This window comes from Synechococcus sp. CS-1332, assembly GCF_025127995.1.
Lineage (GTDB): Bacteria > Cyanobacteriota > Cyanobacteriia > PCC-6307 > Cyanobiaceae > Cyanobium.
Map to the genome: position 1 here is coordinate 53,957 of NZ_JAHLYP010000019.1, position 57,671 is coordinate 111,627.

Annotated in this window: 44 protein-coding genes (2 of these 44 running past the window's edge); 27 read left to right on the forward strand and 17 right to left on the reverse strand. The window is 67.4% G+C overall.

Annotated elements, in window-relative coordinates; genetic code table 11:
- Window positions 1-723 carry the 3' portion of a pyridoxine 5'-phosphate synthase gene (locus KQ305_RS03990; RefSeq protein WP_259724137.1) on the forward strand. It extends 27 nt beyond the left edge of the window, so only the last 723 of its 750 coding nucleotides appear in the window; its start codon lies beyond the left edge, outside the window; its stop codon occupies window positions 721-723.
- A 13-nt stretch (window positions 724-736) separates the two neighbouring features.
- Window positions 737-1,057: an MgPME-cyclase complex family protein gene (locus KQ305_RS03995; protein ID WP_259724138.1), complete on the forward strand. Its 321-nt coding sequence runs from the start codon at window positions 737-739 to the stop codon at window positions 1,055-1,057.
- 13 nt (window positions 1,058-1,070) lie between these two features.
- Here KQ305_RS03995 and KQ305_RS04000 read toward each other — a convergent pair whose 3' ends face one another.
- The gene (locus KQ305_RS04000; RefSeq protein WP_259724139.1) at window positions 1,071-1,412 is read right to left on the reverse strand and encodes a hypothetical protein; all 342 of its coding nucleotides are present in this window, start codon (window positions 1,410-1,412) and stop codon (window positions 1,071-1,073) included.
- 111 nt (window positions 1,413-1,523) lie between these two features.
- On the opposite strand from KQ305_RS04000, the gene KQ305_RS04005 reads away from it, so the two are divergent.
- The 7 genes from KQ305_RS04005 (at window position 1,524) to KQ305_RS04035 (ending at window position 14,023) form a co-directional block, all read left to right on the forward strand.
- Complete coding sequence (locus KQ305_RS04005) at window positions 1,524-2,198, forward strand: metallophosphoesterase (protein ID WP_259724140.1); 675 nt, start codon at window positions 1,524-1,526, stop codon at window positions 2,196-2,198.
- Between the two features lie 10 nt (window positions 2,199-2,208).
- Window positions 2,209-5,490, forward strand: a complete 3,282-nt coding sequence (locus KQ305_RS04010; RefSeq protein WP_259724141.1) for an exodeoxyribonuclease V subunit gamma — start codon at window positions 2,209-2,211, stop codon at window positions 5,488-5,490.
- Window positions 5,487-9,290: a UvrD-helicase domain-containing protein gene (locus KQ305_RS04015; protein WP_259724142.1), complete on the forward strand. Its 3,804-nt coding sequence runs from the start codon at window positions 5,487-5,489 to the stop codon at window positions 9,288-9,290. The genes KQ305_RS04010 and KQ305_RS04015 overlap by 4 nt, the downstream gene beginning before the upstream one ends.
- Window positions 9,287-10,930, forward strand: coding sequence for an ATP-dependent RecD-like DNA helicase (locus KQ305_RS04020; RefSeq protein WP_259724143.1), 1,644 nt, complete (start codon window positions 9,287-9,289; stop codon window positions 10,928-10,930). Before KQ305_RS04015 ends, KQ305_RS04020 begins: the two co-directional genes overlap by 4 nt.
- Window positions 10,931-11,292: 362 nt before the next feature.
- Complete coding sequence (locus tag KQ305_RS04025) at window positions 11,293-11,667, forward strand: phosphomannose isomerase type II C-terminal cupin domain (RefSeq protein ID WP_259724144.1); 375 nt, start codon at window positions 11,293-11,295, stop codon at window positions 11,665-11,667.
- A gap of 90 nt (window positions 11,668-11,757) precedes the next feature.
- On the forward strand, window positions 11,758-13,665 hold the full coding sequence (locus KQ305_RS04030) for a DEAD/DEAH box helicase (protein ID WP_259724145.1): 1,908 nt from the start codon (window positions 11,758-11,760) through the stop codon (window positions 13,663-13,665).
- A 34-nt stretch (window positions 13,666-13,699) separates the two neighbouring features.
- A complete protein-coding gene (locus tag KQ305_RS04035; protein WP_259724146.1) occupies window positions 13,700-14,023 on the forward strand; it encodes a hypothetical protein in 324 nt (107 codons plus the stop codon).
- A 9-nt stretch (window positions 14,024-14,032) separates the two neighbouring features.
- On the opposite strand, the gene KQ305_RS04040 is transcribed toward KQ305_RS04035, so the two are convergent.
- A complete protein-coding gene (locus tag KQ305_RS04040) occupies window positions 14,033-14,236 on the reverse strand; it encodes a hypothetical protein (RefSeq protein WP_259724147.1) in 204 nt (67 codons plus the stop codon).
- Window positions 14,237-14,516: 280 nt separating this feature from the next.
- Here KQ305_RS04040 and KQ305_RS04045 point away from each other — a divergent pair, with 280 nt between their 5' ends.
- The 3 genes from KQ305_RS04045 to KQ305_RS04055 are packed head-to-tail and all read left to right on the forward strand — an operon-like array spanning window position 14,517 to window position 17,699.
- Window positions 14,517-14,915 (forward strand): RNA-binding protein, encoded by a 399-nt coding sequence (locus KQ305_RS04045; RefSeq protein ID WP_259724148.1) that lies wholly within the window; start codon window positions 14,517-14,519, stop codon window positions 14,913-14,915.
- Between the two features lie 14 nt (window positions 14,916-14,929).
- Entirely contained in the window at window positions 14,930-16,741 is a 1,812-nt protein-coding gene (locus KQ305_RS04050) for an ABC transporter ATP-binding protein (protein ID WP_259724193.1), read from the forward strand.
- A gap of 31 nt (window positions 16,742-16,772) precedes the next feature.
- Window positions 16,773-17,699: an LCP family protein gene (locus KQ305_RS04055; protein WP_399230539.1), complete on the forward strand. Its 927-nt coding sequence runs from the start codon at window positions 16,773-16,775 to the stop codon at window positions 17,697-17,699.
- On the opposite strand, the gene KQ305_RS04060 is transcribed toward KQ305_RS04055, so the two are convergent.
- Window positions 17,668-18,168, reverse strand: coding sequence for an MgtC/SapB family protein (locus tag KQ305_RS04060; RefSeq protein ID WP_259724150.1), 501 nt, complete (start codon window positions 18,166-18,168; stop codon window positions 17,668-17,670). The genes KQ305_RS04055 and KQ305_RS04060 overlap by 32 nt on opposite strands.
- A gap of 137 nt (window positions 18,169-18,305) precedes the next feature.
- On the opposite strand from KQ305_RS04060, the gene KQ305_RS04065 reads away from it, so the two are divergent.
- From KQ305_RS04065 to KQ305_RS04090, 6 genes are all read left to right on the forward strand, one after another.
- Window positions 18,306-19,274, forward strand: coding sequence for an aromatic acid exporter family protein (locus KQ305_RS04065; RefSeq protein ID WP_259724151.1), 969 nt, complete (start codon window positions 18,306-18,308; stop codon window positions 19,272-19,274).
- Window positions 19,268-20,350 (forward strand): FUSC family protein, encoded by a 1,083-nt coding sequence (locus KQ305_RS04070; RefSeq protein WP_259724152.1) that lies wholly within the window; start codon window positions 19,268-19,270, stop codon window positions 20,348-20,350. The genes KQ305_RS04065 and KQ305_RS04070 overlap by 7 nt, the downstream gene beginning before the upstream one ends.
- Window positions 20,351-20,353: 3 nt before the next feature.
- Window positions 20,354-21,697: a carbohydrate porin gene (locus KQ305_RS04075; RefSeq protein ID WP_259724153.1), complete on the forward strand. Its 1,344-nt coding sequence runs from the start codon at window positions 20,354-20,356 to the stop codon at window positions 21,695-21,697.
- A 102-nt stretch (window positions 21,698-21,799) separates the two neighbouring features.
- Window positions 21,800-23,461, forward strand: a complete 1,662-nt coding sequence (locus tag KQ305_RS04080) for a TolC family protein (protein ID WP_259724154.1) — start codon at window positions 21,800-21,802, stop codon at window positions 23,459-23,461.
- Window positions 23,458-24,864: a chloride channel protein gene (locus KQ305_RS04085; protein ID WP_259724155.1), complete on the forward strand. Its 1,407-nt coding sequence runs from the start codon at window positions 23,458-23,460 to the stop codon at window positions 24,862-24,864. Before KQ305_RS04080 ends, KQ305_RS04085 begins: the two co-directional genes overlap by 4 nt.
- Window positions 24,865-25,058: 194 nt before the next feature.
- Window positions 25,059-26,051: a sensor domain-containing diguanylate cyclase gene (locus KQ305_RS04090; RefSeq protein WP_259724156.1), complete on the forward strand. Its 993-nt coding sequence runs from the start codon at window positions 25,059-25,061 to the stop codon at window positions 26,049-26,051.
- Between the two features lie 333 nt (window positions 26,052-26,384).
- Here the strand turns inward: KQ305_RS04090 and KQ305_RS04095 are convergent, their stop codons facing one another.
- The 6 genes from KQ305_RS04095 to psbP all read right to left on the reverse strand — a co-directional run bounded on the left by KQ305_RS04095 (window position 26,385) and on the right by psbP (window position 33,239).
- Window positions 26,385-28,895 (reverse strand): ATP-binding protein, encoded by a 2,511-nt coding sequence (locus KQ305_RS04095; RefSeq protein ID WP_259724157.1) that lies wholly within the window; start codon window positions 28,893-28,895, stop codon window positions 26,385-26,387.
- A 57-nt stretch (window positions 28,896-28,952) separates the two neighbouring features.
- On the reverse strand, window positions 28,953-30,029 hold the full coding sequence (locus tag KQ305_RS04100) for an ABC transporter substrate-binding protein (protein WP_259724158.1): 1,077 nt from the start codon (window positions 30,027-30,029) through the stop codon (window positions 28,953-28,955).
- A 72-nt stretch (window positions 30,030-30,101) separates the two neighbouring features.
- The gene (locus KQ305_RS04105; RefSeq protein WP_259724159.1) at window positions 30,102-30,293 is read right to left on the reverse strand and encodes a hypothetical protein; all 192 of its coding nucleotides are present in this window, start codon (window positions 30,291-30,293) and stop codon (window positions 30,102-30,104) included.
- Window positions 30,290-31,633 carry an NHLP bacteriocin system secretion protein gene (locus KQ305_RS04110; protein ID WP_259724160.1) on the reverse strand — a complete coding sequence of 448 codons (1,344 nt, stop codon included), beginning with the start codon at window positions 31,631-31,633 and terminating at the stop codon, window positions 30,290-30,292. Before KQ305_RS04110 ends, KQ305_RS04105 begins: the two co-directional genes overlap by 4 nt.
- A 32-nt stretch (window positions 31,634-31,665) precedes the next feature.
- The gene (locus KQ305_RS04115) at window positions 31,666-32,730 is read right to left on the reverse strand and encodes an FAD-binding oxidoreductase (protein WP_259724161.1); all 1,065 of its coding nucleotides are present in this window, start codon (window positions 32,728-32,730) and stop codon (window positions 31,666-31,668) included.
- A gap of 2 nt (window positions 32,731-32,732) precedes the next feature.
- Window positions 32,733-33,239 (reverse strand): photosystem II reaction center PsbP, encoded by a 507-nt coding sequence (gene psbP / locus KQ305_RS04120; protein ID WP_259724194.1) that lies wholly within the window; start codon window positions 33,237-33,239, stop codon window positions 32,733-32,735.
- A gap of 224 nt (window positions 33,240-33,463) precedes the next feature.
- Between psbP and recR the strand changes: the two genes are divergently transcribed.
- Both recR and lipA read left to right on the forward strand, forming a co-directional pair.
- Window positions 33,464-34,033, forward strand: coding sequence for a recombination mediator RecR (recR, locus tag KQ305_RS04125; protein ID WP_399230567.1), 570 nt, complete (start codon window positions 33,464-33,466; stop codon window positions 34,031-34,033).
- A 10-nt stretch (window positions 34,034-34,043) separates the two neighbouring features.
- A complete protein-coding gene (lipA, locus tag KQ305_RS04130; protein WP_259724162.1) occupies window positions 34,044-34,952 on the forward strand; it encodes a lipoyl synthase in 909 nt (302 codons plus the stop codon).
- A 24-nt stretch (window positions 34,953-34,976) separates the two neighbouring features.
- Here lipA and KQ305_RS04135 read toward each other — a convergent pair whose 3' ends face one another.
- Both KQ305_RS04135 and KQ305_RS04140 read right to left on the reverse strand, forming a co-directional pair.
- Window positions 34,977-35,525, reverse strand: coding sequence for a DOMON-like domain-containing protein (locus KQ305_RS04135; protein ID WP_259724163.1), 549 nt, complete (start codon window positions 35,523-35,525; stop codon window positions 34,977-34,979).
- A complete protein-coding gene (locus KQ305_RS04140; RefSeq protein ID WP_259724164.1) occupies window positions 35,525-36,664 on the reverse strand; it encodes a phosphotransferase enzyme family protein in 1,140 nt (379 codons plus the stop codon). Before KQ305_RS04140 ends, KQ305_RS04135 begins: the two co-directional genes overlap by 1 nt.
- A 406-nt stretch (window positions 36,665-37,070) precedes the next feature.
- Here KQ305_RS04140 and KQ305_RS04145 point away from each other — a divergent pair, with 406 nt between their 5' ends.
- Genes KQ305_RS04145 through KQ305_RS04155 form a run of 3 tightly spaced genes read left to right on the forward strand, consistent with a single transcriptional unit; the run spans window position 37,071 to window position 40,588 of the window.
- Complete coding sequence (locus KQ305_RS04145; protein ID WP_259724165.1) at window positions 37,071-37,595, forward strand: thermonuclease family protein; 525 nt, start codon at window positions 37,071-37,073, stop codon at window positions 37,593-37,595.
- A 27-nt stretch (window positions 37,596-37,622) separates the two neighbouring features.
- The gene (locus tag KQ305_RS04150) at window positions 37,623-40,376 is read left to right on the forward strand and encodes a cation-transporting P-type ATPase (protein WP_259724166.1); all 2,754 of its coding nucleotides are present in this window, start codon (window positions 37,623-37,625) and stop codon (window positions 40,374-40,376) included.
- Window positions 40,373-40,588, forward strand: coding sequence for a Nif11-like leader peptide family natural product precursor (locus KQ305_RS04155; protein ID WP_216905308.1), 216 nt, complete (start codon window positions 40,373-40,375; stop codon window positions 40,586-40,588). The genes KQ305_RS04150 and KQ305_RS04155 overlap by 4 nt, the downstream gene beginning before the upstream one ends.
- Before the next feature lie 10 nt (window positions 40,589-40,598).
- On the opposite strand, the gene KQ305_RS04160 is transcribed toward KQ305_RS04155, so the two are convergent.
- From KQ305_RS04160 to KQ305_RS04175, 4 genes are all read right to left on the reverse strand, one after another.
- The gene (locus KQ305_RS04160) at window positions 40,599-41,015 is read right to left on the reverse strand and encodes a cupin domain-containing protein (RefSeq protein WP_259724167.1); all 417 of its coding nucleotides are present in this window, start codon (window positions 41,013-41,015) and stop codon (window positions 40,599-40,601) included.
- 78 nt (window positions 41,016-41,093) lie between these two features.
- A complete protein-coding gene (locus KQ305_RS04165; protein WP_259724196.1) occupies window positions 41,094-41,777 on the reverse strand; it encodes a superoxide dismutase in 684 nt (227 codons plus the stop codon).
- A gap of 127 nt (window positions 41,778-41,904) precedes the next feature.
- On the reverse strand, window positions 41,905-42,477 hold the full coding sequence (locus KQ305_RS04170; protein WP_259724168.1) for an isoprenylcysteine carboxylmethyltransferase family protein: 573 nt from the start codon (window positions 42,475-42,477) through the stop codon (window positions 41,905-41,907).
- An 18-nt stretch (window positions 42,478-42,495) separates the two neighbouring features.
- Entirely contained in the window at window positions 42,496-43,110 is a 615-nt protein-coding gene (locus KQ305_RS04175) for a triacylglycerol lipase (RefSeq protein WP_259724169.1), read from the reverse strand.
- A gap of 727 nt (window positions 43,111-43,837) precedes the next feature.
- Here KQ305_RS04175 and KQ305_RS04180 point away from each other — a divergent pair.
- Entirely contained in the window at window positions 43,838-44,353 is a 516-nt protein-coding gene (locus tag KQ305_RS04180) for a hypothetical protein (RefSeq protein ID WP_259724170.1), read from the forward strand.
- A 22-nt stretch (window positions 44,354-44,375) separates the two neighbouring features.
- On the opposite strand, the gene KQ305_RS04185 is transcribed toward KQ305_RS04180, so the two are convergent.
- On the reverse strand, window positions 44,376-44,969 hold the full coding sequence (locus tag KQ305_RS04185) for a MarC family protein (RefSeq protein ID WP_259724171.1): 594 nt from the start codon (window positions 44,967-44,969) through the stop codon (window positions 44,376-44,378).
- Between the two features lie 151 nt (window positions 44,970-45,120).
- Here KQ305_RS04185 and KQ305_RS04190 point away from each other — a divergent pair, with 151 nt between their 5' ends.
- Window positions 45,121-45,738 (forward strand): hypothetical protein, encoded by a 618-nt coding sequence (locus KQ305_RS04190; protein WP_259724172.1) that lies wholly within the window; start codon window positions 45,121-45,123, stop codon window positions 45,736-45,738.
- Here KQ305_RS04190 and KQ305_RS04195 read toward each other — a convergent pair.
- Window positions 45,729-46,562, reverse strand: a complete 834-nt coding sequence (locus KQ305_RS04195) for a lysophospholipid acyltransferase family protein (RefSeq protein ID WP_259724173.1) — start codon at window positions 46,560-46,562, stop codon at window positions 45,729-45,731. The genes KQ305_RS04190 and KQ305_RS04195 overlap by 10 nt on opposite strands.
- A gap of 119 nt (window positions 46,563-46,681) precedes the next feature.
- Here KQ305_RS04195 and KQ305_RS04200 point away from each other — a divergent pair, with 119 nt between their 5' ends.
- Both KQ305_RS04200 and KQ305_RS04205 read left to right on the forward strand, forming a co-directional pair.
- On the forward strand, window positions 46,682-47,140 hold the full coding sequence (locus tag KQ305_RS04200) for a thiol-disulfide oxidoreductase DCC family protein (protein ID WP_259724174.1): 459 nt from the start codon (window positions 46,682-46,684) through the stop codon (window positions 47,138-47,140).
- Window positions 47,141-47,894: 754 nt separating this feature from the next.
- On the forward strand, window positions 47,895-57,671 hold the 5' portion of the coding sequence (locus KQ305_RS04205; RefSeq protein WP_259724175.1) for an ExeM/NucH family extracellular endonuclease. It continues 2,481 nt past the right edge of the window; the window shows 9,777 of its 12,258 coding nt (coding positions 1-9,777); its start codon is at window positions 47,895-47,897; its stop codon lies off the right edge, out of view.

A 57,671-nucleotide genomic window follows, 5' to 3' on the forward strand; every position in this document is an offset into this window, starting at 1 on the left:
CACATCGCCAACGTGCGGCAGGCCCGCCGCACCGTGGAGCCCGATCCGGTGCGCTGCGCCCTGCTGGCCGAGCTGGGTGGCGCCGACGGCATCACCGTGCACCTGCGGGAGGACCGCCGTCATATCCAGGACAGGGACGTGGAGCTGCTGCGGGCCACCGTGCGCACCCGTCTCAACCTGGAGATGGCCGCCACCGCGGAGATGGAGGCGATCGCCCTGCGCCTCCGCCCCGACATGGTCACCCTGGTACCGGAACGCCGCGAGGAGGTGACCACCGAGGGGGGCCTGGACGTGGCCGGACAGATGGAGGGCCTCGCTCCTTTGGTGGGGCGCCTGATGGGTGCAGGAATCGGCGTCAGCCTGTTCGTCGACCCCGACGATGCTCAGCTGGAGGCCTCCCGCAGCTGCGGGGCCCGCTGGGTGGAGCTCCACACCGGTGCCTACGCGGAGGCCGCCTGGGAGCAGCAGCCGTTCCAGTTAGCCCGGATCAGCGAAGCCACCGCCATCGCCCGGGGCCTCGGCCTGCGGGTGAACGCCGGGCACGGGCTCACCTATCACAACGTCGAGCCGATCGCCGCGATCGAGGCCATGGAGGAGCTCAACATCGGCCACACGATCGTGGCCCGTGCCCTGGCCGTCGGGCTCCAGGAGGCGGTGCGGCAGATGCGGGCGCTGGTGCAGAATCCCCGCCGCGACCCGCTGTTCGGCGACCGCCAGCCCTGAGGCCCCTCCCTCCATGACCCGCTACCACTTCGTCGCCGCCAGCCGCGCCTTCCTGCTCGAGGAGGAACCCCTGGAGGAGGTGCTGCGCGAACGCGTGCGCAACTACGCCGAGAAGGACAAAACCATCGACTTCTGGCTCCTGGAACGGCCCTCCTTCCTGGAGGCGCCCGAGCTGGCCGCCACCGTGGCCTCCGTGCCCCGGCCCGCGGCGGCGATGTTGTCCACCGACGAGAAATTCATCACCTTCATGAAGCTGCGCCTGGAGTTCGTGGCCCAAGGCAGCTTCGAGGCTCCGAGCAGCGCCATCCCCGACCCTCTGGCCACCCTGGCCTGAACAGCACAGCCCCTCAGAACAGACCCAGGAAGCGGCGCCTGGGCTCGTCGTCCGTTGATCCCTCCTTGGTGGGCTTGCCCTGGCCGCCGTCCTGCTGGTAGCGGGGCTTGCTGTCGCCGATGGTCAGGGGCGCTTCCTTGTTTTTCCACCAGATCCAGTCGCGGATCGGCGGTGTGTTCTCCAGTTCCCAGCGGGTCAGGCCCAGACCCAGCCGGGAGGAGGCATTCAGCAGCACATCCAGCATGGCCTCGCCATCACCGCAGCGGGCCAGGGCCTCATTGGTGCGTTTGGCCCCGTCCAGCGCCTTCACCAGGGCATTGACGCGCTGCGTGACCGGCAGATCCTTCAGGTCCATCGCCCGTTACCTCCGTGGGCGCACCGTATCAGCGCTGAAGCCCTGCCAGAGCCGGCGGGGGTGACAGAAGCCCACCTCAAGGGCAACACTGAGGAGGAAGCTTCCTTCTTGATGACGTTCCCGGTCCAACGTCCACCGCGCCACTGGGTCATCGGGGACGTCCATGGCTGCGCGGAAGCTCTCCAACAGTTGGTGGCCCAGCTTCCCCCCGGCGACCGGCTGGTGTTCTGCGGCGACGTGATCAACCGCGGGGCCCGCATTGAGGCCGCCATGGAGTTGGTCTGGGACATGGTGCGCCGCAATCGGGCGGTGTGGCTGAAGGGCAACCATGAACGGGATCTGGTCACCCGGCTCGACCTGGGCCTTACGCCCACCAGCCACCCGGAACTGAACGGCAACGACACCTACCGCCAGCTGGGAGCGGCCCGCTGCCGGCTCTGGCGCGACCGGCTCGCCCATCTGCCCCTCGCCTACTGGGGCCAAGGCTGGGTGGCCACCCATGCCGGCTTCAATCCGCGCACCTGGCAGCCCGACCTCAACGTCCGACTGGCCTTCTGGCAGGCCTACGACAACCGCTTCGGCGAGGTGATCGTCGGCCACACCCCCGGGCCCGGCCTGCGCAGACTTGGATCGATCGTCCTGCTCGACACCGGTGCCTGCTACGGCGGTGACCTCACGGCCTATTGCCCCGAAACCCAGGAGACCCGACGGGTCAGCGGTCTACCTGCGACAAGCAAAAACTTGCCCGCCCTCGTTCATGGCTCAGCCTTGAGCTGCGTCCTCTGAGCCCGGCCCCTTGCTGACGGTCTTTCGCAGCAACCGGGCGGAACTGCTGGCGCGCGTGCTGGCCACCCAGCTGCGCTTGCAGCCCCCCGATCCTTTCGAGCAGGTGCAGGTGGTGGTGAACACCTGGCCCACCAGCCGCTGGCTCGGGGAGCAGCTGGCCGAGCACCTGGGCGGTATCGCCGCCAACCTGCGCTTTCCCTTCCCGGGCAGCCATCTGCGCCAGCTGGTGGACCAGTTGCTGGCCCCGGCGGCGACGAATCCAGAGGAGGGATCTGCCGATCCTTGGCGCGCCGACCAGCTGGTCTGGCCCCTGCTCGGCCAGCTGCCGGCGGTGGCCGCCGCTCCGGAAGGGGGGCCGCTGCGCCGCTGGCTGGCTGAAAGGAGCGGCGGCGACCAGCTGGAACTGGGCCACTGGCAGCTGGGCCGCGCCATCGCCGATGCCTTCGATGACTACGCCCTTTATCGGCCGGAGCTGCTGGGCGCCTGGGAGGCGGGGCAGGCGATCGATGCCAGCGGCCAGCCCCTGCCGGCAAACCAGCGCTGGCAGCCGCTGCTGTACCGCTCCCTGCTCCAGGAGCTGGGCCAGGAACCGTTCGGATGCCGGGTCCAGGAGCTGGTCAGGAGGCTGCGCCGCGGCGAGCTCGCCGAGGAGGCCCGCGGCACCCCCCTGCGCCTTTTCGGCCTCAGCAGCATGGCCCCGATCCAGGTGCAGCTGCTCCAGGCCCTGAGCCTGCATCGGCCGGTGGACCTCTACCTGCTCACCCCCTGCCGAGATCTCTGGCAACGCTGCGGCGAGCGTCGTCGCCAGCTCAGTGATGCCCTGGCCCTGCGCCAGCCACTGGAGGCCGCCTGGCTGCTGAAGGCTCCGGGTCTGGACGCCCGCTTCGGACGCCTGGGGGGGGAGTTTCAGCAGCTGCTGGAGGGCACCGGTGAGGCCCAGCTGGGGGAAGAGCAGGAGAAGGACCTCTTCTTCGCTCCGGCCAGCGGCACCGGGCCGGCATCCCTGCTGGCCCAGCTGCAGGAGCAGCTGGCTGACGCCAGCCGGATTCCCCTTCTGCAGGTGGATCCGCAGGATCGCTCCCTGGAGTTCCATGCCTGCCCTGGCCGGCTGCGGCAGGTGCAGATCGTGCGCGACCGCCTGCTGCAGTTGCTGGCGGCCGACCCCAGCCTCGAACCACGCGACATCCTGGTGATGACGCCGGACATCAACGGCTTCGCCCCCCTGGTGGCCTCGGTGTTCGGCGATCGCCACGCCACGGGGGTGGACCTCCCCTGGCGACTGACCGACCGCAGCCAGGAGGAGGGGGCAGGAATCGGCAGCACGTTGCTGCTGCTGCTGGAGCTGGCCGGCACCCGCCTCACCGCCTCCGGTCTGGAGACCCTGTTGGGTTGTGGACCCCTGCTGGAACGCTTCGGCCTCGAGGCCAGGGAGGCGGCCCGCCTGGTGGAGGCCCTGCAGGAGGTGGGCTTCCGCTGGGGTCTCGACGGCCAGGAGAAGGAGGGCGCCTGCCATAGCCTGACCTGGGCGATCGACCGGCTGCTGCTTGGCCTGGTGCTGCCCGCCGGTGTGGGCCTGGCGCCGGGGGACACGGCCCCCTGGGAGGGGGGCGTGCCCCTGGAGCTGAGCGGACGCTGGCTGCATCTGCTCGGCCGTCTGCGCCACTGGCTGGGGGAGCTGCGCCGCGGCGGTGCTGTGACGGTCTGGGTGGAACGGCTGCGGCGGCTGATCGGCGATGTCTTCGATGATGGGGGCGAGGCCTCCGGCGAACTGCCGGACCTGATGGGGGCGATCGACGCCTGGCAAACCGCCGCCGGCAGCTCTCCGCTGAGCCTCGAAGCCCCGGTGGTGGCGGCCGTGCTGCGGGAGCTGCTTGGGGCCGAAAGCGGCCGCTTCGGCCATCGCAGCGGCGCCCTGACGATCAGCGCCCTCGAACCGATGCGGGCCATCCCCTACCGGGTGATCGTGCTCATGGGGCTGGAGGCGGGCCTGTTCCCCCGTCCGGGCGACCGTCCCGCCTTCCACCTGATGGAAAGCCAGCGCCAGCTCGGCGATCCCCACCCCGCCGACCAGGATCGCTACGTCCTGATGGAAGCCCTGCTCTCTGCCCGGGACCACCTGCTGCTCAGCTGGAGCTGCCGCGACGACCGGACCGGCGCCGCGCTGCCCCCCTCCGGACCGGTGGGTCAATGGTTGCAATGGCTGGCCGGCCAGCTGGACCCTGAAGCCATGGGGCGCCTGCTGGTGGTGCACGCCGCCAACCCCCTCGACCGGCGGAACTTCCTGCCCGCCGCCGGACGGGAGGCCCCCAGCTGCGACCGGCGGCTGCTGGAGGCGGTGCGCCGCCTGAGCGGCGATCCACCGCCACCAACCACTCCGCTGCTGGGCGGACCGAGCCCCCTGGAAGCCACCACCGACACCGACACCGACGCCTTCAGCGACCTGCGGGACTGGCTGGCGGCCCCCCAGAAGCACTGGCTGAACTCCCTGGGCCTGCGGCCCGGTGAGTGGGAGAAGCGGATCGACGACCTCGAGGCCCTCGCCCTCGGGGAACGGGAGCGTTCCGCCCTGCTGCGGGGGAGGCTGCAGCGCAGCGACGGCGATCCCGGCAGCGAGGGCCCAGGCACGGCTGAGGACTGGCTCGAATGGCACCGCGGGCAGGGTCTGCTGCCCCCCAGAGCCGCCGGAGGCCTGGAAGCGGGCCTCCTGCAACGGCGCTGGTCGAGCCTGGCGAACAGCCTCGAGCGCCTCGGCCCGCCGCAGCAGCTCGCCCACCACTGGGGGCCCTGGCAGGCCCCGATCCCCTGGCGCGGCGAGGCGGTCGTGCTGGTGCACACAGCCCAGGCCCGCGTCGGCCACCGGCTGGAGCTCTGGCTGCAGTTGTTGCTCGCCGCCGCCGCGGGCGGGCAGCCGCGCCGGGGCGTGCTGATCGCCCGCGACGGCGACGTGTTCGCCCCGGCCCTGGAGCTGATGGCGCCGGCACCCCAGGCGGCACGGGACGAGCTCGAACGGTTGGCCGGCCTGCAGCGGGACTGGCGGAGCCGCGGCTGGCCGGTGCCCCCGGAAACGGCCTGGAGCTACGTGGTGGCCGAGCGGAAGCGGCAGGGCCAGGGGCGGCTCAAGGCCGCCGGCACCTGGGAAGGTTCCGGCTTCCACAGCGGTGAGCGGGAACGGGCCGAGATGGAGGCCTGCTTCGGCGCCCGCCTGCCAGCGGAAGCCCTGCTGACACCGGAGGTCCTGGAGCTGGCCAGCGCTCTGTTCTCCCCCCTGCTGGCGGCGGAGGTGGAGCCATGACCGCCGCCGTCACCGGCCCCATCGCCCCCGACAGCTTCGATCCCAACGACGTCAGTCTCGACGACGGCGTGATGCTGCTGGAGGCCAGCGCGGGCACCGGCAAGACCTTTGCCCTGGCCCATCTGGTGCTGCGGCTCCTGGCCGAGCGGCAGCTGGGGCTGCGGCAGTTGTTGGTGGTGACCTACACCAACGCCGCCGCGGCGGAACTGCGCGATCGCATCGGCCGTCGTCTCCAGGAGGCCCTCACCGGCCTCCAGCCCCCCCCCGACTGGCGGGCACCCGACCCCGTTCTGGAGCATTGGCTGGAGCGCCAGCCCCACGAGGCCGGAGCCCGCGGCACGGTGCAGGGCCTGCTGCTGCTGGCCCTCGAAGAGCTCGACGCCGCCGACATCACCACCATCCACGGCTTCTGCCAGCGGACGCTGCGGCGCCAGGCCATGGAGGCCGCCCGGCCCCCGGACCTGACGGTGGAGACCGACGCCGGTGAACTGGTGCGCCAGGTCGCCCACGACTACTGGCAGCAGCAGGTGCTGGCCCTTCCCCTGCATCTGGTGGAAGGGCTGGCGGCGGGCCCCGGGCTGGAGGACCTGGAGCGCCTGTTGGAGATGCTCGACGGGGACCCCGGCCTGGTCCTTGACCCCCTGCCGCAGGGCCTGAGCCTGGAACAGCCACTGCAGGAGCAGTTGGAGACGCTGTGGCATGAGCCCTGGAGACGCTTCAAGAACGCCTGGGCGGGCCAGGGCCAGGCCCTGGAGCAGGCCTTCCGGGACGCCGCCGGTGGTTGGCGCGCCGCTGGCGCCAGCAGCACCACGCCCTACGCCGCCAAGCCCAGAACCGATCACTTCGGGCTGGTCGAGGCCTGGCTCGCCGACCAGGGCGAAACCGGCAGCTTCGCCGCCGTCTGTGCCGAGAAGGAGCTGGGGGGGTACTTCCACCCCGACCCGTTCAGCCGGATGGCCAGGAAGGTGGAAGGCCTGGAGCGGGACATCCGGCTGCCCTGCCCGGACCTCCTGGAGGCGGTGGCTGCCCTGCGGGACGGTCCGGCGGAGGCGGTGCTGCTGCACGGCTGCCACTGGGGACGCGCCGAGCTGGCCCGGCGTCGGGAGCGCAGCGGCAGCATCGGCTTCGCCCAGCTGCTCGAAGGGCTCGACCCCGGCCCTGACGCCACGGCCCCCACCCCCCTGCTGCGGGCAGTGGGGGCGCGCTACAGGGCCGCCCTGATCGACGAATTCCAGGACACGGACCCCGTCCAGTGGCGGATCCTGCGGCTGGCCTTCACAGGCGGCAGCCACCTGCTGGTGATGGTGGGCGACCCGAAGCAGGCCATTTACCGCTTCCGTGGCGGCGACCTGGACACCTACCGGCTAGCCCGCCGGAGCGCGGCGCGTGTCCTGGCGCTGCAGGAGAACCGGCGCTCCGCTCCGGCGCTGATCGACACCCTGAACAAGCTGATGGCCCCGGCGGGCCTGCCCCGCTCGTTCCTGCCGGTGCCGGCGGTGGAGGCCCGATCGAGGCGCCGCGGCCCCGACGGCCTGGCCCCGGTGCGCCTGCTCTGGCTGGGCAGCGAGCGGACGGCCGACGATCCCCTGCCGAGCAGGAGTGCGCTGGAGAGCTCGCTGCCCGACCTGGTGGCCGCCGCCGTCCAGGAGCTGCTGGAGGAGGCCCCCGCCCTGGTGGCGGGCGACGGCCAGTCCCCCCGCCCCCTCTGTGCCGGCGACATCGCCCTGCTGGTCCACAACCACCACCAGGCGGAGGAGCAGCGCAGCGCCCTGGAGCGGCGGGGCATCGCCAGCCGGCTGGTGAGCAAGGCCGACGTCTTCGCCAGCCCGGCGGCCACCGCCCTGCAGCGCCTGCTCGATGCCCTCGCCGATCCCGCCGATCCCAACCGCCTGCGGCTGCTGGCCGCCTCTCCCCTGCTCGGCTGGTCGGCGCGGCAGATCGCCGCCACCGACGCGGCCGAATGGAGCGAGCTGGCCGGGCGGCTTCAGGCCCTGGCCAGGGATCTGCCCCACCAGGGACCGCTCGGGGTGCTCTCCCAGCTGGTGGACGGCAAAGGCCTGGCCCGTCTGAGTGCCAGCGGCCGGTTGCTGGCGGATCTGCAGCAGGTGGCCGAACTGCTGCAGGAACGACTGCACGAGGAACAGCTGGCGCTGGTGGCCGCCGCCGACTGGCTGCGGCGCCTGCGGCTGGACCAGAGCCGGGCCACGGGCACCATCCCGGACTCCCATCAGGCCCACAGCGACAAGGTGGACGAGGCGGTGACCGTGATCACGGTGCACCGCAGTAAGGGCCTGGAGTTTCCCGTGGTGGTCTGCCCCTATCTCTGGCAGGCGGCCGGCACCCCTTCGGCCCGCGGGCACCGGGTGGGGATCCGCTGGCAGCCGCCCGGCAGCGCCGAGTCCCACCTCGACCTTCACCGGCGTCCCTCCTGGGGCCAGGGGTGGCAGGCACTCCGCCAGCAGCGGCAGGCCGAACGGGCCGAGCGGGAGCGGCTGGCCTACGTGGCCGTCACCCGCGCCCAGCACCTGCTGGTACTCGCCTGGGCGCCGGCGAAAGGCCAGCAGGCCAACCCCCTGTTCCCCTGGCTGTTTCCCGGCGAGCCCCTGCCCGATCCCGATGACGAGGCCTCCGTCGCGGCCCATGGCGACGGGGAATGGCAGGAACGGCTGCTGGGGCAGATCGCCCAGCGATCGCTGGACCTCGATCTGCACCAGCCCACCGGGGAGCGGCCCGCCCACCGGAGCGTGCCGCTGCCCCCGGAGGCGATCGCAGCCCTGCGCTGCGGCCCTGTTCCCTTGCGCCAACTGGACACCGACTGGGGCCGCAGCAGCTACACCGCCTGGACCCGCGCCGCCCACGGCGCCGCGGTGTCGGTGGCGGCCCTCGACGAAGGCCGCGACACCAGCGATCCCAGCCCCAACGACGAGGCCCCGGAGGCTGGGGCCGACCAGTGGCCCGAGCAGGGCCCCCTGGCCGGCTTCGCCCGCGGAGCGGCCGCCGGCGACTGCCTGCACCGGATGCTGGAGCAACTGGACTACCGCCTTCCCATCGATGCGGCGGTCAACCGGGAGCTGGTGGAGCGGGAGCTGCGCCGGGCCGGCCTGGAGGCCAACCCCCTGGAGCCGCTGCTGCTGGGGCTGGAGCTGGTGCGCCTCACCCCCTTCGGCGCTGAGCTGGGCTCCCTGCGCGTGGCCGACCTGGGGCCGGAGCGCCGACTCAACGAGATGAACTTCGATCTCACCCTGGGCTTCGCCAGGGCCGCGGCCCTGGCGGCGGCCTTCGCCGACCACCCCGGCGGCGCCTTCGGTGCCGCCTATGCCGAAACCGTGGCGGCGCTGCCGGTGGCCAGCCGCGGCTTTCTCACCGGTTCGATCGATCTGATCTTCACCGCCACCGGGACCGACGGACAGGAGCGCTGGTGGGTGGCCGACTGGAAAAGCAACTGGATCGGCCGGCGGGACGGGGAGGGTCGACCCCTGGCCTGCGGCCCCCGCCACTACGGCCCAGAGGCGATGGCCGCCCTGATGGCCCACAGCCACTACCCCCTTCAGGCCCATCTCTATCTGGTCGCCCTGCACCGCTACCTGGGCTGGCGCCTGCCGGGCTATGCGCCGGAGCGCCACCTGGGGGGCTACGCCTATGTCTTCCTGCGCGGCACCCCCGGGGAAGCGGGGGTGCAGGCCCTGCCCGGAGCGGTGCCGGGCCTGTTCGTGGAACGACCGCCCCTGGCCAGGGTGCTCGCCCTCGATAGGGCCCTGGGCGGCCACGCCGCGGCCGGACTCGGGGAGGGGGCGCCGTGAGGGAGCCCCTCCACACCCCCCAGCCCTGGGCGGTGGCCCTCGGCCCCAGCCTGGTCGAGGCCCTGCCGCGGCTCTACGACACTCCCTGCGATCCCTTGATCGGCGAACTGATCAACGCCCTCACCGCGGCCCTGGGGCGGGGGGAACTGGAACTGAATCTGAACGGGCCACCTCCCGAAGAGGTGAGCGAGGCCTCCTGGCCAGATGACCATCGCAGGGCCTTGGCCGACAGTCCGCTCTCCAGGGAGCCCGACGGCCCCCTGGCCCTGGAGGAAGGGCGGCTGCAGTGGCGCCGCTGGCAGCGGCAGCGGCAGGAGGTGATCGACGCCCTGATCGGCCGTGCCGGCGCCCTGGAGCGGCCGGCTGCCGGCGAGATGGCGGCAGTCCGGGACCTCCCCGAGCTGGCGGGCCTCGATGAGCTCCAGCGGCAGGCGGTGGCCGCGGTGCTGCGCTACGGGCTGGTGCTGCTGGAGGGGGGGCCCGGCACCGGAAAAACCAGCACGGTGTCCGGCATGATCGCGGCCCTCCGGGCCCGGGAGCCCGGAAGCCGCCTCCATCTGGCGGCACCCACCGGCAAGGCGGCGGGCCGCCTGGGGGCCGCCACCGGTGGCACCCTCCCCTGCACGACCCTGCACCGGCTTCTGGAGAGCCGCGGCGACCGTTTCGGCCGCCACCGCGGCCGCCCCCTCGACCTCGACCTGCTGGTGGTGGATGAGGTGTCGATGCTGGATCTGGGCCTGATGGCCGCCCTGCTGGAGGCCCTGCCCGCCTCCTGTCGGCTGGTGCTGGTGGGCGACCCCGCCCAGCTGCCCCCGATCGCGCCGGGGGCCGTGCTCCAGGAGCTGCAACGGCCCGAGCGCCGGCGCCAGCTCGGGGGCGCCGCCATCACCCTGACCACCACCTACCGCAACGCCGGAGCCATTGCCGCGGTGGCCAGTGCCCTGCGCCGGGGACTCGCCACCGCGCCCGGCGGCGGCGCCACCGACCCGATGGCCACCATCCGACCGCTGCTGCAGGCGCTGCAGGCCACCGACAACCTGCGCTGGCGTCCCTGCTCCCCCCGGACCCTGCCGGCGGAGCTGCTCGAGCGGCTGCGCCGCCACCAGGCCTCCCTGGCTCGGCTGGCGGGACGCTGCCGGCCAGGCTCAACCAAGGGATGCCGTGACCTGCTCGCCGAGCGGGACCGGCTGCTGGTGATGGCCCCCCAACGCCAGGGCCGCTGGGGGCTGGAGGCGCTCCATCGGACCCTGCTGGGGGGACGACTGGATGGCGATCTGCAGGATCTGCCGGCGGGCACCCCCGTGCTCTGCCGGCGCAACCTGCCGGAACTGGACCTGGCCAACGGGGATGTGGGGCTGCTCGTGGGCGGGCCCGGGCCAACGGCGCGGCTGCTGTTCGGCGACGGCAACGGGGAGGTGATCTGGATCCATCCGGGCCAGCTGGCTGGGGCGGCCGAACCCGCCCTGGCCCTGACAGTGCACAAGGCCCAGGGCAGTGAGGCCGAGGAGGTCATCGTGCTGCTGCCCAGCGGCGGGTCCCGGGATGGGCGTCTGCTGTACACCGCCCTGACCCGGGCCAGGCAGGAGGCCCTGCTGCTCACCGACGGGGAGACCACCCCCCCCGATCTGGACACGGCATAGGCACGATCTTCATTCATCGCCACACCGCATCAAGTGTCTACGAAAAGTGAACCGTTTGAGGCGGGCATCGGCCACGGATCCATACTCCGTCCATCGGCGCGGTACCCCGGGTCGAACTCTCCGGACCCCCTGCTCCAATAGTCTCCACCGCTGGGATTTCTCCCCTTCAGGGAGCCCCTCCATTCCTCCAGCCCCCCTCGAGGAATGCCCTCCTTCATCGTCAAGAAGGATCGGCCCGGCCCCGCCGGACACGGCCCCTCAGGTGCCCCGAGGTCGACAGGGACAACCCCCATGGATTCCCTGGCCCCAGGTGGTTCCGGTCAGTCTTTTCTCCATCCGACATCCCCACCCACAGGCGGCCGTTGACAGCGTCCAGCACTGCGCGCGTCCACCGTCCCTGGGGATGGTTCGAAACCCTGGCGACGGGCCCCGGCTACCTCGTCAAACGGATCCTGATCACGGCGGACCAGCGCATCAGCCTCCAGCGCCACCAGCACCGCAGCGAGCACTGGGTGGTGGTGGCCGGAGCGGGAGTGCTCGAATGCGATGGCGATGACTTCGCCGCCTTACCCGGCGCCACCCTGTTCGTCCCCTGCGGTGGCGTGCATCGGGCGGCGGCGGGGGCGTCAGGCCTGGAAATCATCGAGGTGCAGCTGGGTGAAGAGCTGCGGGAGGACGACATCGAGCGTTTCAGCGATGATTACGGCAGGGTGGTAAAGTCTCATTTCAACCTTTGAGCAAGGGCAAGGCAGCCCGGGTGCAGGGCACCCATTTCCCACGGTCCACTGCCGGCCTGCGTTGAAGGATTCACCAGGCTTCAGCATCCCGTGACCCAGATCATTGACGGCAGCACCTTCACCGGTGCCGCCGATTCCCAGGCGGCCATCGAGCAGCCTCGCGAGGACGTAGTCCTCTCGTCCGTCGTGTCCCCCCAGGAGGACGCCCCCAGCAGCGACACCACCGATTCCGCTGCTTCCGCCGACCTGGAGACAACACCGGCAACCGTGGTTCCCGAAGCGGAAACACCTCCCCCCATCAGCGCCTTCGCCGCCTTCGGCCTGCGCCGCGAGCTGCTCGACGGCCTGGCCGCCATCGGTTTCGAGGAACCCTCCCCGATCCAGAAAGCTGCCATTCCCGAGCTGATGCTCGGACGCGACCTGGTGGGCCAGGCCCAGACCGGCACCGGCAAGACGGCAGCCTTCGGCCTGCCCCTGCTGGAGCGCCTTGATGCCGGGCAGCGCACCCCCCAGGTGCTGGTGCTCACCCCCACCCGCGAACTGGCGATGCAGGTGGCCGAGGCCTTCAACAGCTACGCAGCCTGCATGAAGGGCGTGAAGGTGCTGCCGATCTACGGCGGCGCCGATTTCCGTGACCAGATCCAGCACCTGCGCCGAGGTGTGCAGATCGTCGTGGGCACCCCTGGCCGGGTGATGGATCACATGCGCCAGGGCACACTCGACCTCTCCGGTCTGCGCAGCCTGGTGCTGGACGAGGCCGATGAAATGCTCCGCATGGGCTTCATCGACGACGTCAAGTGGGTGCTCGAGCAGCTCCCTGCCGAACGTCAGGTGGTGCTGTTCTCCGCCACCATGCCCTCGGAGATCCGTCGCATCTCCCAGAACTACCTCAAAGACCCGGCCGAGGTCACCATTCGTCAGAAGGCCGCCGACGGCCGACGCATCCGCCAACGCCACTTGGTGGTGAACGGGCCCCAGAAGCTGGAGGCACTTGAGCGGGTGCTGGAGGCCGAGGGCAGCGAAGGCGTGATCATCTTTGCCCGCACCAAGGCCATCACCCTCACGGTGGCCGAGTCCCTCGAGCAGCACGGCTACGACGTGGCGGTGCTCAACGGCGACGTTCCCCAGACCCAGCGGGAGCGCACGATCGAGCGTCTGCGGGATGGCCGCGTCAACGTGCTGGTGGCCACCGACGTGGCCGCTCGTGGCCTCGACGTCGACCGCATCGGCCTGGTCATCAACTACGACATCCCCTTTGACGGGGAGGCCTATGTGCACCGCATCGGCCGCACCGGTCGGGCAGGCCGCAGTGGCGAGGCCATCCTGTTTCTGACACCGCGGGAACGGCGATTCCTGGGGGGTCTGGAGCGCGCCGTGAACCAGCCGATCGAGGCGATGGAGGTACCCGGCAACGCCAGCATCAACCAGCACCGCCTGGATCGCCTGCGCCAGAAACTCACCACCGCCCTGCAGCAGCCTGTCTGCAACCCGGAGGAGAGGGCCCTGCTCGGCGAGATCCTGCAACGGGTGGCCCTTGAGCAGTCGTGCAGTCCCGATCAGCTGGCCCTCGCGGCCCTGGAGCTGGGGCTGGCCGGCAAACCCCTGCTGCTCCAGGGTGAGGAGCGCTGGGGCCAATCCCGTCCCGGTGCCCCCACCAGGGAGCGCGACCGCGACCGTGGCGATCGTGACAGGGAGAGGAGCGGGGATCGCCGCCCCTTCAGCGACCGCAACCAGGAACGCGGCGAGGACGGCCCCGAGGACAATATGGAGCGGTTCCGCATCGAAGTGGGCTGGCGGGATCGGGTCAAGCCCGGGAACATTGTGGGTGCCATCGCCAACGAATCCGGCCTCGCCGGACGATCGATCGGAAAGATCCGCATCTTCGATGCCCACAGCACCGTCGACCTGCCCAAGGGCATGCCTGAGGAGGTCTTCGCGGACCTTCGTCGCCTGCGGGTGATGAACAAGGAACTTCAGATCTCCCGACTGGGCTCCTGATTCCCTTCCCCGGCGTTCACAACGCCGATCTCCCATGCCTTCCCAGCAGCGGCCCCGTTTGCGCTTCCCCCGCGTCCTGCCAGCTCCTGGCTGGCTGAGCCTCAGCCTGGTGGCCTTGGCGGCCATCGGGCCAACGGGGGGGTCGGCGCAGGCGGCCTCCGGCCCCATCCTCGAGGTGGTGCGCTCGATCTGTCTGTCGGCCTTCGAGACGGAACTGGCCCAGTCCGGCAAGAAGGCTCCCGACGGGATGGCCAACTACGCCTGCAGCTGCGTTGCCGACCGCATCACGAGTGGCAGCAGCATCGCTTCGGCCCGCAGCAGCTGCAAGGACGCCACCGCAAAGCGATACCCGATCTGATCGAGGCCCTCAGGCCCACATCCGGGTGACTTCCTCGCAGGCCATCACTTGGCGATCGCTGACCGTAAGCTGCTCCACGGCCGCGATCAGGGATATCTGGACCTCGTGGCTTTCGTTAGCCACAAGGACCTGGAGCAGGTCAAACAGATCCTGGGTTCCCAGCTCGCCATCTTCACGCCAGTTGAGGCACCAGGGGACAGGGGCGGTTTTCATGGGATCAGCTTAATCAGGGTTTGCTGACAATGGAGCGTCCTTGCCGATGGCGGCAAATTCTTCAGTATTGATTCGCTTCCGCTTCAAACTTCTCCATGGAGGTCCGGGCTTCGGTTGTAGGCTTCAAGGAATTCCATGCCGCTCGGGTTCCCCCGGCACGCACCGACGGCTCAGGCCCAACAGAACCCGACCCTCTGGAAAGGTTCTGAGCTCCATGCCGACCGCCTGCTTTCCCTGGGTTTCCCGACACCGCAGGAATCCTTTCCAGCTTTTTCATTGAATGACCATCTACGTCGGCAACCTCTCGTTCCAGGCTGAACGCGAGGACCTTCTCGATCTCTTCGGCCAGTACGGAGAGGTCCGTCAGTGCAGCCTTCCCCTTGACCGTGAAACGGGGCGCAAACGCGGCTTCGCCTTCATCGAACTGGCCGATGATGCCTCCGAGCAGAAGGCCATCGATGATCTTCAGGATGTCGAATGGATGGGCCGGATGATCCGGGTCAACAAGGCCACACCCCGTGAAGGTGGCGGTGGCGGTGGCGGCGCTGGTGGCCGCTCCAGTGGCGGCGGCTACGGCGGTGGTGGTCGTCCCGGCGGTGGCGGAGGTGGCGGCGGCCGCTCCGGTGGTGGTGGCGGCTACGGCGGTGGCGGTGGCGGCGGAGGGGGCAATCGCTGGTGACTCCGACGGCCGCCATGGCCGTTGATGGCGCCAGGACGCCGACCACCCCAGCACCGGGGCTCTCGCGCCTGCTGACCAGCCTGCGTCCCCACCGCAGGCTCGTCCGGCTGGCCGCCGCCTGTTCGGTCCTCAACAAACTGTTCGACCTGGCTCCGCCCGTCCTCATTGGCCTGGCGGTCGATGTGGTGGTGCAGCAGCGCACCTCCTGGCTGGCCGGGCTCGGCTTCAGCACCGTTCCCGCCCAGCTGGGGGTGCTGGCGGTGCTCTCGTTCCTGATCTGGAGCGCCGAATCCCTCTTCGAATACCTCTACGCCCTGCTGTGGCGTCGCCTCGCCCAGACGGTCCAACACGAGCTGCGCGTCGAGGCCTACGACCATCTGCAGCACCTGGAGATGGGCTTCTTCGAGGCCGGCAGCAGCGGGCGTCTGCTCACGGTCCTCAACGACGACATCAACCAGCTGGAGCGGTTCCTGGATCAGGGGGCCAACGAGATCCTGCAACTGGTCACCACCGTGCTGGCGGTGGGCGGCACCATGCTCGCGCTTTCCCCCACGGTGGCGGGCGTCTCCTTCCTGCCGATTCCGCTGATCCTGTGGGGATCCCTGCGGTTTCAGCGGCGCCTGGCACCCCGCTATCGGGAGGTACGTGAGCGGGCCGGTGATCTGGCCAGCCTCCTGAGCAACAACATCGGCGGCATGCTCACCATCAAGAGCTATGCCGCTGAGGAGTGGGAGAAGCAACGGCTCATCGCCCAGAGCCAGGCCTACCGCGCCAGCAACGGCCAGGCCATCCGCCTGTCGGCGGCCTTCATCCCCCTGATCCGGTTTGCGATCCTGTTTGCTTTCATCGCGATCCTCGTGATCGGCGGTTTGCAGGCCTGGAGTGGTGCCATCGCCATCGGCACCTATTCGTTTCTCGTTTTCATTACGCAGCGGCTTCTCTGGCCACTCACCACCCTGGGTCGCACGCTCGATGACTACCAGCGCGCCATGGCCTCCACCCACCGGGTGATGGATCTGCTGGATACCCCCATCGCCATCCCCAGTGGTGACAGGCCATTGGCCATCGCCGCCGTCCGCGGTCAGCTCCGCTTCGAGTCGGTCGACTTCGCCTACACCGGCCGGGACAGGCTTCTTGAGGGCTTCGATCTGGAGGTACCCGCCGGTGCCACCCTCGGGATCGTGGGGGCCACCGGTTCCGGCAAGAGCACCATCGTCAAGCTGCTGCTCCGGCTCTATGCGATCCAGGCGGGCCGGATCCTGCTCGATGGCGTGGCGATCGAAGAGCTGACGTTGCAGGACCTGCGCCGGGCCATCGGGCTGGTGAGCCAGGAGGTCTTCCTGTTCCACGGCACTGTGGCCGAGAACATCGCCTATGGCAGCTTCGAAGCCAGCCGTGGGGCGATCGAGAGGGCCGCCGGCCTGGCGGAGGCGGCCGAATTCATCAACGACCTGCCCCAGGGTTACGACACCGTGGTTGGGGAGCGGGGACTGCGACTGTCCGGTGGCCAGCGGCAGCGGGTCGCCCTGGCCCGGGCGATCCTCAAGGATCCGCCGGTCCTGGTGCTGGATGAGGCCACCGCCGCCGTCGACAACGAAACGGAGGCGGCGATCCAACGCTCCCTCGAGCGCATCACCGCGTCACGCACCACCTTGGTGATCGCCCATCGACTGAGCACGGTGCGCCACGCCGATCGGATCGTGGTGATGGAACGGGGAAAAATCGTTGAGAGCGGCGGGCACGATGACCTGCTGGCCAGAAATGGGGCCTATGCGGCGCTCTGGCGTGTGCAAACCGGACTCAGACCTGAGGACGTGCTGCGCTGAGCCCAAGGGGCTTAGTTTGGATTGAATGAAGATGTCCCAGCCCAGGCCGGCGCGACGACGCGCTCCGGTGTTCATCGCCATGGCCTGTGGCCTGGGGGCGGGTCTGCTGCTGGCCGGTCCCTTGGCCCAACTGATCGCAGCAAGGGCCAGCACCGGGGGCGGCGCCTCGCTCACCAATCCCTTCGCCGCCTGGAGTGGCGGCATGGGTCGTCAGGATGTCCTGATCCTGGGCACCGACGTGGGCGGCGGCAACACCGATGTGATCGCCACCCTGCGCATCGATGGCAACCGCACCAGCATCACCCAGATCCCCCGCGACACCTACATCGAGGCCGAGAGTTTCGGCCCGGTCAAGATCAACGCCCTCTACAGCCTGGGCGGCATCGAAGCGATGAAGCGGGAGATCTCCCACCGTCTTGGCCGTCCCATCCAGCACCACCTGGTCGTCAATCTCTCCTCTATCCGCCAGATGGCCGACGTCCTCGGGGGGATCGAGGTGGATGTGCCCAAACGCATGCTCTATGAAGACCGAAGCCAGGGGCTGTCGATTGATCTGCAGCCGGGGATGCAGACCCTGCGGGGCAAGGATCTGGAGGGCTTCCTGCGCTTTCGCCATGACGAAACCGGCGACCTCGGCCGCATGGATCGCCAGCAGTTGGCTCTGAAGTCCCTGTTCCTCAAACTCACCAGGCCCGAATACCTGGTGCGGCTGCCGGCGCTGATGATGGCGGCCCGCAAGGACCTCAAGACGGACCTGGGGCCCATGGAGCTCGGCGGCCTGATCACGGCCATGGGCAGCACCCAGCTCGACACCCAGAGGCTGGACGGCCGGCCCTTCTACAAGGACGGCATCAGCTACTGGGACGCTGTCTGGCCGGCTCCGGAGGGGGAGCCACTCGAAGCCGACGGGGAGGGCCAGGCCAACGCTACGAACCGCCGCCACCGCTTCCTTTTTTGAGATCATCGGGCTGGGGCGGAATCGCCTCACCGCTGTCGACGGAATGGCCGTCGCGATCCGAAAGGGTGATCAGGGCCAGGCCAAGGGCCATCAGCACCGGCACCGGGCTGGAGACGGCCACCGTGACGCCGAGGGCGGCGGTGAACCAGATCGAGGCGGCGCTGCTCAGACCGCGCACCTCCGGGATGGCGTGCTTCTGGCGCACCGGAGGCACCAGGATCTCGCCGGCGCCCAGGAAACCGACGCCCGTCGCCACCCCCTGAATGACCCGGCTGCGGGCCTGGGGATCCGGACCGGCCGCCAGCACCATCAGGCAGGCGCTCATTCCCACCAGGACATGCACCCGCAGCCGGTTGGGGTGGGCCCGGCTGCCGTGGTGGGCCCGGTTGATCCCCACGGCCAGTCCGCAGAGCACCGCCATGCCAAGCCGCAGCAGGGCTTCCAGATCCGGGCTCAGCGAGAGGACCATGGCTGCCCGCAACACGACAGGTGGTCTCCAACGATCGCGCATCGGCGCTCAACCCTGGCGCATCAACCAGCAGCCGGGGACCATGAACCTCCATAGGCTCCTGCCTGCCCCGCGCTACGAGGTCCGTGCGATCCGCCTTGCTTCGCAACAGCCTGAGGCTCGGGGTGGCCGCCTTCGTCACCGCCGCCCTGTCGCTCTGGTTCGAGCGGATCGCCTACGTGTGGTACCCGATGCTGGCCGTGGTCACGGTCATGGAGGACGGTGATGACCTCAGCCTCCAGGCCGCCAAGGTGCGGGTGTTCGGCACCATCACCGGTGGGCTGGTGACCTTTCTGGTGCACACCGTGCTGGCCGGCTGGCAGGGGGTGCTGGTGTCCCTGCTGCTGATGCTGCCCCTGCTGCGCTGGCTGGGCTGGCAGTCGTCCGCCGGGACCGCGACGCTGGTCAGCCTGATGTTCCTGATGATTCCAAGCCACGTGGCCCTGAACTGGGACTACGTGTTCAACCGCACCCTGGACACGGCCGTCGGCTGCGTGATCGCCATTCTGGTGGGTCTGCTGTTCTGGCCCCGGCGGGGATTCGACCGGCTGATGCGATTGGAAGTGGGCCTGCGCGACGGCTACGTCGCCCAGTTGCAGCGTCAGCGGGACTGGCTCGAAGGCCGGGGGGAACGGCCCCTGCCCCTGCCACCAGCCCAGCTCAGCCACGACTTGGTGGCCATGGAACAGCTGGTGGCCCAGGAGCGCAGGGGCCCCCACGGTCGGCGGATGAAGGGACAGCGCTGGTCCCAGCGGCTGCAGCTGTGGGCGGCGGTCCAGCACCACTGGGTCCAGTGGGAGCGGCGGCTGGCTGGTCTTCCCGACCACCTCCGCCCGGGGGCGGACGCCGGCGCCGATGGCGGCAACGATCCGCTCCAGGCGGGCATGGCGCGGATCGGCGCCCTGCTGCAGGGGGATACCCTTCAACCACCGGCCCTCGACCCCCTGCCCTGGCAGAACCTGGCCCGGCACCGATCACTGCCCCTGCTGCCCCTGCTCGCCCTGGCCCAAGAGCAGCACCCGCTGATGGCGAGCCTGCGCACCCTGAGCCTGGTGGCCCGATGCTGATCCGCCGCTCGGAACTGCGCCTGGCCCTGACGGCCGGCCTGATGAACGGCTTCGGCGCCCTGGCCCCGCTGGCCTACGGCTTCTACGCCCCGATGGCCGTGCTGGTGGTCTGCACCGGCACCTACGGGGGCTCCATCGGCCTGGGCCGTCAGCGGCTGCTGGGGTCGGTGGTGGGGGCAGCGGTGCTGGCCGTGTCATTCATCGGCCTGAGCCACCTGCCCCTGCCCCTGGGGCTGAGCCTGGCCCTCGTTGCCATGCGGCTGCTGGGGGCGGCCCTGGGGCTGGAGGTGGGGTACAAGGTCGGCAGCAACATCATCGTGATGGGCTGGCTGGTCCATGACGGCGAGCTGGGTATCTGGGTCCCGGTGCGACTGTTCTGGACCGTGGCCGGCATCCTCGTGGCCCTGCTGTCCCTGCGCCTCTTCTGGCCCGACCTGGCGGTGGAAGGCAACCGGCAGCGGCTGCGCAAGTTCCTGGCCGAGCTGGGCGCGGCCCTCGTCAGCCAGGCTGACCGCCTCGAGGCTCCCGCCGCCCCCGTTGCCCCGGGGGCCATGGCGGCCGCCCAGCGGTTGGAGTTGCAGACGGCCCAAGGGTTGCGCCGTCAGCTGGTGACCCTGCGCGAGGCCATGCCGGCGGTGGCCGATGAGCTGGGCAACAACCCCACCAGCCACACCACCTACCGCCTGTTCCAGCTCCTCCAGGGGGCCGGCTCCCAGCTGGTCGGCGTCGTCGACGGGCTGCGGCTTCTGGAGCACACGCCGTCGGAGCGAAGCCCGCTGGAGGGACTGCATGCCGCCCAGTCGGAACTGCTGCGGGCGGTGGCCACCCGCCTGGAGCAATGGAACCACTGCCTGGAGGTGCCCCACCGGCACAGGCCGGCCCCCCCGGCCACGCCCCTGACACCACCACCCCGTTGGGGAAGCCTGGAGCGTTGGCTGCACGATCCGGATCTCGATGGCTTCGAACTGATCCGTCTGCAGCGCAATGCCAGCCGGCTGATGCTCTGCGGCCAGGCCCTGCGCAGCCTTGAGCAGGCTGAGCACCGCTGGCGGGCCCTGGGTGAGCCCCCGGGCTGAACCATGGTTGGACCGCGCCGCTTCCCGCCGAAGGCCTCCAGGCTCTGGTCTCCCCTGGCGCTGCCGCTGCTGCTGGCCAGCGCCGCACCCGGCGCCGCCCAGCCGCTCGAGCCCGAGGCAAGCCCGCCGTCAGCGTCCGTGCCCCTGCTCAAGCTCGCGCCTGGCTGGGGCCGCCTCCACCAGACGCTGGGCCTGCCCGCCTGGGTCGATCTGGAGCTGCAGGTCGTGGCCGAACCGATGGGCAACCCCGCCGGTGGTCTGGTCCGGGAGGCGAGCTGGATCCAGCAGGCGACCCTGGCGCTGACCGTGAGGCCACCCAGCGACCCGGACAGCCCGGCGGGGCGGGAATGGGACCGCTGGGCGATGCAGGTGGCCATCGCCAGCTTCAACGGCGACCCCCTCTATGCCCAGCGGCTGGGGGCCCTGCTGCCCCTGCAGGAGGTGGCCAATCCGGTGGGGCTCTGGCTCACCCGCGCCAGCCTCCAGCGCCGTTCCGCCGACGATCGCTGGAGCCTGGAGGCGGGATTGGTGAGCATGAGCCCCGATCTGTTCAGCACGCCGATCGAGGACTTCTACGTGCATGACGCCCTCAACGGGGCGCCGGTGCTGTTCTCCATCCCCAACTTTCCTGTCTTTCCCGTCGCCGCACCGGGCGCCCTGCTGGTGCTGCGGCCGACCCCGGCCAGCACCCTGCGGCTGGCCAGCTTCGATCTGGCCGCCACCGACTCCGTGGCCGGGCTCCTGGGGACCGCCACCGGCCTTCCTCCCGGACGGGGCTGGACCCATCAGCTGCAGTGGAGCTATGCCGCCCCCTGGCTGAACCGCCACCTGGCCGCCCCGATCGCCGCCTGCCGTGAAGCCGCTGGCCTCACGGCCCGACGCCCGACCTGCTCCCAACCGGTGCAGGTGGAGCGCCAGCTACCTGGAGGACTGCTGCAGCTGGCGGCCTATGCCGGAACCGGCCCGAACCGGGGGCTGTACGGCAGTGCCACCGTGCCAGTGGCGCTGCCCTGGGGCCTCGACCACCGGCTCTGGGCCGCGGCGGCGGCGGGGATCGACACTGCCGCCAATCCGACGCCCAGCTACCTCGGTGGCGGGCTGGTGAGCCAGGGGGTGCTGCCCGGCCGCCCCTTCGACCTGCTGATCCTCGGTGTGGCCCGCACGGGCTTCAGCCCGACCATCAGTCCCGGCCTCAGCCACGAAGGCGTGGTGGAACTCGGCTATCAGGTGCAGATCAACCAGTCCTTCAACCTGCAGCCCAGCCTGCAGTGGATCCTCAATCCGGGTGGGGCTGGCCGGGTACCGGGGGTGTTCGCCGCCGGCCTGCAGCTGGGTTTCAGCTTTTAGGGGCCGGGGAGGCCGATGTCGAGCAAACTGGGCGCCGGATGGGGGAGATGGCGGGCCATGGGGGGCAGCGGAACGGGGCGGCCCCTGGTCAGGTGGATGCTCATGGGGCTGGCTCTCGGCCTCGGAGCAGGCCCAGGGGCGGGCCAGCCCCTGCCGGCGGCCAGCAGCGGAGATGGGCGGCGCCTCGAGCGTCGCTGGAACGAGCTGGATCGCCAGATCCGGGCCCTCGAACAGCTGCTGCCCGCTGAGGCGGAACCCCTCAAAGGCGACGCCCTGGCCAGCCCACCGCTGCCACAGCAGGAGATGGCGCCCCTGCCACCGCAGGTCACTGCTCCCCTGCCACCGTTGGCGCTGCCGGAGGCCGCCAGCCTGCGTGAAGGCCAGCCCCAGGCCCTCAGCCTGGAGCAGACCCTGGCGATCGGCTTTGCCAACAGCCCCAGCCTGCAGGCCCGCCGTGAGGAGGTGGCGGCAGCCCTGGCCGAGCTCCAGAGCCAGATGGGCACCTACTGGCCGCGCCTCTCGGCCTATGCCGCCACTGGCACCGACCAGGCGAGCACCAGTTTCTTCTCCCCCACCGGCACGGGGACCCTCTTCGCCCCCAGCAACCCCTTCTTCATCCCCCCCGGCGGCAGGGGCTCGCTCAACACCAACGCCAATGGTGTGGCCACTGGTCTGCAGCTGCGTTACGAGCTGCTGGATTTCGCCCGCACGCCCAAGGCGCGGGCCGCCCTGGCCAGCCTGCGCAGCGGCCGTCTGGCCTACGCCGATGCCCTGCGTCGGCTGCAACTGTCCCTGAGCGAGTCCTACTACCTGCTGCAGCGGGCCGACCAGCTCGTGCGCATCCGCGAGGCCGTGGTGCGCAACGACCTGCTGATCCTGCAGGACAGCCTGGACCTCAAGCAGGCGGGGCTGGTCCCCCGGCTGGATGTGCTGCGGCGCCAGGCGATCGAAGCGGACGGGCAGGAACAGCTGATCGCCGCCCTGGCGGACCAGGCGATCGCCCGCCGCCGCCTGGCGGCCCTGCTCAATCTGCCGCCCCAGCTGACCCCCGCCGCCGGCGACCCGATCCGCCTCCAGCCTCGCTGGCCCCTGGATCTGGAGACCAGCCTGGTGGCCTCCTACCGGGACAACCCGGAACTGGAAGCCCTCCTGGCCACCCGCGAAGCCCTGCTGCAGCAAAAGGATGCCGTCGCCGCCGGGTTGCTGCCGAAACTGTCGCTGTTCGCCAGCGCGGGGGCCAGTGCCAGCAATGCCAACAGCTGGAATGTGCGGGTCGCCGATGGCGGCTGCTGCGGCGCCACTGTCGCCACCTCCCTGAACACCTACGGCAGCGACTGGTCAGTGGGACTGGCGGTGAGCTGGCTGCTCTTCGACGCGGGCACCACCCGGGGCCAGGCGCGTGCCCTGGCCCGCCGGGGGGCCGCCGTGGCCCAGCAATATGCCGCCCAGCGCAACGACATCCGGCTGAGGATCGAGCAGGCCTTCTTCGGCCATGAAGCCAGCCTGGCGCGGCTGGTGGCGGCCAGACGCGGTGTGAAGGCGAGTCTTGAAGCCTTCCGTGATGCCCGCCTCCGCTACCAGGCGGGGCTGAGCAGCGAGCTGGATCTTTCCAACACCCAGGAGCGGCTGATCGCCAGCCTGGTGCAGCGGCTCGAGGCCACCGTGAACGTGAACGTCACCTACGCCCAGCTGTTGCGCGAACTTCTGCCCATGCCCACCGATCCAGAGGCGCCGGTTCCGTCCCGCCTGCAGTGGACCCCTTGACGCTTTCCCCCGAAGCGATCGACGCCGCCGACGCCAGGCGTGACGGGAGCCTGGGCCGGGGCCAGGTGGTCGCCCTGCTGCTGGCCGCGCCACCAATGCTGCTGATGCTGCAGCCCTACCAGTGGCTCTCAGCCCTGGGCTTCCGCCTCCAGCGGGCCTGGCCCCTGGGAGATGGCGGCGGCGTCCCCGGAGGCAGCCTGCTGCTGGTGTTCGCCGGCACGGCGCTGCTGACCCTGCTGGCGAACGGCCCCCTGAAGGGCGGCCGGGGAGGCGGCCTCACCGGGGTGCAGGCCCTGCAGCTGGATCAGGTGCAGCAGGGTCCGGCCCGCTTCGCGGCCCTCGCCTCCCTGGATCTGAGGCGCCAGCTGACCCGCCTGCCGTTGCTGCTGCTCACCCATGGCGCCAGCCTGACGGTGGGCCTGGAATCCCCCTCCGCCTCCCTGGGGGCAAGCCTGCTGCTGGCGCTCCGGAACAAAGTGGCCCCCCTCAGGCGTCTGCCCCTGCCGGTGCTGCTGGCAACCGGTGCCGGAGCCGGCCTGGGTATCGCCTTCAACTCTGTCCTGCTGGGAGTCACCTACGCGATCGAGGAGCTGTGTCACCGGCGCTCGGCGGCCCTGATCAACGGCACCCTGTTGACCACAGGGCTGGGGGTGGTGATCGGGGCCGCCACGGGCCTCTGGGAGAGCACGGCCGAGGCGGCTCCCGCCCACCACGCCGGCCTCTCGCTGCTGGTGGGCGGGGGCGGCCACCTGATCGCGCCGGCCCTGCTGCTGACCCTGGGGGCCGGGTGGCTGGGAGGCGTGTTCACCGCCTGCACCGCCTGGATGGCCAGCCGCTGGAGCCTCTGGCTGTCTAGGCCGGCCGGTCCGGAGAGATCGGCCATGACCAGGCCCCTGGTCTGGGCGCTGGGGGCTGCCCTGGTGATCAGCCTGGCGGCCGTCGCCAGCGATGGCTGGAGTCTCAACGACGGCCAGCTGCTGATCCTGCGCATGGCCTATGGCGAGGATCGCCCGGGCCTCGAAGTCCTGCCGTGGCGCCTGCTGGCCTCGGTGCTGAGCATCGCCATCGGCGCCCCCGGGGGTGTCATGCATGACGCCATGTCCCTGGGGGCCCTGCTGGCGGGACCCCTGATCGGCGATCTGCCGCCCCTGGAACGGCAGTTGCTGGTGTGGACCGGGGCAACGGCCCTGTTCAGCGGTGCCTGCCGCACGCCTCTTTTCTGCGCCCTGTTCGTGGCCCAGATCGCCGGCAATGGCGCCCTGGTGCCGATGCTGCTGCTGGTGGCTGCCCTGGCGGCGCCGATCGGTCGCTGGGTGCGGCCCGATACATGGAACGAGGTGCAGCTGGAACGCTGGCTTGTAGTTCACCGAGTGAATGAGGGTGCAGAGATGAAAGCAGGCTGAACGGTCTTCATTCATCACCCTGCGTTAATCATTTTCCTGAACAGGCTGCCTAGCTGAAGAGGTCGCCAGGGAAGGAACGACACGGCGGGGTGGAAGGACTAGGATACGATTGATTGGACTTCTCTGGCTTCTGATCTATTTCCATAAACGTCTGCATTTCCTCATTGTCCAGCCATGAATCAAAGAGGGATCCATTGAAACCACCCGAAACTCCTGAGGACGAAAAGCTCCGGCTGGCCAAACTTCGTTCACTTTGCATTCTTGACACCGCCCAGGAGAGCCGTTTTGACCGTCTCACGAGGATGGCCCAACGCATCTTCAAGGTGCCGATCGTCATAATCAGCTTGGTGGATGAAGACCGGCAGTGGTTCAAATCCTGTGTGGGCCTGAATGTCTTAGAGACCCCCAGAAGCATTTCTTTTTGTGGGCATGCGATTCTGGACTCCGATGTGTTCATCGTTGAAGATACCCTCGAAGATGATCGTTTTTGTGACAATCCGCTGGTTATCGGCGAACCCCATATTCGCTTCTACGCCGGCTGTCCCTTGATCCTTGAGCATCACAAGCTCGGGACGCTCTGCATCGCCGACCATGTGCCCCGATCCCTTGATCAGGAACAGCTCGACAACCTGAAAGACCTGGCCAGCATCGTGGTGCAGGAATTGGGGGCCATCCTCCTGGCCACCAAGGATGAGCTCACCAACCTCGAAAACAGACGCGGCTTCCTGGCCCTTGCCCAGCAGAGTCTGCAGCTCTGCACTCGCCAGGGCATTTCTGTCTCACTGCTCTCTTTGGACCTCGAGCATTTCAAGACGATTAATGACCTCCATGGACGTCAGGAGGGAGATCAGGCCCTGATCACTTTTGCCGATCTGATCAAGAATGTATGTCGGGATTCAGATGTCGTTGCCAGGCTGGGTGGGGATAAGTTCGTGGTTCTTCTGATCAATTCAACCCGAGAGCAGTCTGAGACGGTTATCGATCGAATCAGGGAAGCTCTCGAAAATCAGAACAGGTTTTCGGGGAATGATTATGCGATTGATTTCTGTTATGGAATTACGTCCTATCAACCCGAGAGACATGAAACCATCGCAGAACTCCTTGCAGATAGCAATGCTTTGATGCACGAGATCAGGCAGCTTCGCACTCTTGCCACCATAGGCAATGGAACTCCTGAGAGAGAGTAAACCAAAGCTGACCTGACATTGGCAGGATACGAAGGCAGGGTCCAAGAAGGCACAGGTTGAGATTCGATCACGAACCCAGGACATCCCTCCAGGGTTATGTGATCTATCAATGGCGTCGTGGTGCTGATCAATCAGCAGATGTGAAAGCAGGCCTTAACAGACCTTCTGGCGATGTTCTGGCATGTCGAACAAGCCATCTCGGCGGGCCTGGAAGACTGGCAAGATGTGATCGACGTCCGTAAGCTTCGTTATCACCAGTTCGTCCATACCTGCCATGCACCATGCGCCTGACCGCTCGCGCGTTCGTTAGTCTCCGCAAAGATCAGGATGGCATCATGACTTGAGAACGCTTTCAAGGATCGCCTTGATCGACAAATCGAGTTGATGCAATTTAACGGGCTTGGCCAGATATTCGGTAGCGCCGGCCTCCATGCACTTTTCACGATCGCCCTTCATCGCCAAAGCCGTAAGCACAATGATGGGCAAGGCGGCAAGCTCAGGCTTGTCACTGGAGCGGATCACGCGCAAGACCTCAAAGCCATCCACAACCGGCATGGACATGTCGAGGATCAGCAGACTAGGTACCTGATGGCGAAGAAAGTCGATCGCCTCCTGACCATTGCTCGCATGATTCACTTGGTATCCCTTGGCGATGAGGTAACGGGTATAGATCTGTCGGTTCACTCTGCTGTCTTCTGCCAGCAATATCTGTGGCTTATCGGTTCCAGCATTGGAATCCTGAACTGAAGCTTCGGCCTCTCTCGTCTCAGGAAGAGAATGCTTCGGTACTGACTCGGCATGGAGCTGGACCGGGAGTTGGATGCTGAAACAACTACCTTTTCCCACCGCCGATTCGAGCGCAATGTCACCCCCATGAGCCTGAAGAATCCTCTTGACAATCGACAGGCCAAGGCCAGTGCCGGCGAATTGGCGATTCAAGCCACTCTGAACCTGCACGAAAGGCTTGAAGATCTGATGATGGTCCTTCGCATCGATGCCGATTCCTGAATCCAGCACGCTGATGTAAAGCGTGCCTTGCAGAGGGTCCGCCTGCTTCGTAGGGACCATCCTGGCCTGCAGGCGCACAGTTCCTGCTTCAGGAGTGAACTTGACAGCATTGCTGAGGAGGTTGATCAGGACTTGTCGGATCAGCCGCTGATCCAGCAGACAGACAGATAGACCAGGCTGAATGTCCGCTGAGAGGGTGATGGATTTGGCCTGCGCCATCGGTTGAATGGTTTTGATGCAAGATCGGCACAGTGCACTGATGGCGACTGGCTTCAGTTCGACTTCGAGCTTGCCTGCTTCGATTTTCGTGATATCCAGAACATCGTTGATAAGGTCAAGCAGATGGGCGCCACTACTCTCGATCTCCCCCAGTGCCTGGCGTTGCATCGGAGAGATTTCACCGTAAATGTTCTCTTGCATGGACTCAGCCATGCCGAGAATCCCGTTCAGAGGCGTTCGCAGTTCATGGCTCATATTGGCCAGAAACTGATCCTTGAGTCGTGTGGAGCGTGCCAACTCCTCATTGGTTCTGAGCAGATTTGCCTCAGCCAGCTTCTTCTCTTGCAATTCCGCTTCAAGTTTCGCGAACAAGTCAGCCTGCTGTATGGCGATGCCAAGGGTCCTAACCACATGATTCACGACCGCGACATCTGCTTCGATCCAGCGTCGTGGCGCCTTGCATTGATGCACACAGAAGAGACCCCAGAGACGGGTACCGCAGATCAGGGGCACCACAAGATTCGATTGGATTCCCAACCGATTGAGAAGATCTCGATAACATGGATCCAAAAGAGCTATGGGCACGTTATCGATGATATGATTCCGCCCATTGAGATAGCGAGCCACTTGAGCGTCGCTGAAGCACGTATCTTCAATGGAAACGGACAATAATGAAGCCGTATCTGGATGAAAGGCCTCTGCAACAAATGTACCCTGACTGCACTGGGATTCCTGATCAAACTGATAGACGGCGACACGATCAGCCTCGAGATAGGGGAGCATCTCATTGACGGCTACCTGAAAGATTCGCTTGATCTCACCAAAAGTCGCAATCCGCTCTGTGATTCCACGCAAGATCAACTCTCTCTTCACCTGACGATCTACTTCGACAGAGTTCTGCTCTATTTTCTCTGCCATCTGATCAAAAGCCACAGAAATCTCAGCCAGCTCGTCAGATCCTGCCAAGGCGCTTCTTGCCTTGCGATCTCCGCCGCCCAAAGCCTGGCTGGCTTCGATGAGTTTCCGTATCCGAGTGGTGACAGCAGACTGGAAGAAGATCCAGATGCAGAGACCAAGAATGACAAGCAGCACATTGAAAAGAAGTGCTCTTCTCAAGGCCTGTTGAAAAGCAAGACCCCTCCCCTTGGCAAGACTGTAGTCGACAAACAAGACACCAACCCGAGATGCCCGCAGCTCATTGGGCAGAGGCTTGAGCAGAATCGGATAAACGGCGATCAGCTGGGAGCGATCGGGTGAAAGCTGAACCGTTCCCTGCAGCGTCTGACGTGTGCGAGAAAAAATCGGAACCAATGGCGCTGCAACCGTGGCCGCAACAGAACTGCCCACGCGGCTATAGTCACTGGCACGAATGACCACGTTTTTATCATTAAACAGAAGCACGCTCAGATCGTCCTGACTGGCTCCCAGTTGGCTCACCAAGGTAACGACTTGATTGCCATCCTCATCGTTGCGAAACAGATGGTCAATCATCCGCGCCGCCTGCGAGACCGAGGCCTTCAGATAGATGGCGGCACTTTGCTCAGACTTGCGATTGGAATCTCGGAGTTCCTGGAAAAAAGTGATCGCCCCAAGCAAGGCCCCGCTGAGGACGATCAAGGCTGGGATTGTGAAGCGAAGTGGTGGGGGGAATTTCTTCATGTCTGCATTGATGGGCTAGGTTCTGGCGAGTGCCCGTTCTACAAACTGGGGATTCAGAAGAGTGGCTGGATCGATATTTTTTGAAATCAGACCGTTGTTCAGCATGACCTGAATCAGCTTCTGCATGGATTCCACCAGCGCCGGGTTGCTCTGACTCAGCAACGCAACATTCTCCTTCAGTGATGGCTGTTGCAACAGGCTGAAGGCGTCCAGCAGTTCCTCCGGCTTCACCTGGGTGCGCCTGGCCATGCGACGCGTTGCGTCCTGAGGAGTCTTTTGAAAATAATCAAGAGCTTTGAATCTTGCCTCCACACGGGCCTGCAGATGATCGGCATTGGTAGCGATCGTTTTGGTACTTATGGCAAGAGTATCCACGATGTCACCTGGAATCATGCTGCTGTCGAACAGACTTGTGGCTCCCGCCTTCAGCAGGTTGGTGCGCGCAGGTCCAAAGGTGACCACCGCATCGATCCTTCCATCGTTGTAGGCGGCCTGGTGATCACTCAGCTCCAATGACACCACTGTGACATCCTGGGGGGACATGTCATTGAGCTCCAGAGCCCGCGCCAGGAAAAAAGCTCCCAAGGCGGTTGACTCCATGCCAATCCGCTTCCCCTTGAGGTCCTGCAGCTTCGAAAAGCCAGGCCTGGCAAGGATGACATCGCCGCCATCGGAGAAGTCCAGGATGGCAATGATTCTGATATCTGCCTGTGTGTCTGTCAAAGCGATGACCTCATCAACGGTAAGGCCAGCGCCATCGATTTCACCATTGCGGTAGGCCCTGACCACTTCAGTCACAGAAGGATACTCAATCAGCTGGATCGGCTTGCCCTTCAGATCTCCGAGATCTTTCGCCAGGAAGAGCGTTTCATAACCCGTCCAAAGGTTGGCGCCAATCCTCAGTGGTGCTGACGACAACCCGGTGCAACTCGTGATCGCCACCGACACAGCCAGGCCGATGACGCACGGCAGCAGCCAGCCAAGCCGACGTCGCACGTTCATGGTCATCCATTGGAGCCTGGTACCGGCACGCATGGCTAGCATTCTCTGCCAGCAAGGCAACGGCATATCAAGGTTCGAGGAAGACTTCATGATGGCCACCTTGCATCAGCAAGGCATCCAAAAGGGCTCATCCTTGGCCGTGTGGTTAATGCTGCAAAGGGATCATTCCGGACGCGAAGAATACCAGCGCTCGATCCTGTAGCCCAGGATCACCACCAGAACCACCAGCCAGAACCACAGTTCCGGCGGATTGGCGTTACATAGCACCACCAGCAGCATCACCTCACTGATCAACCAGGGAAGTTCCTGACGCAGCAGGGGGTTGCGAATCTGCCACCGGCGACCTTCGCTCATGGCAACGGCCCGCTCTGGCGCAGAGAGGGGCGATCCCAGAGGCGATCCATGCGCAGCGTGCGGTAGCCGCCGGTCAGGGAGCGCAGCCCGGGGAGCACGTAGGTGATCGGCGTGCGCCATTCCACATAGGCATGGGCGGCGATCGTGAGGCCTTCCCGCACCGGGAACACGCCGCTGCCCCCCGACAGCGTCCAGCGGTAACCATCCCGGCTGGTGGGGTCCCGCTCCAGCTCAATCTCCGTGCGCATCACCGGACCACGCTTGAGCAGGTCACGGGCCAGCTGGGGGTTGCCAATGGTGGTGGAGATGTCCTCCTCCGTGGCCGGCAGGGCCAGGACCTGGGTCACCTTGCCCACGATGCCGCCGAACCGGCCCCGCTGGTCCCAGAGGGGCACCACCTCCACCGGCAGACCCGCCGGCAGACGCCGGGCATCAGCAGGGGCGAAATAGGCCACGGCCCGCAGGATCGGCGCCCGCACGCCGGTGCTGACCGCAGCCCGACCGAGGGTGCCCAGTCGCTGTCCGGTGGCGACCGTCTGGCCCTGGATCACCTGCAGGTCCAGCACCGTGCCGTCCCGGTCGGCCAGCACCTGGCCGTCGTAGGCCAGCCGTGCCTCGGTGACCCGGATCTGGCGGCGCATGTCGTCGATCTGGTAACGGCGCCGCAAGGCCTGGGTCTGGATGTCGAGCTTGACCTGCTCGTAGCTGGTCAGCAGCTCCTTCTCCTGGATCCTGACCGCATCGAGACTGACGCTGGTGCTGGTCAGACCCTGCTCGGCCGCCACCACCTCCGAGGCCAGGGGGGCGACCACCTCCCGCTGGCTCAGCCAGCGCAGGTTGCGCACCTTTTCCGCGTAGGTGGCCGCCAGCTCCTCATAACGGCGTCGATCCTGGCCCAGCTTGGCCAGGGAGGTGTCGACGCTGAGCTTCTCGCTGGCCAGCCGCAGGCCATCCCGGCGGTCGAGCTCCCGGTTGTCGCGCTCCAGCTGGGCCAGGTTGCCCCGTTGCTGCTGCAGCTGGCGGTCGAGCACCGGCAGATACAGCTCCATCAGCACCTGCCCCTTGCGCACGTTCTGCCCAACGGCCACTCGCAGCTTCCGCACCTGTCCGCCGGCCCGGGCATCCAGCAGGCCGGCCGTGTTGGGGTAGAGCAGCACCCCCTGCCCCATCACCTCCGTGGGCACGGGCCAGAAGAGCACCCATAAGCCGAGGGCTCCGCCCATCGCCAACAGGCAGGCCCCCACCTGGCCCCGATCACCCAGGCCCCGCCATCGGCGGCACAGGCCAGCACCCGGCCGGCGAGGCGGCGCTGCACCGGTCGGGGGAGCGGAGGTGGCCATCGCCGCCAGCATGCTGGATGGGAGCCCACCTGTCAGCCCGCCAGGACGCCCAATCGGGCCAGGGACGCGCCATCGGCCACACCCGCGATCACATCGGCCAGCAGGGGAGCCAGCACCGGCACCTGGGCGAAGGCACCGCCAAATCCGTTGAACACCCACAGGCCGGCCGCCCCCGGCAGCGGGCCCACCAGGGGCAGCCCGTCGGTGCAGAAGGCCACAGGCACCTGCCGGTAGGGGCCCGGCAGGGCCGCCAGCAACGGGTCAAGTCCGGCCAGCCCCTGGCGCAGATGCCCTTCCATGGCCGCCGTTTCCGGCGGCACACCGCTGTCCAGGCCCGGCCGCACCAGGCTGATCTGGCCCAGCAGCAACCCCTCCCCCCAGGGGGCGCAACCGGCATCGACGATCCAGCGTTCTTCCTGGAGCCCCGCCGCCGCCCCCTCCAGCTCCGGTCGTTGCCAATGGCGCGGTTGCACGATGCGGCGACCGGCAGCGTGCCGCCACCAGGGGCTGGCGAACCGTGGGGAAAGGCCGGGGCGCACCGGCAGGGCCAGCACCCCGGCCCAGCTGGCGAGGAGGCGGTCCGGCAACGCGGGAGCGAGGGAGCGGCAACCGGCCCCTGCCGCCAGCACCACCTGCTCCGCCAGCAGGGGGCCTCCGGGCTCCAGCTCCAGCTGCCAGCCACCGGCGACCGGTCGCGGCGGGGCCAGCACCCGCGCCCGCCGCAGCTCGACCCCGGCGGCCACCAGCACCCGGGGCAGGGCGGCCATCAGCACCGAACTGTCCACCTGGGCGAAGGGGGGTCGCAGCAGGGAGCTGCCCCAGCCGCCGCCGTGGAGGCGCAGACCGCAGCCCCGCCAGCCGAGGGGTCCATGGCGGCCCTGCAGCCGTCGCCAGCGCTCGGGGGCCTGGCGCAGCAGCGAACCGAGGCGACCGGGGGGCCCGGCCCACGAGGCCACCCCGCCGTAACTGAGAGCCGTGGCCGTGGCGTCCGCCGCATCGACGAGGGTCACCGGCAGTCCCCGCTCCACCAGCTCCAGGGCCAGCAGGCTGCCGGCCAGGCCGCCGCCCACGATGGTCAGACGGCCAGGGGCGGACACCCCTAGATCTGCAGGGTGAAGGATCCGATCACCACGGCGAACAGATCCTTCACCTTGTTCCAGCGGGCTTCGTTGGTGCTGGCGGCAAAGGTGTAGAGCCGACCGCGGTCCACCACCACGGTGGCCAGCTCGTGGCGGTCCCGATCGGCCAGATGAACCGTGTATTCGAGGTCGTAGTACGTCCGGCCGCCCTGCTCCCGCTGGTGGGCCTCCACCAGTTCAGCGTCACGGCCGCTGCCCTCCGGTGAAATGACGCTGCGGCGCAGGGTCTCGCCCACCTCGACGGCACTTCCCAGCTGGCTGAGATCCCGGTCGGGGGTGACCTCGGACACCACCAGGCTGAGGGTTTCGTCGCTGTTGATCAGGTCATGGAAGACCACCTGGGGGCCATCGCTGACCTGCACCCGGGTCCAGCCGGTGGGATAGAGGAAGGCATAGCGGCCATCCGGGCTCTGGAAGGAGTTCAGGCCCGCGGCGGCGGCGCTGCAGCCCACCAGCATCAAGGTCATCAGCAGGGCCGCGACCAGGGAGCCTCCCCAGCGGGAGCGCCCAGTGGCAGCGGGGGGAACGGGCTGGTGGGTGGCAGGGAAACCCATGGCACGGGGCGGGGCAGGGGAGCTGGCAGGAGCCGGTGCCATCCTCACCCGGCGCCCTGCCGGTCGCGAGTGGGCCGCCTAGATTCCCCCCACCTGCAACCGGTTCGCTGAGCGGTTTCACCCGACCCCTGGCCCGGCTGATCGACCAGTTCGAACGTCTTCCAGGCATCGGGCCCCGCACGGCCCAGCGGCTGGCCCTGCACCTGCTGCGCCAGCCGGAGGAGCAGATCCGCAGCTTCGCCGATGCCCTGCTGGCGGCCCGGAGCCAGGTGGGGCAATGCCGCCGCTGTTTCCATCTTTCAGCCGAGGAGTTCTGCGAGATCTGCCGCAACGAGGAGCGGCGCAATGGCCAGATCTGTGTGGTGGCTGACTCCCGCGACCTGCTGGCGATGGAACGCAGCCGCGAATTCCATGGCCACTACCACGTGCTGGGCGGACTGATCTCACCGATGGATGGCATCGGTCCGGAGCTGTTGCAGATCCAGCCACTGGTGGAGAGGGTCGACCGGGAGGGGGTCGTTGAGGTGATCCTGGCCCTGACCCCCAGCGTGGAGGGGGACACCACCAGCCTCTACCTGGCCCGGCTGCTCAAACCCTTCACCAGCGTCACCCGCATCGCCTACGGACTGCCTGTGGGTGGCGAACTGGAGTACGCCGACGAGGTGACCCTGGCGCGGGCGTTTGAAGGACGCCGCCGGATGGAATGAACCCCACGCCATGACCGCCACCAGCCGCTACAGCTCCATCCCCCCCGCCGAACGGCTGCCGGACTGGATCCGTCGTCCCCTGGGTGAGGCCTCGGCCACCGAACGGGTGCAGGGGGTGGTCAAGGAGCAGCGGCTGCACACCATCTGCGAGGAGGGCCGCTGCCCCAACCGGGGCGAGTGCTACGCCGCCGGCACGGCCACCTTCCTGCTGGGCGGCCCCATCTGCACCCGCAGCTGCGCCTTCTGCCAGGTGGACAAGGGCAGGGCGCCGGTGCCCCTCGATGGGGGCGAAGCGGAGCGGGTGGCGGAGGCGGTACAGGCGCTCAGCCTGCGCTATGTGGTGCTCACCGCCGTGGCCCGCGACGACCTGGCCGACCACGGCGCCAGCCTCTTCACCGCGACCATCGCCGCGATCCGCCGCCGGGATCCGCAGGTGCTGATCGAGGTGCTCACCCCCGATTTCTGGGGCGGCCACCCCGACCCCGAGCAGGGCCGCCGGGCCCAGCGGCAACGGCTGGCAGCAGTGCTGGCGGCGGAGCCGGTGTGCTTCAACCACAACCTGGAGACGGTGGAGCGCCTGCAGGCGGAGGTGCGCCGCGGCGCCACCTATCGCCGTTCCCTGGAGCTGCTGGCCACCGCCCGGGAACTGGCGCCGGTGATTCCCACCAAATCCGGTCTGATGCTGGGGCTCGGCGAAACGGCCGCGGAGGTGGTGACCACCCTGGAGCACCTGCGGGCCGCCGGTTGCCAGCGACTCACCCTGGGCCAGTACCTGCGCCCCTCCCTGGCCCACATCCCCGTGGCCCGCTACTGGAGACCGGAGGAGTTCGAGGAGCTGGGCGCCATCGCCCGCGGCATGGGTTTTGCCCAGGTGCGGAGTGGCCCATTGGTGCGCAGCAGCTACCACGCCGCCGGATGAGGCCCAACGCCCTGGCCGACGTTCTCAGAGACGCAGCAGGAACGCCTCCCGGCGGTGGAAGTCGGGCTCGGTCCCCGGATGGGCCAGGGCCCAGTAGCTGAGCCGCCCGCTGCGCTCCTCGATCACGCTGGTGATCCCCACCTGCAGCGGCACCGCCGCGGCGAGCCCCTGCGGCAGCAGCAGATCCAGGTGCAGGGTCAGCTCGCCAGCGTCGCGGACGACACGGTGGGGCGGCAGGTCGTAGCCGGGCTCGGGCCGCAGACCATCGCGATAATCCTCCAGCCGGTAAAGGTTCCAGTGGCCGGCCGGAGAAAGATTGAGCTCCCAGTACGGCCGCTCCCCCTTGACAGCCCAGAAGCACTCGAAACAGGTCGTGGACCAGAGGCCGTCCTGGCGCGAGGGTGACGCGACCGGCGATGGCAGATGCACGGCCTCGATCGCTCCCCCCAGCCGAAAGCGGAGCTGGAGGCGCGCGTCCACGCGGCTGATCTCGCCCCCGAGCTGGACGGCCGGCGACGCCGTGCCGCCATCAAAGGGGCACAGCTCAAAGCGATGGCAAACGGGCTCAACCATCAGCACCCGGGGGCAAGGCCGGCCCTGAGATCACCGATCAGGTCCAGGATCCGATCCTCCTGGGCCTCGATGCTCTCGGTGAGCCGGAACTGCACCAGAGCGCGCTGCAGATTGTGGTCCGGACGGTCCGTCTTGAAATAAACATTGCCAGCCAGATGATCGGTGAAGAAACGCAGGCCGAGTTCAAAACTGATCAGGCGAATGGCCACATAGAGATGCTCATAATCCGCGGCGGTCAGGAAACCTGAGGCGGCGGCCAGATAGCCGCTGAGCACCTCGCGGCAAAGGTGGATGTCGAAATGGACAGCCTCCAGATCCGCCGTTTCCTCCCCCAGGGGATTGCAACAGGAGCGCAGGCAGTCACCGATGTCGTAATGAATCAGTCCAGGCTTCACCGTGTCGAGGTCCACCAGGGCACAGGCCCGACCGGAGCAGGCCTCCATCATCACGTTGTTGACCTTGGGATCCCCGTGGATCGGGCGCAGCCGCAACTGGCCGCTGACCCTGGCCGCCTCCAGCACCGAAGCAAACTCCCGGCGCTCTTCCACGAAGGCCAGGCAGTGCAACTCCCCATCCCCCGCAGCGGCCGGCGCGTTGGCCAGCACGCCGTCGTAGTGCTCCAGATACCGGGGTGTGACATGAAAACCCTCCAGGGTGTCGGCCAGCCCTGCAGCGGGAAGATCACTGATCAGATGGTGGAAGAGGCCCAACCCGAAGCCCACCTCCCTGGCCTGCTCAGCGCTGGCCACCACATCGAAGCTTTGGGAGGATTCGATGAAGGTGATCAGGCGCCAGAAACCACCGTCCCGTTCCACCCAGGGACGCTGATCTGCCCGGCTCAGCAACACCCGGGGGTGCTCCCAGCGGCGCTCACCCAGCAGAGCACAGCCCTGGGTCATTCGCGCCTCCACATGCTCCGCGATGGCGACCATGTTGGCCATCACCAGTTCGGGCTGCACAAACACCGTCCGGTTCAGGCGCTGGAGCACAAAGCGCTGCAACGGGTCCCCATCGCAGACGACCAGGTAAGTATCGTTGACATTGCCGTTGCCAAGGGGCTCCAGATCAAGGATCGGTCCTGGAAGTTCGAACGTCGCGGCAATCGCAGCCAGCTCGCCAGTGGCATCCCCCAGGGTCATGGCTGGCCGCATCGTTGGCGTCGCTGCGGATGATCGCATGCCGTCACGCGTGGCCAATGCCGGCCATTCTTTGCCGCCCTGATGCAGCAGAAACGCGGCGCCATGGTCACCGGCGTGATCCACGCCTGATTCCAGTTCCGATGTGGAGCAGGCCTTTCGTCACCTGGCCGCCTCGAGAGATCGGCTAGTTCCCAGGGAACTCCAGGGCCAAAAAGCGCCAGAGAGAAGGACCTCGGAAGCCGCGTGCCCACTGGCAACGTGCGGATGACAGTGGAGTCCACCGATCCGGCCCTGGCCTGGCTGGTCACCTGGGTGGAGACCCTGCTGCTGCGGCTCTGGTTCCCCATCGGTGCTGGCCAGGGCGATGCAAGGCTGAGCCGCTGCCCCCCTGGGATCCCTCGCCCCGATGCTCGGCCTCCGGCTGCCGCTGTCACTGCTGATCGCGCTGGGCCTGGGTCTGCAATGGGCAGCCTGGGCTGCACCGGCGTTCCAGGCCACGGTGCTCTCCATTGGCGACGGCGACACCCTGCGGGTCAGCAACGGCCAGCAGCGGATCACGATCCGGCTGGCCTGCATCGACGCCCCCGAGATGGCCCAGAGCCCCCACGGCCAGCAGGCGCGGCAAGCCCTCCAGATGCGCCTGGCCGTGGGGCGTCCGGTGACGATCCAACCCCAGAGCATCGACCGGTATGGGCGGACGGTGGCTGAAGTGATCAGCGACACCAACGTCAACCTGGCCCTGGTGGAGGACGGTCTGGCCTTCGCCTACCTCCGTTACTTGGGCACCTGCGACGCGGCGGCCTACCTGGAGGCCGAGCAGCGGGCCCGTCGGCATCGGTTCGGCGTCTGGCGGGTGCCAGGTGGCCTGACCCGGCCCTGGGACTTCCGGCGAGGTCGCCGTTCCGCCCGGATCCCGGATGGCACCATTTAGCGTGTTGATGCCACCAGGTGGCTGGCCATGCTCCCTCCCGAGTCCACGGCCTGGCAGACCCTCTCGGTGCCCGAGTGTCTGCGCCGGCTCGGGGTCGATGCCCAGGGACTGAGCGACGCCAGTGCGGCCGAACGCCTGGCCCGCACAGGTCCCAACCGGCTGGCGCTACCGCGGGGCCCTAGCCGCTGGCGGATCCTGCTGGACCAGTTCAGCAACGTGATGCTGGTCCTGCTGCTGGCGGTGGCGGCCGTGTCCGCCGGGCTGGCCGTGCTGGATCACGCCGTCCCCAAGGACGCGATCGCCATCCTGCTGATCGTGGCCCTCACCACCCTGCTGGGCTACCTGCAGGAGAGCCAGGCGCTATTGGCCCTGCGCAGCCTGCTGAACCTGGCCCAACCCCTGGCCCGCGTCCGCCGCAGTGGACACTGGCAACGCCTCCCCAGTGACCAGCTGGTGCCGGGGGACCTGATCCGACTGGAGAGCGGCGATCGGGTGCCCGCCGATGCACGGCTGCTGGAGGGCAGAGAACTCGGGCTGCAGGAGGCCGCGCTCACCGGCGAGGCCGAACTGGTGAGCAAATGGCCCGAAGCGCTGCTGGCTGCCGACACGCCGGTGGTGGAGCGGAGCAACTGCCTGTTCCTCGGCAGCGAGGTGGGGCGGGGGCGGGGGCTGGCCGTGGTGACCGCCACGGGCATGGCCACCGTGCTGGGCGGCATCGCCACCTTGATCCACACCGCCCGTCCCGAGCCGACGCCTCTGCAGAAGCGATTGGCGGACCTCTCCGGCCAGCTGGTGGCCTGGGCCCTGGCCCTGGTGGCGGCGGTGGTGCTGGGCGGCTGGCTGCTGGGCGGCTCTCCCCTGGGCCTGCTGGAGCTGGCCCTGTCCACCGCCGTGGCGATCGTGCCGGAGGGGCTGCCGGCCGTGATCACGGTGAGCCTGGCGATCGGCACCCGGAGGATGGTGCGGCGGGCCGCCCTGATCCGCCATCTGCCGGCGGTGGAAGCCCTGGGCACCATCACCGTCATCTGCACCGACAAAACCGGCACCCTCACCCAGAACCGCCAGGTGGTGGTGGAGCTCCGCTGCGGCACCCAGGCCCTGGAGCTCAACGAGAATGGCTTCGGGTTCAGGGAGCTGGCGCCGCCGCCCGGGGCCGGGGCCGGGATCAGCCCTGGGAACGTGGATCTCCTGCTCCAGGCCGGCGTGCTCTGCAACGACGCCGAAACAGGGCAGCAGGGAGGGGTGGGGGATCCCACCGAGCTGGCCCTGCTGGAGGCCGCTGCCAAGGCTGGCCTGGACGGATCCGATCTGCGTGCGAAGCACCGCCGCCTGGCGGAGATTCCCTTCCGCGCCGAGCGCCAGAGAATGGCGGTCTGGGTGGAGGACCGGGACGGCAACCTGACGGCGGCCTTGGGTGCAGTCCCGTTCGGATCCTCTCCGGGAGAGGGGTCCCACCTGCTGATCGTCAAGGGAGCCCCGGAGGCGATCCTGCACGACTGCGATCGCTGGCTGGATGGTGCGGGGGCGAGGACCCTCACGCCGGACCAGCGGGACTGGTGGCTGGCGGAAGCGCGGGGACTGGCCTCCTGCGGCCTGCGGGTGCTGGCCTTCGCCTGCAGTCCGGAGCATCAGGGGCCGGAAGCCGACATGGGGGCCCTGGTGCTGGTCGGCCTGATGGGGCAGCGCGATCCGCCCCGCCTGGAGGTGTCCGCTGCCGTGGCCCGCTGCCATGGGGCGGGCATCCGGCCGGTGATGGTCACCGGCGACCATCCCCTCACGGCGCGCTCCATCAGCACGGCCATCGGCCTGGCCGAAGCGGGCAGCCCGATCGCGCTGGGTCCGGAGCTGGAGGGCCTCGACGACGGGGCGCTCGATGCGCTGGTGCGACGCACCAGCCTGTTCGCCCGGGTGCTGCCGGAGCAGAAGCTCCGGATCGTGCGGGCCCTGCAGGGCACGGGTGCGGTGGTGGCTATGACCGGTGACGGGGTCAACGATGCCCCGGCCCTGCGCCAGGCCCACATCGGGGTGGCCATGGGCATCAGCGGCTCGGACGTGAGCCGGGAGGCGGCCGATGTGGTGCTGCTCGACGACAACTTCGCCACGATCGTCAAAGCCGTGGAGGAGGGGCGTCAGGTGTACGCCAACATCCGCCGCTTCGTGCGCTTCATCCTCGGCTGCAACCTGGGCGAACTGATCACCATCGGCTCGGCACCGCTGCTGGGTCTGGCCCTGACACCCCTGCAGATCCTCTGGATCAACCTGGTGACCGACGGCCTGCCGGCCCTGGCCCTGGCCCTGGGTCCACCCGGGGAGGATCTGATGCACCAGCCGCCGATCGAACCCGGCGAATCGCTCTTTGCCCGCGGACTGGGCAGCGCCATCCTGCGCATCGGGCTGGTGTTCGGGGCCCTGGTGGTGGCGTTGATGCTGGTGGCCTCCCGCCTCGGACATCCTTGGCAGACGATGGCCTTCACCACCCTCTGCCTGGCCCAGCTGGGCCATGCCCTTTCGGCCGGCAGCGATCGGCCCCTGTGGCGCACCCCTCCCCTTTCAAACCCCTGGCTGCTGGGCGCGGTGCTGGCCACCGCCGCCCTGCAGCTGACGCTCCTCTACGTGGCGCCGATGGCCCGGTTCCTCGGGGTCACCGCTCTTTCGGCCATCGATCTGGCGGCCTGCGCAGGGGTGAGCCTGGCCTTCGTGGGCTACCTGGAGCTGGAGAAGGGGCTCGCCCAGGTTCTGCGCCATGCTGGCCATTCACCCCACCCCCGCACCAGCGCATGAGCCTCGATCAGGCGCGCTCCTTCCTGGCCCGGATGCAGGACGACGAGGCCCTGCGCGGCCAGGTGCTGGCCGCCGCCACGGCCGACGACGTGGCCCAGATCGCCGCCGGCAAGGGCTTCGACTTCTCGGGTGATGAGCTGCTGCGGCTGTCGGGGAAGAAGGTGGGCCGGGTCACGGTGACCAAGCAGGACATCCCCGGGGAATACAACTGATCGGAGCTGGCTAGGCCACCGCCAGACGCCGCCACTGGCTGCGCAGTTGGGGCGGCACCGGCAGGGGCCGGTAGTCACGCGGATCACTGGGGCCATGGCGCAGCACGGCGTTGACCAGCAGGGCGGGGATCCGGCCCCTGTTGATGGCGCCGTGGGGCACCCCGGGGGGAATGCGGACCCAGAGGCCTTCGTCCTCCCGCAGCGTGATGCGACGGAGCTGGCGGTTCTGCAGCACCACCAGATCGATCGATCCGCGCAGCACGAGCAGCTGATCGGTCTGGAAGCGGTGGCAGAAAAGTTCAAAGGAGTCGCCGCTGGCGATCTCGGCGATCAGGGTTTCGTCGCTGGCGCGGGGGGCGGAGAAAACCGCTTCGCCGTGTAGCGAACGCTCCATGGGAAGCAGTTCGACGTTGCGGGACAGGGCCATAACCATCGCAGCAATTGGTTTAACTTTCGCGACCTTTTGCTGGATGATCGTCGTATCGGCTACCGACAGGTGGCGCTGTCAGGATTCACTCGCGCTGCCTGCATCGATCCCTTCAGCGAAACGCCGGTTCACCTCGTTCCAGTTCACCAGCGACCACCAGGCGGCGATGTAGTCGGGTCGGCGGTTCTGATAGTTGAGGTAGTAGGCGTGTTCCCAGACGTCCAGACCCAGCAGGGGGATTCCCCTCTCGATCCCTGGCAGATCCATCAACGGGTTGTCCTGGTTGGCGGTGCTGGTGATCGCCAGGGCCCCATCGGGCCGGCGGATCAGCCAGGCCCAGCCCGAACCGAAGCGGTTGGCCGCCGCCTGGGCGAAGCGCTCCTGCAGAGCGTCGTCGGAACCGAAGGCCGCTGTGATCGCCGTCTCCAGCTCCGGCGACGGGGCACCGCCCTCGCCGGGCGGTGCCATCACCCGCCAGAAGAGGGAGTGGTTGTAGTGGCCACCGCCGTTGTTGCGGACCGCGGCCGGGTACTGGGAGATCCTGCCCTGCAGGTCCTCAAGCGACAGCCGTTTGAGCTCGGGATGGTCCACGATCCGGGCGTTGAGGTTGGCCACGTAGGCGCCGTGGTGGCGGTCATGGTGGATCGTCATCGTGGTGGCATCGATCGACGGAGCCAAAGCATCGACCGGATAAGGCAATGGCGGCAGCACGTAGGCCGCCAGCGCCGGCCGAGCATCGGCTGCCAGCACCGCCAGCGCCATCAGTCCAGCGAAGCAACAAGCCCTCAGGAATCGGAGAAACGACAGCAGGGCCATGGGCAGGGCAGGACGCATCTGAATCGGTTCTAAACGGCCCTGCCGGGGAGAGCACCCCCTGGCTGGCCTGAGCTCAGGCCGAACGCCAGTCGAGCCAGGGCAAGCCCGGAAGGATCGCCGGGGTCGTGGCGCGGTAGGCGACATACTCCGGATGGAAGCTGCAAAGGCGGTCTTCCTCGCGGCGTGCCTTGAATCCCAGCACCACGACCAGTCCCACCAGCAGGGCCAGATGCAGAAGACTGCCCAAGGCCACGCTGACGCCCAGCGAGCAGAGGATCAGCGACTGGTAGAGCGGATGGCGGCAGCGGCCGTAGGCGCCTGTGGTGACCAGGGCGGCCTCGGGCATGGGTTCGGGCAGGGGGCTGAGGCTGGCGCCCAGATTCAGGGCACCCTGGCCGGCCAGCACCAGACCCAGGGCGAACAGCGCCAGACCCCCGAGGCGCAGCGCCAGCGGCCAGTGCAGACCCAGTGAGACGGGGGATGGGGTGGCCGGCAGCAGATGGGCCAGGATCAGGGCCATCTGGGCGATCAGCCACCATTCACCACGGCGGTTATCGCGCAAGCCAGCCCAGGAGAAGCCCCAGGCGCTCAGCTTCTCGGCCAGGGCATTCGGCATGGTGAGCTTGCAGTTCAGCTTCCACTCCATGCTGGGCCGGAATCGGCGTCAGGCGCGCAGCAAGTCCTCCACCACCGCATCAAGAGCCGCCGGGTGGCGCAGCAGCTGCTGGTGGCTCCAGACCGGCAGCATCCGCTGTGGCCCGATCGGCAGCACGCCGTGCCAGCCCGGCACCACCATCAGGTCGAGGGCCGTGCCGTAGCTGCTGCATTCGATCCCCTTAAGGGGAGTGAGGTCAGCGTTGAGCTGGCGCAGCAGCGCACTGCCCAACTTGAGATCGGCGATTCCGGCCAGCGGCAGGCGAGGCCAGGGCTGGGCCACCAGGGTGCCCTGCTGGGGACTGCCGAGGCTGAGGAAACGGCGGGTGCGGGCATGACCGCCCATGAGCTGGATCCAGGTGCGGGCGATGACGCCGCCCATGGAAAACCCGAGGATGTCGATCGGCTCGCTGACCCCGAAGGCTGCCTCGATCTGGGCGGCGAGTCGCTGGGCCGAGGTCTGGATCGGCGCGATGCCGAAGCGCAGGGGCAGCGAGGGCAGCAACAGTGGCTGACGTCTGCCGGCCAGGCGGCGCTCCAGGCGTTCAAACACCCTGGGCGTGTCAAACAGCCCATGAACCAGCACCAGCGGCGGCCGAGCGCAAGGTTCCCGGCCTGAAAACATGGCGGCTGCAAGAGGCTGGTCTTCCATCCTGCGATGGATCGAATCCGGGGATTCAAACCCGTTCCATTGATGGAACCAGTTTTGGATGCCACTGGCAGCACGGCTGAAGCCAGGGGTGCCTGTCAGCGGCGGACAGGATCCTGGGAAACGCTCTTTCGTCCTTGGCTGGAGGTGGACGCGACCTTGGTCTGGACTGTCAGAGGGCCTTCTCGCAGGACTCCACGCTGACGCAATCAAATGGTGAATATCAACTACGGCGCTGAGCGAGCAGCTCTACTTCGTCAGGGGGGAGATGGTGCCACCAAAGGATGGGCTGGTGGTGGTGATGGTCTGGGAAGGCGCTGTGATGCCCGCAGAGGAGTCTGCCTTGGAATCCGGGAAAGGAATCACAAGCATCGAAACCAGAAAAGCGGCTCCGCTGATGGTGGCCACTGCCAGCTGGGCTACCGGGCTTACGGGATCCATGGCCGTCGTTTCACTACCCCTTAAGAATACACCAAGTCATCGCTCATGGCTACGGACATCGCTGCGATGCTGCTGCAGCCGTGCCGCGGCCGATCAGACGGGTCAGTATTCAAACGCTGACAGGGCTTTGGGGGGTTGACGAACCGCCCACCTCCAGCTCCGGGGCCGCCATCGTGGTCACCCCCTACCCAACGCACAAACCGCAGATAGGCTGAGAAAGAGAGGAATTTTTGGATGAACCGCCTCAGATGATCCCCCCCAGATGAACCGCTACGACGCGCTGGCGGAACGATGGCGAGTTCAGAGCAGCAGGAACGACGAGCTTCAGGAAGTCCTCCGCACCCATTCCTATCTTTTGCTCACCGAGCTGGCGTCGGAGCTGGGAGTGGAAGCGAAAACCTGGAAAGAGCAGAAGAATCCCTTCCACCGCCGCTACGTGGAATACCGGCTCTCCCCCTTTCCCGACGCGGAAGGGGAGACCCGGATCGACCGCTACACCCCCAATGGGGAGCTGGAGTTCGGCATCGTGCTCACCTTCGACCACGGCGAAGCTGAGTTCCCGAAGGCCCGGTTCCTGGTGCCCCTGGCCACCCGCATGTACAGACAGCATCCCCAGTACTGCCTGTGGGATCCCCTTCAGGTGGCGCCGCTCGAAGGCTTTCTCTGGGTGGCCACCCGACCGGCCGTGATCCAGGACATCTTCAGCCTTCTGGATCGGGAGCTGGCGATCGACCCCTTTGAGGGGCCGCCGACGCCACCAAGACTCGGTTGCCTCTGATCGGGCGGAGCCCCACGGCCGTTCAAGCCAGCACCGGAAAGCATCCCCGCAGACCACTGACGAGCATCTGGACGGCGATGGCACTGAGCAGCAGACCCATCAGCCGGCTGATCACCTTCTCCTGCAACTCACCGAGCGCCTGGCGCAGCGGCATCGAAGCGATCAACAACAGATAGATCAGGATCGCCAGCAGGCCAATCACGGCGCTCAGGGCCGCCTTGCCCTGCCAGGCCGAGGGCGCATCGGCCACCACCAGGGAAATGGCGCCGGGGCCCGCCAGCAGGGGCAGGCCGATCGGCACCACGCCGGCGCTGTCTTCGGTGCCGTCCAGCGAACCATGGCTCACTTCCCGCCCATCGATCAGGCGCAGGCCAATGGGCAGCAGGATCAGCCCCCCGGCGACCCGGAAGGCGTCCAACGTGATGCCGAACAGGTCGAGCAGGGCCTGGCCCCACCAGCAGGCCGCGATCAGGGCACAGAGAAAGGTGAGCACCGCCAGGCGGCTGATCCGGCGGATGCGGACGGGATTGCCCCGACCGGCCTCCACCACAACCGGCAGCAGACCGATGGGTGAACTGATCGCGAGCAGGCCGACGGCGGTATTGATCAGGGACATGGCGGCCCCGGGGACACCGGGAAATCGGTGACCATCATCGGAGCGGCACCCGCAGCAGCGCTCCGGACACATCCGGTCATCACCCCATGGCTTCGGCCCCATTGCAGCGGTGGCGAACGCCGATTGACTTGGCACCCCTCGCCGACGACCCATGTCCGCCCCATCGGCCCGGCTTCGACTCCGAACCGCCCAGGCCTCACCTTTGCTTTTAGCCCTGCTGCTTCCTGCCCCGGCAGCGGCCACCACATATCAGGCCCTCTGCGGCAACACCCCCTGCAGCATCAACCTCGACGCCAACGGCATCGGGGATAGGAACAGCTTCATCCCCATCGGCCGGATCGCCCGCTGGTACGCAGGCGGCCAGGAGACCTACGACAGCACCAACGGCACCGTGGGGGCCGTGGGAGGCGGCACCGCCGGGGCCATCGCCGGTGGCCTGCTGCTGGGTCCGATCGGCCTGGTGGGGGGCATGGTGGGCGGCGCCATGGCCGGATCCAAGGCCGGGAAAGCCGCTGATCTCCACTTCTCGGTGGTGGGCTACGACAGCGCCGGCGACAAAACGACGCTCAACTTCCGCTTCGTCAATCCCAGACCCGCCAATCAGCTGAAGCAGGAACTGGCGGTACTGACAGGTCTGGCCATGGGAAAAACGCGTTCCCTGGCGGATCTGCAGCGCGACCGGGATGGCCTGCCGCAGCGCCTTGGTGGTGGACCGTCGCCCCAGTCGATCCCCTCCCAGTCGTACGTGGCCCCCTCCCGTTACCGCTGAGCCTCGACGGCCAACCGATCCAGAGACTCCTGCATGTTGGCCGTCACTCGCTGATAGCACTGCTGCACATAGGCCCGGTCGCGGCTGGCGGCATGGCCGCTGCGCTCAAAGCGGATCGGCGAGCACACGCGCGTGCGGATCCTCACCGGCAGGGGCAGGTTGAGCAGCGGCCCCAGGGCCAACCCCCAGGGAAGGCCCAGGTAGAGGGGCATCACCTCAGGGTCGATGCCAAAGAGCCAGGGCATGCCCCGCTCGTGCAGGGCCCGGAACTGGGGATAGAAATCCTCAAGCACCACCAGGGTGTCGTGGGCGCCCCAGGAAATCAGCGGGACGATCGGCAGGCCATGCCAGATCGCCAGGCGCAGGAAGCCGGTGCGGCCGGCGAAGTGGATGCGGCCCCGGTCCCGGTGGGGGCGGAAGGTGTCCTGCCCGCCACCGGGATACACCAGCAGGCTGTGGCCTTCTTCCAGGGCCGCCAGGGCCAGCCGGGGGTGGTACGGAATGGCACCGGTGCGGGAGGCCAGATCCGCCAGCGGCGGGTAGCCCAGCCAGACCTTGGGATGCGCCAGCCCCAGCACCCGGCGCTCCAGGCCGAAACGGCGGAACCAGTCGTACATGACCATGTGCATGTCGGGCGCCGCCAGTCCGCCGTTGTGGGTGCCCACAAACAGCACCGGATCAGTGGCGGGAATGTGCTCCCAGCCATCGGAAACAACGCGGAAGTAGTGGTGGTAGAGCCAACCCCAGAAGGGCATCAGCCGCTGGATCAACTCCGGATCCCGGCGTTGCCAGCGTTTCAGCGCGGCCTGGCGGGACACGGGCATGGGCGACAGGAGAGAGGGCTGGAGTCTGGCGACCCAGCGGGCCCGACCCGCGGGCTGCCCTTTCTAGGGTTGATCGGTGACTGCAGCCCGTTGCTGCATCCGGTTCCTGCCGTCGCCCCATGGCCGAGCTCACCCTGCTGTTTGATGGCGGCTGCCCCCTGTGCCTGCGGGAGGTGCGGATCCTGCGCCGCCGCGATGCGGAGCGGGGGTGTCTGGCCTTCGTGAATGTGGACGACCCCGCCTATGACCCGGCGCGCCATGGAGGTATCACCTACGCCGACGCCATGGGCCGCATGCACGCCCTGCGCGCCGACGGTGCCGTGATCCAGGATGTGGAGGTGTTCCGCCAGGCCTATGGGCTGGTGGGTCTCGGCTGGCTCTACGCCCCCACCCGATGGCCCCTGCTGCGGCCGATGGTGGATGCCCTCTACGGACTCTGGGCCCGCTGGCGGCTGGCCATCACTGGCCGGCCGGCCATGGAGGTCCTCTGCCAGGGCCGGTGCCAGACCACGCCCGGGCCTCAGGCGCAGGCTTCAGGGAACTGTGAAGCTCCGCATCCGGGTCCGTGGCGGTCGTGACGACTGAGGCGAAGCTGCCGGGCCGGGCCTTCGGCAAGCCGGCCTGTAACGGCATCATCGGGGCATCGGCCCCAGCCAGCGCCTCGCAACCGATCTGGGGACAGCTGCTGTTGGCCTTGGGGTCACCCCGCTGACAGGCCGCACGCTGCTCTGACCCTGACCGGGCTGGATCGCGCGGCGTCCCCCTGGAAGCCAGAGGCTGTCGCTCACGCTGACGCCGGAGGGTGAGCGGCGGGAAGTCGGCTCGCACTGGATCCTGCTCTGCCGGAGGCTGCAACGGCAACGTCCCAACCAAGGGTTCTGTCAGATGCAAAAACCCACGGGCAGCAGGTGCGGGAGCCGGGTCCGATGGGCACGGCGCCAAAGGCCCACCGCAACGGAGCCCATCATCCTGGACACCTGAAAGGTTATGGATGAATGAAGAGTCAATGATCGGCAAATTATCAACTCATCAAGATGGCCCATAGGGACTTCATGTCCTGAAGGTATAGATCAACACGGATCGCCGTGATGCAGGGCACGGGACGACAAAGAGTGAAAGATAGATTAAACACGAGCCGCCAGATAAGTGAATTTCACCAAGTAAAAACTTGAGTTCTCTCTCAGGAAGTTCATTCCTCCAGCCAACGAACAGAAGAAAGAGTTCGCTCAAAAAGCAATACGGCTTGATTCCCATTGATTGCGGCAACTCAATGCCGCAACTCCATGACCTTTTTTGAAATCCAAAGCGGTCAACCCGAATTGCGTCCTTTTCATGGCTATTGATTTCGCCGGCTCATACGCCCAGGACTTCGACACCCTTCCAACCACGACCCAGGCCTGGCAGGACGATGTGACGCTCACCGGCTGGTTCACCAGCCGAACCGGAACAGGCGGCACCATTGTTCCTGCCACCGGATCATCCAACGCAGGAGGTCTCTACAGCTTCGGGGCCAGTGGCTCGACGGAACGCGCGCTGGGTTCCCTGGGTTCGGGAAACGCCGCGGTGGGCAACGTCAGCTGGGGCGTCTCCTTCCGCAACCAGACAGGCGCTGCCCTCTCCACCCTGTACATCGAGTATGTGGGTGAACAGTGGCGCTACAGCGGAACCGCTGCCGCCCAGACCGTCGACGTTGCCTATGGGACGTCAACCCAGCCCGGGATCTGGCTGAATGCCGACAGCCTGGACTTCACCAGCCCAATCATCAGCGGCAGCGCCGGCGCCCTTGATGGCAACGCCGTTGCCAACCGCATCTTGATGTCAGGCTCTCTCACGAATCTGGCCCTGCAACCGGGAGACACCCTTCAGATTCGCTGGACAGACCCGGACCATCCCGGCAGTGACCATGGCCTTGCCATCGACGACTTCAAAGTGTCGGTGACGCCCTTTGGCAGCCCCAGCCCAGCCGGCCTGACGCTTCTGCAAAGCAGTGGCTCCACAGGCGTCGTCGAAGGGGGCAATGGCGACGACGTCTCGGTACGGCTGGATCGCCAGCCCACGGCCGATGTGACAGTAACGCTGGCCGAGCCGGCCGGAAACAGCCAATTGGCGCTGCAACCTACCCAGCTGGTCTTCACGTCCGCCAACTGGTCGATTCCCCAGACGATCACGCTGAGCGCCGTCGATGACACCGCCGTCGAGGGAAATCACGCCTCCAGCCTGCAGTTCACCCTGGTCAGCACCGACCCCGCCTACAACGGCCTCGTGGTGACGCCGCTGCCGGTGGCCATCAGCGACAACGATGGGGCCATCACCCGGATCCATTCGATCCAGGGCAGTTCCGCCAGCTTCAACCCCGCCTTCGCAGGACTTCAGACCATCGAAGGGGTGGTGGTCGGCGCCTTTCCGGGGGCCAACGGACTGAACGGCTTCTTCGTGCAGGAGGAGGACGCCGATGCCGATGCCGATCCCCTCACCTCTGAGGGAATTTTCGTCTTCGATCCCAGTGGGCGCTTTGGCGGTTCGGTCGGCAGCAAAGTGCGCGTCACCGGGGATGTGAGGGAATTCACCAGCGGCAGTTCGGGCATCGCCGGGCCCTACAGCAGCAGCCTCACCCAGCTGTACGACCCCAGCCTGATTCTCGATCTGGGGACGGTGGCCCTGCCCGCCGCCGTCAGCGTCGCGCTGCCAGTGGCCGATGTGACGCTGCTGGAACGTTTTGAAGGCATGCGCGTTCAGGTGAGCGCCTCGACCGGAGAGCTCATCGTCACCGACACCTTCAAGCTGGGCCGGTTCGGTCAGGTGGGGCTTTCGGCCGGCGAACGGCTCGGCCAGTTCACCCAGATCAATGCCCCGAGTGTCAGCGGCTACGCCGATTACCTCGCCGACCTGTTGACGAAGTCCATCATTTTGGATGACGGCAGCAGCCGGCAGAATCCCGATCCTGTCCTCCACTCCCGCGGCGGTCAGCCCCTCAGTGCCGTCAACACCCTGCGAGGGGGGGATTCCATCGGCAGCATCACGGGCGTTCTGGATGAGCGTTTCGAGGGCTACCGGGTCCAGACCCTCACCCCAGCCGCCTTCTCCTCCACCAATCCCCGTCCGTCGGCGCCACCTGCGGTGGGCGGTGATCTGAAGGTTGGCACCTTCAACGTGCTCAATTTCTTCAGCGACCTCGACACCAATGCGGTGGTCAGCATTCCAGGGGGCGTCAGCTTCGAGCCCCGCGGTGCCAACAGTGCCCTCGAACTGAGCCGTCAGCGCCAGAAACTGATCACCGCCATTCTCGGCCTGGACGCCGATGTGCTCGGCCTGGTCGAGATTGAGAATGACGGACCCGCCACACTCACCAGCCTCGTCGATTCTCTCAACGCCGTCGCCGGGGCTGGAACCTATGCCTTCGTCGATGATTCGAGCCTGATCGATGACCCCAACCCTGCGCTTAATGCGGTGGGTACCGACGCGATCAAGGTGGCGATTCTGTACAAGCCGGGAGCCTTGTTGCCATCCGGTGCCGCCCGCAGCTTTGCGGAATCCGATCCCGTCAACCCGATCTTCGACCGCCCCCCCGTAGCCCAGACCTTCGAAACCCCAACCGGAGGTCGTTTCACCATGGTGGTGAACCATTTCAAATCGAAAGGGTCTTCAGCTGGACGGCTTGGCGATGCCGATCAGGGGGATGGTCAGGGCCTGTCCAATGCCACCCGTGTGGCCCAGTCCCAGGCGCTGCTCGACTTCGTCGACGACCTGCGAAACAGCAGCGGAGACACGGACGTCCTTGTATTGGGTGATCTCAATGCCTATGGCCGGGAAGACCCCATCACCACCCTCACAAATGGGGGGTTCGTCAATCTCTTTGACGACGATTCCTACTCCTACCAGTTCAATGGACAGTGGGGATCTCTGGATCATGCCCTGGCGACCGCAAGCCTGTCAGCCCAGGTAACCGGAGCCACCAAATGGCACATCAACTCTGATGAGCCCGTGGTGCTCGACTACAACACAGAGTTTAAATCTTCAGCGCAGATCAACAGCTTCTTCAACGCAGATCCGTTCCGGACCTCCGACCACGACCCCCTCCTCATCGGCCTCGCCCTCACCCCCACCACCCCCAATCCCATGATCACCAGCGGCACCTCCTTCGCCATCAACGAAGCCAACAGCAACGGCCTCACCGGCCCTTCGAGTTCGGCGACGCCCTACATCACCTCCAGCAATCCCCAGGTGCAGTTCACCGCGTTGTTCACCGTGGGGGATGAGGTGAATGGCTACCGCATGGTGGGCATTCCCGATGGGATGGGTGCCTTCGACAACGGAGACGGCAGCTTCACGCTGTTGATGAACCACGAGCTGGCCAACGAACGGGGGATCGCCCGCGCCCACGGTCAGGCCGGGGCCTTCGTGTCGCGCTGGGTGATCGACAAGGCCAGCCTGGAGGTGGTCAGCATCCAGGACTTCCTGCCCAACGGCACCAGCATCTACCTCAGCAACAACGATCCCGGCGCGGGCACGGCCCACAGTGCCTATCTGGCTGCCGCCACCACGGTGATCTCCCGCCTGTGTTCGGCGGATCTGGCTCCCGTCAGCGCCTACCAGTACACCGACCCGGTCAGCGGCACGGTCTACGGCACCGATGCCCGCCTGTTCCAGAGCGGTGAGGAATCGGGCGGTTCGGTCACGGGCGTGGGCCCCGAAGCCACGACCCTGTTCGGCCGCCAGTTCGTCTTCGTGGCCACCGACGACGCCAACACCCCCCTCAATGAAAACGGCACCGCCTGGGAACTCCCCCATGGCGGCCTGTTCGCCTGGGAGAACAACATCGCCAACCCGCTCGCCCAGCGGAAGACGATCGTGATGGGGCTCGACGACAGCAACGGCGGCCAGCTGTATCTGTGGGTGGGCAACAAACAGACCAGCGGCAACGTGGTGGAGCGGGCCGGCCTGACTCGCCAGGGTCCTGACGACAACCTCTTCGTGGTGCGAGTGCCGTCGCTGGCCACGCTGGATGGCTCGGGCGTTCCAGCTGAAACCCTCGACGGCCCCGTCGCTGGCGCCTTCAGCCTGGTGAACCTGGGCGATGTGTCGGCCCTCACCCTCAACGGCCTGGAGGCCGCCAGCGACACCGCCGGCGCCACCCAGTTCCTGCGGCCCGAGGATGGCCAGTGGGATCCGGCCAACCCGGCGGATTTCTACTTCGTCACCACAAGCCGCTACGACCAGACCAAGGATGGTGTCGGCTCCCAGGTGGGGCGCTCCCGGCTGTATCGGCTGCGCTTCAGCGACATCACCAATCCGGAAGTCGGCGGCACGATCACCGCCCTTCTGGATGGTACCGAAGCCGGCAACATGTTCGACAACTTCACCATTGCCGGCGGCAAGGTGATCCTTCAGGAGGATGTCGGCAACCAGCAGCATCTCGGCAAGATCTGGAGTTATGACATCGCCGCTGACAGCCTCACCGAGCTGGGCGCCCACGACCGCCAGCGCTTCGGGGATGTGGGTGTGGCTGCCGTGGCCCCCTACAACCAGGACGAGGAAAGCTCCGGTGTGATCGATGTGTCCTCGATCCTCGGGGAAGGCACCTTCCTGCTCAACGTTCAGGCCCACTATCCGATCCCCGGTGAGCTGGCCGAAGGCGGTCAGCTGCTGTTGATGCGCACCAATGCCATCAGCGGTCAGCCCCTGGTCACCACCGTGACCGCCACCGATCCCCAGAACGATCCCCTGACCTTCTCGATCTCCGGTGGCGCCGATGCCGCCGACTTCAGCATTGACGCAAGCACCGGCGCGCTCCGCTTCGCGCTCGCTCCCAATGCGGAGAACCCCGCCGACGCCGATGGCAACAACGTCTACCTGGTGGAGGTGAGCGTCAGCGACGGCAACTCGCCCGCGGTGAGCCAGACCCTGGAAGTCACCGTGAACCCGGTGAACGAAAGCCCCCTCAACACCACCGCTACGGCGGTGACGGTGGTAGAGAACAGCACCGCCGTCACCACCGCCAGCGGCAGCGACCCCGAGGGGGCCAGCCTGGCCTTCGCCATCAGCGGCGGCGCCGACGCGGCGCGGTTCACGATCGATCCGAATACCGGGGTGCTCCGCTTCCTGGCGGCCCCCAACTTCGAAGCCCCCACCGACAACGGGGCCAACAACTCCTACTTCGTGGGTGTCACCGTCTCCGATGGCGTCAACGCTCCGGTGAACCGCACCGTCGTGGTCAGCGTCACGGACGTCAAGGAGGCCCCCGCCCCCAGCAACGCCCTGGTGATCAAGGCGATCGGCAGCTACGCCAGCGGCAGCACCGGCGTCGCCGAGATCATCGCCCACGACCCCGCCAGCCAGAAGCTGTTCAGCCTCAACGGGGCCCTCAACCGCCTCGATGTGCTCAGCATCGCCAACCCGAATGCACCGGCGCTGGTGGGCTCGATCGATCTGTCGGCCTACGGCGCCGTGCCGAACAGCGTGGCGGTGAAAAACGGCCTGATCGCCGTGGCCATGGAGGCCAGCCCCAAGACCGAGGCCGGCAAGGTGGTCTTCTTCTCCACCGCCGGTGTCTTCCAGAGCCAGGTGAGCGTGGGGGCCCAGCCCGACATGCTCACCTTCACGCCCGACGGGCTGAAGGTGCTGGTGGCCAACGAAGGTGAGCCCAACGTGGGCGACACCATCAACCCCGAAGGCTCGATCTCGATCATCAGCCTGGCCGGTGGGGTTGCCGCCGCCAGCGTGACCACCGCGTCCTTCAGCGCCTTCAACGGCAAGGAGGCCCAGCTGCGCGGCCAGGGTGTGCGCATCAGCGCCGGCAAGAGCTTCGCGGTGGATGCCGAGCCCGAATCGATCGCCGTGTCCCCCGACGGCAGCACCGCCCGCATCACCCTGCAGGAGAACAACGCCGTCGCTGTCCTCGACCTGGCGACCAACACGATCACTGCGATCCAGGCTCTGGGGCTCAAGGACTACAGCACCGGCCTGCCCCAGGTGAAGAGCTTCGATTTCGATGCGGCGACCCTGCCGGCGATCGGCACCACCGCCACCGGCCAGACCCTCAAACTGGGCGGCTTCTCAGGACTCCATTTCGAGGGCATCGACGTCGCCACAGGCAATCTCAAGTTCATCACCAACACCGACCGCGGCCCCAACGGCGAACCCAGTGACGTGCTGCCGGCGGTGCCCGGCAACGAGCGGCCCTTCGCCCTGCCGGCCTTCTCACCGGAACTGGTGCGTTTCCAGCTCAACCAGGGCACCGGCGCCATCAGCATCACCAGCCGCATCGCCCTCAAGCGCGCCGACGGCACCCCCCTCAGCGGGCTGCCCAACCTCCAGTCGTCCGTCGCCGGCGGCGGCTTCAGCGATGAAGTGGGGGTGGACCTCAATGGCAACCAGCTGACCAACGATCCCTTCGGCGCCGATGTCGAGGGGATCGTGGTGGCCCCCGACGGCAGCTTCTGGCTCCCCGACGAGTACCGCCCCGCCATCTACCACTTCGATGCCAGCGGCAAGCTGATCGAACGCTTCATCCCCACCGGCACCGCTGCTGGGGCCGGCCAGCCCGCCGGCACGTTCGGAACCGAAGCCCTTCCCTCGGTCTACGGCCAGTTCCGCCGGGCCAACCGGGGCTTCGAGGCCATCGCCATGGAAGGCGACAAGATCTACGCCTTCATCCAGACCAACCTCGACAACCCCGGCACCGGGGTGCGCAACAACGGGGTGATCAGGATCCTCGAGTTCAACAGCGTCACCAAGCAGGTGAGCGGCGAATTCGTCTACGTGATGCGTGACACCAGCGCCGGAGGGAACGCCAAGACCGACAAGATTGGCGATGCGGTGGCGCTGGGAGGGGGCCGCTTCCTGGTGGTGGAGCGGGACGATCGCACCGGGACCGATTCCAACAAGCTGATCTACGAGATCAACCTCAAAGGGGCCACCAATGTGCTGGGCACGCCGCTCGCCACCGCCACCAGCGGCACCACCCTGGAGAGCCTCAACCCTGCGGCACTGGCCGCCAACAGCATCAGGGCCGTCGACAAGCGCCTGGTGGTGAATGCCGCCGCCATCGGTTACACCGGCATCAGCAAACTGGAGGGGCTGGCGCTGGTCGATGCCGACACCATCGCCCTGATCAACGACAACGACTTCCAGCTGGCCGGCACGATCGCCGGCAACGGCTCGGCCCCGCTCAACCCGACTCCCGAACCGATCCGCCTGGGCCTGATCGATTTCAACCTCAGCAACGGGCTGGACGCCAGTGACCGCGACGTCGACGGCAGCTCCGGGGCCGGCGGCAAGATCAGCGTCAAGCCCCAGCCCGTCTTCGGCATGGCCATGCCCGACGGCATCGCCGCCTACACGGTGGGAGGCAAGAAATACTTCATCACCGCCAACGAAGGCGACGACCGCGACGACTTCATCAACCCCGATGAAACCATCCGGGTGGGGTCCAGCAGCTACGTGCTCGATCCCACCAGCTTCCCGAATGCCGCGGCCCTCAAGAACAACGCCCTCCTGGGACGGCTCACCGTCTCGGCCATCGACGGCGACATCGACGGGGATGGCGACATCGATCGCATCCAGGCCTACGGCGCCCGCTCCTTCACGATCTGGGACGAGGCCGGTAACCGCGTGTTCGACAGTGGCGACGCCCTTGAGCTGATCACCGCAGCCCAGGTGCCGGCCCTGTTCAACAGCGACGGTGTCGCCGGCAGCTTCGACACCCGCTCCGACAACAAGGGGCCGGAGCCCGAAGGTGTGGCGATCGGCGAGATCAACGGCCGCCTCTATGCCTTCGTGGGTCTGGAGCGTGTGGGTGGCTTCATCACCTACGACGTCACCGATCCCATCAAGCCGGTGTTCGTGACTTACACCAACCCGGCTGCCAACGCTGCCGGAACCCCAGGCCAGACCGATCGCGCCCCCGAGGGGATCGCCTTCATCAACGCCGCCGACAGCCCCTCGGGCCAGCCACTGGTGGTGACGGGCAACGAGGTCAGCGGCACCACCACTCTGTACAGCGTCACGATCCCAGCGGCCTACACCCTGCAGCTGCTGAGCTACTACGGCGAGAGCGGCCTGCTGGGCGTCCAGACCGCCCCGATCCTGGGGGCCCTGATCGACAAGTTCGACGACCAGTACGCCAACACCCTCAAGCTCGGGGAGGGCGACACCTTCATTCCCGGCCCCTGGCTGATTGGTGGGGCCGACCCGAGCCTGAGTGCGGTCCCCGGCATCGGCTCCACCGCCCTCGCTCGGCCGGACATCGCCATCTTCAACGCCTTCGGCACCGACGTCTCGGCCCTGGGTAACCACGAATTCGACCTGGGCTCTCCGGTCCTGCAGGGCGCCTTCGCCGCCAGCGGCGCCTGGGGCGGCGCCCAGTTCCCCTTCATCACCGCCAACCTCAACTTCGCCGCCGACAATTCCCTGCGTGGGCTCGCCGATGCCACCATCGGCGGCAGCGCCGCCAACGCCTTCGCGGGCCAGGAGGCCAGCGCGATCAAGGGCAAGATCGCGCCCTACACCGTCGTCACCGAGGGCGGCGAATCGATCGGCATCGTCGGTGCCACCACCTTCGACCTGCTGAGCAAGAGCTCCCCCAACGGCACCGTGCCGAAGGACGACGCCGATCCCTCCACCAGTGATCTCCAGGAAGTGGCCGTCTACGTGCAGGCCGCCGTCGATGCGCTCCGCGCCCGGGGCATCAACAAGATCGTGATGGTCGATCAGCTCGACACCCTCGATCGCAACAAGGCCCTCGCCCCCCTGCTTCGGGGCGTCGATGTGATGGTCGCCGGCGGCGGCCACGAGCGCCTCGGTGATGCCAACGACGTACCCGTGGCCTTCAACGGCCACGATGCCGACTTCATCCCCACCGATCGCTTCCCGATCGTGACAGCCGGGGCCGACGGCAAGCCCACCCTGATCATCACCACCGACACCGAGTTCACCTATCTGGGCCGGCTGGTGGTCGACTTCGACGCCAATGGCGAGATCATCCTCTCCAACCTGAATTCCGTCATCAACGGGGCCTACGCCGCCACCGAGGCCAGCCTCCAGACCGCCTACGGCACCACCCAAAGCGCCGCCGAGATCATCGCCGGCAGCGTCATCGGCACCAAGGTGAAGGCCATCAGCGACGCCATCAACAACGTCATCGTCTCCAAGGACGGAACGATCTTCGGCTACACCGACGTCTACCTGGAAGGGGATCGCGTCTTCGGCCGCACCCAGGAAGTCAACCTCGGTGACATCACCGCCGACGCCAACCTCGCCAAGGCCCAGGCCGCCCTGGGGGCCGGTGCCATCCTCGCCTCCCTGAAAAATGGCGGCGGCATCCGCGCCTCGATCGGTTCGGTCGGTGAATCCGGCGAGAAGCTTCCCCCCGCCGCTTCCTCAGTGAAGCCCTTCGGCGCCATCTCCCAGCTCGACATCGAGAACGCCCTGCGCTTCGACAACAAGCTGATGGTGTTCGACGCCACGCCCCAGCAACTGCTCAACATCCTCGAGTTCGCCGCCGGCCTCTCCTCGGGCCCGGCCCAGCAGAATGGCGGCTATGCCCAGGTGGGCGGCGTCCACTTCTCCTACGACCCCACCCGACCCGCCGGTCAGAAGCTCCAGGACGTCGCCATCTACGACGAAAGCGGCAACCTGTTGGCCAGGATCGCCGACAACGGCCAGCTCCTGACCGGCGCGCCGTCCACCATCAGCGTCGTCACCCTCAACTTCACCGCCAACGGCGGCGACAGCTATCCGATCAAGGCCAACGGCGCCAACTTCCGCTACCTGCTCGCCAACGGCACCCTTTCGGCTCCGGTGGACGAAAGCCTTGATTTCACCGCCGCCAGTACCTTCACCAGCCTCGGCCTCAGCAACGCGGATCTCCTCGGCGAGCAGAAAGCCTTCCAGGACTTCCTCCTGGCCAACCACGCCACGCCGGAAACCGCCTTCGCCACGACGGACACCCCCGCCTCCCTCGACCGCCGCATCCAGAACCTGCAGCTCAAGCCCCAGGACACCGTGCTGAGCCTGGACACCCTGCCCAACGGCGTGGCCAGCGGCGATGTGGACCAGGATTCGGTGGTGCTCTGGACCCGCAGCACGGCCCTGGGCCAGGTCAAGTTCGAA

Bases quoted from the DNA above. Each gene is read 5' to 3' on its own strand.
- KQ305_RS03995 (WP_259724138.1), top strand. From the start codon at position 737: ATGACCCGCTACCACTTCGTCGCCGCCAGCCGCGCCTTCCTGCTCGAG.
- KQ305_RS04000 (WP_259724139.1), bottom strand. From the start codon at position 1,412: ATGGACCTGAAGGATCTGCCGGTCACGCAGCGCGTCAATGCCCTGGTG.
- KQ305_RS04005 (WP_259724140.1), top strand. From the start codon at position 1,524: ATGACGTTCCCGGTCCAACGTCCACCGCGCCACTGGGTCATCGGGGAC.
- KQ305_RS04015 (WP_259724142.1), top strand. From the start codon at position 5,487: ATGACCGCCGCCGTCACCGGCCCCATCGCCCCCGACAGCTTCGATCCC.
- KQ305_RS04035 (WP_259724146.1), top strand. From the start codon at position 13,700: ATGCCTTCCCAGCAGCGGCCCCGTTTGCGCTTCCCCCGCGTCCTGCCA.
- KQ305_RS04040 (WP_259724147.1), bottom strand. From the start codon at position 14,236: ATGAAAACCGCCCCTGTCCCCTGGTGCCTCAACTGGCGTGAAGATGGC.
- KQ305_RS04045 (WP_259724148.1), top strand. From the start codon at position 14,517: ATGACCATCTACGTCGGCAACCTCTCGTTCCAGGCTGAACGCGAGGAC.
- KQ305_RS04050 (WP_259724193.1), top strand. From the start codon at position 14,930: ATGGCCGTTGATGGCGCCAGGACGCCGACCACCCCAGCACCGGGGCTC.
- KQ305_RS04055 (WP_399230539.1), top strand. From the start codon at position 16,773: ATGTCCCAGCCCAGGCCGGCGCGACGACGCGCTCCGGTGTTCATCGCC.
- KQ305_RS04060 (WP_259724150.1), bottom strand. From the start codon at position 18,168: ATGGTCCTCTCGCTGAGCCCGGATCTGGAAGCCCTGCTGCGGCTTGGC.
- KQ305_RS04070 (WP_259724152.1), top strand. From the start codon at position 19,268: ATGCTGATCCGCCGCTCGGAACTGCGCCTGGCCCTGACGGCCGGCCTG.
- KQ305_RS04075 (WP_259724153.1), top strand. From the start codon at position 20,354: ATGGTTGGACCGCGCCGCTTCCCGCCGAAGGCCTCCAGGCTCTGGTCT.
- KQ305_RS04080 (WP_259724154.1), top strand. From the start codon at position 21,800: ATGGGGCTGGCTCTCGGCCTCGGAGCAGGCCCAGGGGCGGGCCAGCCC.
- KQ305_RS04100 (WP_259724158.1), bottom strand. From the start codon at position 30,029: ATGAAGTCTTCCTCGAACCTTGATATGCCGTTGCCTTGCTGGCAGAGA.
- KQ305_RS04105 (WP_259724159.1), bottom strand. From the start codon at position 30,293: ATGAGCGAAGGTCGCCGGTGGCAGATTCGCAACCCCCTGCTGCGTCAG.
- KQ305_RS04110 (WP_259724160.1), bottom strand. From the start codon at position 31,633: ATGGCCACCTCCGCTCCCCCGACCGGTGCAGCGCCGCCTCGCCGGCCG.
- psbP (WP_259724194.1), bottom strand. From the start codon at position 33,239: ATGACCTTGATGCTGGTGGGCTGCAGCGCCGCCGCCGCGGGCCTGAAC.
- lipA (WP_259724162.1), top strand. From the start codon at position 34,044: ATGACCGCCACCAGCCGCTACAGCTCCATCCCCCCCGCCGAACGGCTG.
- KQ305_RS04135 (WP_259724163.1), bottom strand. From the start codon at position 35,525: ATGGTTGAGCCCGTTTGCCATCGCTTTGAGCTGTGCCCCTTTGATGGC.
- KQ305_RS04140 (WP_259724164.1), bottom strand. From the start codon at position 36,664: ATGACCCTGGGGGATGCCACTGGCGAGCTGGCTGCGATTGCCGCGACG.
- KQ305_RS04145 (WP_259724165.1), top strand. From the start codon at position 37,071: ATGCTCGGCCTCCGGCTGCCGCTGTCACTGCTGATCGCGCTGGGCCTG.
- KQ305_RS04150 (WP_259724166.1), top strand. From the start codon at position 37,623: ATGCTCCCTCCCGAGTCCACGGCCTGGCAGACCCTCTCGGTGCCCGAG.
- KQ305_RS04155 (WP_216905308.1), top strand. From the start codon at position 40,373: ATGAGCCTCGATCAGGCGCGCTCCTTCCTGGCCCGGATGCAGGACGAC.
- KQ305_RS04160 (WP_259724167.1), bottom strand. From the start codon at position 41,015: ATGGCCCTGTCCCGCAACGTCGAACTGCTTCCCATGGAGCGTTCGCTA.
- KQ305_RS04165 (WP_259724196.1), bottom strand. From the start codon at position 41,777: ATGGCGCTGGCGGTGCTGGCAGCCGATGCTCGGCCGGCGCTGGCGGCC.
- KQ305_RS04170 (WP_259724168.1), bottom strand. From the start codon at position 42,477: ATGGAGTGGAAGCTGAACTGCAAGCTCACCATGCCGAATGCCCTGGCC.
- KQ305_RS04175 (WP_259724169.1), bottom strand. From the start codon at position 43,110: ATGTTTTCAGGCCGGGAACCTTGCGCTCGGCCGCCGCTGGTGCTGGTT.
- KQ305_RS04180 (WP_259724170.1), top strand. From the start codon at position 43,838: ATGAACCGCTACGACGCGCTGGCGGAACGATGGCGAGTTCAGAGCAGC.
- KQ305_RS04185 (WP_259724171.1), bottom strand. From the start codon at position 44,969: ATGTCCCTGATCAATACCGCCGTCGGCCTGCTCGCGATCAGTTCACCC.
- KQ305_RS04190 (WP_259724172.1), top strand. From the start codon at position 45,121: ATGTCCGCCCCATCGGCCCGGCTTCGACTCCGAACCGCCCAGGCCTCA.
- KQ305_RS04195 (WP_259724173.1), bottom strand. From the start codon at position 46,562: ATGCCCGTGTCCCGCCAGGCCGCGCTGAAACGCTGGCAACGCCGGGAT.
- KQ305_RS04200 (WP_259724174.1), top strand. From the start codon at position 46,682: ATGGCCGAGCTCACCCTGCTGTTTGATGGCGGCTGCCCCCTGTGCCTG.